Source organism: Cumulibacter manganitolerans, assembly GCF_009602465.1.
In the GTDB taxonomy this organism is placed as follows: domain Bacteria; phylum Actinomycetota; class Actinomycetes; order Mycobacteriales; family Antricoccaceae; genus Cumulibacter; species Cumulibacter manganitolerans.
Genome location: NZ_WBKP01000008.1, coordinates 1 through 56071, shown reverse-complemented (window position 1 = coordinate 56071; position 56071 = coordinate 1). Strand labels below are relative to the sequence as shown.

55 protein-coding genes (1 of these 55 cut by a window edge) are annotated in these 56071 nt (G+C 71.6%); 26 read left to right on the top strand and 29 right to left on the bottom strand.

The window, feature by feature from the left end:
• From F8A92_RS04850 to F8A92_RS04820, 7 genes are all read left to right on the top strand, one after another.
• Positions 1–714 carry the final stretch of a GuaB1 family IMP dehydrogenase-related protein gene (locus tag F8A92_RS04850; protein ID WP_153503877.1) on the top strand. Its footprint begins 744 nt before the window's first position, so the window shows 714 of its 1458 coding nt (coding positions 745–1458); its start codon lies beyond the left edge, outside the window; the stop codon is at positions 712–714.
• A gap of 14 nt (positions 715–728) precedes the next feature.
• Positions 729–1067 carry a metallopeptidase family protein gene (locus F8A92_RS04845; RefSeq protein WP_194291366.1) on the top strand — a complete coding sequence of 113 codons (339 nt, stop codon included), beginning with the start codon at positions 729–731 and terminating at the stop codon, positions 1065–1067.
• Between the two features lie 325 nt (positions 1068–1392).
• Complete coding sequence (locus tag F8A92_RS04840) at positions 1393–2712, top strand: quaternary amine ABC transporter ATP-binding protein (RefSeq protein WP_153503875.1); 1320 nt, start codon at positions 1393–1395, stop codon at positions 2710–2712.
• On the top strand, positions 2712–3578 hold the full coding sequence (locus tag F8A92_RS04835; protein ID WP_153503873.1) for an ABC transporter permease: 867 nt from the start codon (positions 2712–2714) through the stop codon (positions 3576–3578). Before F8A92_RS04840 ends, F8A92_RS04835 begins: the two co-directional genes overlap by 1 nt.
• Before the next feature lie 76 nt (positions 3579–3654).
• Entirely contained in the window at positions 3655–4653 is a 999-nt protein-coding gene (locus F8A92_RS04830; protein ID WP_228389214.1) for a glycine betaine ABC transporter substrate-binding protein, read from the top strand.
• 94 nt (positions 4654–4747) lie between these two features.
• Positions 4748–5980: an alpha-hydroxy acid oxidase gene (locus tag F8A92_RS04825; RefSeq protein ID WP_228389213.1), complete on the top strand. Its 1233-nt coding sequence runs from the start codon at positions 4748–4750 to the stop codon at positions 5978–5980.
• 23 nt (positions 5981–6003) lie between these two features.
• A complete protein-coding gene (locus F8A92_RS04820) occupies positions 6004–6327 on the top strand; it encodes a GroES family chaperonin (protein ID WP_228389212.1) in 324 nt (107 codons plus the stop codon).
• A 7-nt stretch (positions 6328–6334) separates the two neighbouring features.
• Here the strand turns inward: F8A92_RS04820 and F8A92_RS04815 are convergent, their stop codons facing one another.
• A complete protein-coding gene (locus F8A92_RS04815; RefSeq protein ID WP_194291365.1) occupies positions 6335–6988 on the bottom strand; it encodes a histidine phosphatase family protein in 654 nt (217 codons plus the stop codon).
• Positions 6985–7911: a prephenate dehydratase gene (gene pheA, locus F8A92_RS04810; protein ID WP_153503869.1), complete on the bottom strand. Its 927-nt coding sequence runs from the start codon at positions 7909–7911 to the stop codon at positions 6985–6987. Before pheA ends, F8A92_RS04815 begins: the two co-directional genes overlap by 4 nt.
• Positions 7912–8066: 155 nt before the next feature.
• Between pheA and F8A92_RS04805 the strand changes: the two genes are divergently transcribed.
• Complete coding sequence (locus tag F8A92_RS04805; RefSeq protein WP_153503867.1) at positions 8067–9632, top strand: DUF4389 domain-containing protein; 1566 nt, start codon at positions 8067–8069, stop codon at positions 9630–9632.
• Here F8A92_RS04805 and F8A92_RS04800 read toward each other — a convergent pair.
• From F8A92_RS04800 to F8A92_RS04780, 5 genes are all read right to left on the bottom strand, one after another.
• Positions 9626–10675 carry a D-2-hydroxyacid dehydrogenase gene (locus F8A92_RS04800; protein ID WP_153503865.1) on the bottom strand — a complete coding sequence of 350 codons (1050 nt, stop codon included), beginning with the start codon at positions 10673–10675 and terminating at the stop codon, positions 9626–9628. The genes F8A92_RS04805 and F8A92_RS04800 overlap by 7 nt on opposite strands.
• 38 nt (positions 10676–10713) lie before the next feature.
• On the bottom strand, positions 10714–11211 hold the full coding sequence (locus F8A92_RS04795; protein WP_153503863.1) for a hypothetical protein: 498 nt from the start codon (positions 11209–11211) through the stop codon (positions 10714–10716).
• Positions 11208–11690 carry a hypothetical protein gene (locus F8A92_RS04790; RefSeq protein ID WP_153503861.1) on the bottom strand — a complete coding sequence of 161 codons (483 nt, stop codon included), beginning with the start codon at positions 11688–11690 and terminating at the stop codon, positions 11208–11210. The genes F8A92_RS04795 and F8A92_RS04790 overlap by 4 nt, the downstream gene beginning before the upstream one ends.
• The gene (locus tag F8A92_RS04785) at positions 11687–13111 is read right to left on the bottom strand and encodes an NAD-dependent malic enzyme (RefSeq protein ID WP_153503860.1); all 1425 of its coding nucleotides are present in this window, start codon (positions 13109–13111) and stop codon (positions 11687–11689) included. Before F8A92_RS04785 ends, F8A92_RS04790 begins: the two co-directional genes overlap by 4 nt.
• A 167-nt stretch (positions 13112–13278) precedes the next feature.
• A complete protein-coding gene (locus F8A92_RS04780) occupies positions 13279–15048 on the bottom strand; it encodes an AMP-dependent synthetase/ligase (protein WP_153503858.1) in 1770 nt (589 codons plus the stop codon).
• A 132-nt stretch (positions 15049–15180) separates the two neighbouring features.
• On the opposite strand from F8A92_RS04780, the gene F8A92_RS04775 reads away from it, so the two are divergent.
• Together F8A92_RS04775 and F8A92_RS04770 are read left to right on the top strand one after the other, a co-directional pair.
• Positions 15181–15810 carry a flavodoxin family protein gene (locus F8A92_RS04775; RefSeq protein WP_153503857.1) on the top strand — a complete coding sequence of 210 codons (630 nt, stop codon included), beginning with the start codon at positions 15181–15183 and terminating at the stop codon, positions 15808–15810.
• A 58-nt stretch (positions 15811–15868) separates the two neighbouring features.
• A complete protein-coding gene (locus F8A92_RS04770; RefSeq protein ID WP_153503855.1) occupies positions 15869–17104 on the top strand; it encodes an MFS transporter in 1236 nt (411 codons plus the stop codon).
• Positions 17105–17128: 24 nt separating this feature from the next.
• Here the strand turns inward: F8A92_RS04770 and F8A92_RS04765 are convergent, their stop codons facing one another.
• From F8A92_RS04765 to F8A92_RS04755, 3 genes are all read right to left on the bottom strand, one after another.
• On the bottom strand, positions 17129–17293 hold the full coding sequence (locus F8A92_RS04765) for a hypothetical protein (RefSeq protein ID WP_153503853.1): 165 nt from the start codon (positions 17291–17293) through the stop codon (positions 17129–17131).
• A gap of 39 nt (positions 17294–17332) precedes the next feature.
• Positions 17333–18862, bottom strand: a complete 1530-nt coding sequence (locus F8A92_RS04760; RefSeq protein ID WP_228389211.1) for a glycerol-3-phosphate dehydrogenase/oxidase — start codon at positions 18860–18862, stop codon at positions 17333–17335.
• Between the two features lie 202 nt (positions 18863–19064).
• The gene (locus tag F8A92_RS04755) at positions 19065–19535 is read right to left on the bottom strand and encodes a hypothetical protein (protein ID WP_153503852.1); all 471 of its coding nucleotides are present in this window, start codon (positions 19533–19535) and stop codon (positions 19065–19067) included.
• 229 nt (positions 19536–19764) lie between these two features.
• Here F8A92_RS04755 and F8A92_RS04750 point away from each other — a divergent pair, with 229 nt between their 5' ends.
• Positions 19765–20976: an arginine deiminase gene (locus tag F8A92_RS04750; protein ID WP_228389210.1), complete on the top strand. Its 1212-nt coding sequence runs from the start codon at positions 19765–19767 to the stop codon at positions 20974–20976.
• A 49-nt stretch (positions 20977–21025) separates the two neighbouring features.
• The gene (locus tag F8A92_RS04745; protein ID WP_153503850.1) at positions 21026–22702 is read left to right on the top strand and encodes a DUF885 domain-containing protein; all 1677 of its coding nucleotides are present in this window, start codon (positions 21026–21028) and stop codon (positions 22700–22702) included.
• A gap of 315 nt (positions 22703–23017) precedes the next feature.
• Here F8A92_RS04745 and F8A92_RS04740 read toward each other — a convergent pair whose 3' ends face one another.
• Positions 23018–23914 carry a DUF5926 family protein gene (locus F8A92_RS04740; protein ID WP_228389209.1) on the bottom strand — a complete coding sequence of 299 codons (897 nt, stop codon included), beginning with the start codon at positions 23912–23914 and terminating at the stop codon, positions 23018–23020.
• A gap of 147 nt (positions 23915–24061) precedes the next feature.
• Here F8A92_RS04740 and F8A92_RS04735 point away from each other — a divergent pair, with 147 nt between their 5' ends.
• From F8A92_RS04735 to F8A92_RS04725, 3 genes are all read left to right on the top strand, one after another.
• Positions 24062–24493 carry a DUF3054 domain-containing protein gene (locus tag F8A92_RS04735; RefSeq protein ID WP_153503848.1) on the top strand — a complete coding sequence of 144 codons (432 nt, stop codon included), beginning with the start codon at positions 24062–24064 and terminating at the stop codon, positions 24491–24493.
• A 147-nt stretch (positions 24494–24640) separates the two neighbouring features.
• Complete coding sequence (locus F8A92_RS04730; protein ID WP_153503846.1) at positions 24641–26275, top strand: long-chain fatty acid--CoA ligase; 1635 nt, start codon at positions 24641–24643, stop codon at positions 26273–26275.
• Positions 26276–26306: 31 nt separating this feature from the next.
• On the top strand, positions 26307–27188 hold the full coding sequence (locus F8A92_RS04725; RefSeq protein ID WP_228389208.1) for an alpha/beta fold hydrolase: 882 nt from the start codon (positions 26307–26309) through the stop codon (positions 27186–27188).
• Between the two features lie 67 nt (positions 27189–27255).
• On the opposite strand, the gene F8A92_RS04720 is transcribed toward F8A92_RS04725, so the two are convergent.
• Positions 27256–27906, bottom strand: coding sequence for a winged helix-turn-helix transcriptional regulator (locus F8A92_RS04720; protein ID WP_153503844.1), 651 nt, complete (start codon positions 27904–27906; stop codon positions 27256–27258).
• Between the two features lie 101 nt (positions 27907–28007).
• Between F8A92_RS04720 and F8A92_RS04715 the strand changes: the two genes are divergently transcribed.
• Together F8A92_RS04715 and F8A92_RS04710 are read left to right on the top strand one after the other, a co-directional pair.
• Positions 28008–28334 carry a rhodanese-like domain-containing protein gene (locus tag F8A92_RS04715; protein WP_153503842.1) on the top strand — a complete coding sequence of 109 codons (327 nt, stop codon included), beginning with the start codon at positions 28008–28010 and terminating at the stop codon, positions 28332–28334.
• Positions 28335–28475: 141 nt separating this feature from the next.
• Positions 28476–29912: a DHA2 family efflux MFS transporter permease subunit gene (locus F8A92_RS04710; RefSeq protein ID WP_153503840.1), complete on the top strand. Its 1437-nt coding sequence runs from the start codon at positions 28476–28478 to the stop codon at positions 29910–29912.
• Here F8A92_RS04710 and F8A92_RS04705 read toward each other — a convergent pair.
• Both F8A92_RS04705 and F8A92_RS18915 read right to left on the bottom strand, forming a co-directional pair.
• On the bottom strand, positions 29878–30732 hold the full coding sequence (locus F8A92_RS04705) for an Fpg/Nei family DNA glycosylase (RefSeq protein ID WP_153503838.1): 855 nt from the start codon (positions 30730–30732) through the stop codon (positions 29878–29880). The genes F8A92_RS04710 and F8A92_RS04705 overlap by 35 nt on opposite strands.
• Before the next feature lie 121 nt (positions 30733–30853).
• Entirely contained in the window at positions 30854–31633 is a 780-nt protein-coding gene (locus F8A92_RS18915; protein ID WP_228389207.1) for a transglycosylase family protein, read from the bottom strand.
• A 186-nt stretch (positions 31634–31819) separates the two neighbouring features.
• Here F8A92_RS18915 and F8A92_RS04695 point away from each other — a divergent pair, with 186 nt between their 5' ends.
• Positions 31820–32482, top strand: coding sequence for a winged helix family transcriptional regulator (locus F8A92_RS04695; protein ID WP_194291363.1), 663 nt, complete (start codon positions 31820–31822; stop codon positions 32480–32482).
• Between the two features lie 154 nt (positions 32483–32636).
• On the opposite strand, the gene F8A92_RS04690 is transcribed toward F8A92_RS04695, so the two are convergent.
• The gene (locus F8A92_RS04690; RefSeq protein WP_194291362.1) at positions 32637–33389 is read right to left on the bottom strand and encodes an alpha/beta fold hydrolase; all 753 of its coding nucleotides are present in this window, start codon (positions 33387–33389) and stop codon (positions 32637–32639) included.
• Positions 33390–33423: 34 nt separating this feature from the next.
• Between F8A92_RS04690 and F8A92_RS04685 the strand changes: the two genes are divergently transcribed.
• Positions 33424–35073: an FAD-binding dehydrogenase gene (locus tag F8A92_RS04685; RefSeq protein ID WP_153503833.1), complete on the top strand. Its 1650-nt coding sequence runs from the start codon at positions 33424–33426 to the stop codon at positions 35071–35073.
• Positions 35074–35201: 128 nt separating this feature from the next.
• Here the strand turns inward: F8A92_RS04685 and F8A92_RS04680 are convergent, their stop codons facing one another.
• The 4 genes from F8A92_RS04680 to F8A92_RS04665 all read right to left on the bottom strand — a co-directional run bounded on the left by F8A92_RS04680 (position 35202) and on the right by F8A92_RS04665 (position 38914).
• Positions 35202–35762 carry an HhH-GPD-type base excision DNA repair protein gene (locus tag F8A92_RS04680; RefSeq protein WP_153503831.1) on the bottom strand — a complete coding sequence of 187 codons (561 nt, stop codon included), beginning with the start codon at positions 35760–35762 and terminating at the stop codon, positions 35202–35204.
• Between the two features lie 38 nt (positions 35763–35800).
• Positions 35801–36265 carry a tRNA (cytidine(34)-2'-O)-methyltransferase gene (locus F8A92_RS04675; protein ID WP_153503829.1) on the bottom strand — a complete coding sequence of 155 codons (465 nt, stop codon included), beginning with the start codon at positions 36263–36265 and terminating at the stop codon, positions 35801–35803.
• 19 nt (positions 36266–36284) lie between these two features.
• A complete protein-coding gene (locus tag F8A92_RS04670) occupies positions 36285–36650 on the bottom strand; it encodes a VOC family protein (RefSeq protein ID WP_153503827.1) in 366 nt (121 codons plus the stop codon).
• 95 nt (positions 36651–36745) lie between these two features.
• A complete protein-coding gene (locus tag F8A92_RS04665; RefSeq protein WP_153503825.1) occupies positions 36746–38914 on the bottom strand; it encodes a HelD family protein in 2169 nt (722 codons plus the stop codon).
• A gap of 162 nt (positions 38915–39076) precedes the next feature.
• Between F8A92_RS04665 and moaA the strand changes: the two genes are divergently transcribed.
• Both moaA and F8A92_RS04655 read left to right on the top strand, forming a co-directional pair.
• On the top strand, positions 39077–40126 hold the full coding sequence (gene moaA, locus F8A92_RS04660; RefSeq protein ID WP_153503823.1) for a GTP 3',8-cyclase MoaA: 1050 nt from the start codon (positions 39077–39079) through the stop codon (positions 40124–40126).
• Positions 40127–40369, top strand: a complete 243-nt coding sequence (locus F8A92_RS04655; RefSeq protein WP_153503821.1) for a MoaD/ThiS family protein — start codon at positions 40127–40129, stop codon at positions 40367–40369.
• Between the two features lie 71 nt (positions 40370–40440).
• Here the strand turns inward: F8A92_RS04655 and F8A92_RS18910 are convergent, their stop codons facing one another.
• The 6 genes from F8A92_RS18910 to F8A92_RS04625 form a co-directional block, all read right to left on the bottom strand.
• Positions 40441–41478, bottom strand: coding sequence for a molybdenum cofactor biosynthesis protein MoaE (locus tag F8A92_RS18910; protein ID WP_228389206.1), 1038 nt, complete (start codon positions 41476–41478; stop codon positions 40441–40443).
• Positions 41479–41489: 11 nt separating this feature from the next.
• Positions 41490–42539 carry an ABC transporter ATP-binding protein gene (locus F8A92_RS04645; protein ID WP_153503819.1) on the bottom strand — a complete coding sequence of 350 codons (1050 nt, stop codon included), beginning with the start codon at positions 42537–42539 and terminating at the stop codon, positions 41490–41492.
• Positions 42536–43342 carry an ABC transporter permease gene (locus tag F8A92_RS04640; RefSeq protein WP_153503817.1) on the bottom strand — a complete coding sequence of 269 codons (807 nt, stop codon included), beginning with the start codon at positions 43340–43342 and terminating at the stop codon, positions 42536–42538. Before F8A92_RS04640 ends, F8A92_RS04645 begins: the two co-directional genes overlap by 4 nt.
• A gap of 5 nt (positions 43343–43347) precedes the next feature.
• Positions 43348–44139, bottom strand: a complete 792-nt coding sequence (gene modA, locus F8A92_RS04635) for a molybdate ABC transporter substrate-binding protein (RefSeq protein WP_153503815.1) — start codon at positions 44137–44139, stop codon at positions 43348–43350.
• A gap of 2 nt (positions 44140–44141) precedes the next feature.
• Entirely contained in the window at positions 44142–44537 is a 396-nt protein-coding gene (locus tag F8A92_RS04630) for a TOBE domain-containing protein (protein WP_153503813.1), read from the bottom strand.
• A gap of 87 nt (positions 44538–44624) precedes the next feature.
• Positions 44625–45866, bottom strand: a complete 1242-nt coding sequence (locus F8A92_RS04625) for a glycosyltransferase family 39 protein (protein ID WP_194291360.1) — start codon at positions 45864–45866, stop codon at positions 44625–44627.
• A 200-nt stretch (positions 45867–46066) separates the two neighbouring features.
• On the opposite strand from F8A92_RS04625, the gene F8A92_RS04620 reads away from it, so the two are divergent.
• From F8A92_RS04620 to F8A92_RS04605, 4 genes are all read left to right on the top strand, one after another.
• Positions 46067–47275 carry an acyl-CoA dehydrogenase family protein gene (locus F8A92_RS04620; RefSeq protein WP_153503809.1) on the top strand — a complete coding sequence of 403 codons (1209 nt, stop codon included), beginning with the start codon at positions 46067–46069 and terminating at the stop codon, positions 47273–47275.
• A gap of 105 nt (positions 47276–47380) precedes the next feature.
• On the top strand, positions 47381–48310 hold the full coding sequence (locus tag F8A92_RS04615) for a proline dehydrogenase family protein (RefSeq protein WP_153503807.1): 930 nt from the start codon (positions 47381–47383) through the stop codon (positions 48308–48310).
• Positions 48311–48371: 61 nt separating this feature from the next.
• Positions 48372–49997, top strand: a complete 1626-nt coding sequence (gene pruA / locus F8A92_RS04610; RefSeq protein WP_153503805.1) for an L-glutamate gamma-semialdehyde dehydrogenase — start codon at positions 48372–48374, stop codon at positions 49995–49997.
• Positions 49998–50054: 57 nt separating this feature from the next.
• Positions 50055–51800, top strand: coding sequence for an alpha/beta-hydrolase family protein (locus F8A92_RS04605; protein WP_153503803.1), 1746 nt, complete (start codon positions 50055–50057; stop codon positions 51798–51800).
• Between the two features lie 10 nt (positions 51801–51810).
• On the opposite strand, the gene F8A92_RS04600 is transcribed toward F8A92_RS04605, so the two are convergent.
• Entirely contained in the window at positions 51811–52599 is a 789-nt protein-coding gene (locus tag F8A92_RS04600) for a CPBP family intramembrane glutamic endopeptidase (protein WP_228389205.1), read from the bottom strand.
• Positions 52600–52771: 172 nt separating this feature from the next.
• Here F8A92_RS04600 and F8A92_RS04595 point away from each other — a divergent pair, with 172 nt between their 5' ends.
• Entirely contained in the window at positions 52772–53791 is a 1020-nt protein-coding gene (locus F8A92_RS04595; RefSeq protein WP_153503801.1) for an FkbM family methyltransferase, read from the top strand.
• On the opposite strand, the gene purU is transcribed toward F8A92_RS04595, so the two are convergent.
• Genes purU through F8A92_RS04580 form a run of 3 tightly spaced genes read right to left on the bottom strand, consistent with a single transcriptional unit; the run spans position 53754 to position 55906 of the window.
• Positions 53754–54623: a formyltetrahydrofolate deformylase gene (gene purU, locus F8A92_RS04590; protein WP_153503799.1), complete on the bottom strand. Its 870-nt coding sequence runs from the start codon at positions 54621–54623 to the stop codon at positions 53754–53756. The genes F8A92_RS04595 and purU overlap by 38 nt on opposite strands.
• Positions 54620–55243: a class I SAM-dependent methyltransferase gene (locus F8A92_RS04585; RefSeq protein WP_153503797.1), complete on the bottom strand. Its 624-nt coding sequence runs from the start codon at positions 55241–55243 to the stop codon at positions 54620–54622. Before F8A92_RS04585 ends, purU begins: the two co-directional genes overlap by 4 nt.
• 45 nt (positions 55244–55288) lie before the next feature.
• The gene (locus tag F8A92_RS04580; protein ID WP_228389204.1) at positions 55289–55906 is read right to left on the bottom strand and encodes a TetR/AcrR family transcriptional regulator; all 618 of its coding nucleotides are present in this window, start codon (positions 55904–55906) and stop codon (positions 55289–55291) included.
• Positions 55907–56071 lie beyond the last annotated feature (165 nt).

The window sequence follows — 56071 nt, the reverse complement described above, 5'->3', positions numbered from 1 at the left end:
CACCAGGACAAGATGCTCGAGGCGCTCCCGCTGGTGGTCGACGCCCGCGACGACCTGGAGAACCGGACCGGGCGGCACATCCAGATCGTGGCCGGGAACGTGGTCTCCCCGGAGGGGGTCGGCGACCTCGTCGACGCGGGCGCGGACATCCTCAAGGTCGGCGTCGGTCCCGGCGCCATGTGCACCACCCGCATGATGACCGGCGTCGGTCGCCCACAGTTCTCCGCCGTCCTCGAGTGTGCCGAGGCGGCGCGCGATCTCGGCGCGCACGTCTGGGCGGACGGCGGCGTGAAGTACCCGCGCGACGTCGCTCTCGGGCTGGCGGCCGGCGCGGCGAGCGTCATGGTCGGTTCGTGGTTCGCCGGCACCTACGAGTCGGCGGGCGATCTCGTGATCGACCCCGACGGCCGTCCGTACAAGGAGAGCTTCGGGATGGCCTCGGCCCGCGCGGTGCGTCACCGGACGAAGGACCAGTCGGCCTTCGACCGGGCCCGGTCGGCGCTGTTCGAGGAAGGCATCAGCCACTCGCGGATGTACCTCGACCCGCTGCGCCCCGGCGTGGAGGATCTGCTCGACTCGATCATCGCCGGCGTCCGGTCGTCGTTCACCTACGCCGGCGCGCGATCGATCGCGGAGTTCCAGGAGCGCGCGGTCGTGGGCCTGCAGAGCAGCGCGGGGTACGACGAGGGACGGCCGCGCGACACGTCCTGGTAGCCGCGATGATGGCGATGGGCCGCCGACGCTTCGATCGGCTGGTCAGCGAGGCGCTCGACGAGATTCCGCCGGATCTGACGGCACGCATGGACAACGTCGTCATCCAGGTCGCCGACCGCAACCCCGACGAGGCGACGCTCCTCGGTCTCTACGAAGGGATCGCCCTCACCGAACGCCTCGACGACTACACCGGCGTCCTGCCGGACACGATCTGGATCTACCGCGACGCCATCTTGGAGATCTGCGACACGCCCGATGACGTGCGGGAGGAGGTGCGGATCACCGTTGTGCACGAGATCGCGCACCACTTCGGCATCGATGACGATCGGCTGCACGAGCTAGGATGGGGATGAGGGCGCGGCGCAGATCACTGGCCGCGTCTCTCCTTCGTAACGATTGACCAACCGTACGGCTACGAAATCCGGGCGATCCGGCACTTGCGGCCATCGGTGGTTACATCGACAGGTCGCCTGCCCGGGACCGGGCGGCGACATGCAGTACGCCGCAGCACCTGTTCGACGGCGTCCTCGCGTCACACCCGCGACCGAGGACCGGTTCCGTCGGAGTGCCGGCGCCGCTGCCTGACGACTCGAGCCCAGTGGTCGTGGTCTGCCGCGAGGCGGACTCACCTCGGCCGGGTTACGAGCGTCGGACGTGCCCATGAGCGAGAGGTGAGAAGTGGCGAAACTGAGCGCCAAGAACGTTTACAAGATATTCGGGCGACGAGAGACCGAGACCGTTCGGCGGCTGCAGGACGGCGCGAGCCCGAGCGAGGTCAAGAGCCTCGGCACGCCGGCCGTCATCGACGCCAGCTTCGATGTCGACGAGGGCGAGATCTTCGTCGTCATGGGCCTGTCGGGCTCCGGCAAGTCGACGCTGATCCGCACCCTGAACGGGCTGTGGAAGCCGTCCGCCGGCAAGGTGGAGATCGACGGCGTCGATCTGGCCAGGGCGAGCGACTCCGAGCTGCGCAGGATCCGGCAGGACAAGGTGTCGATGGTCTTCCAGCACTTCGCGCTGATGCCGCATCGCACCGTCCTCGAGAATGCGGCGTACGCGCTCGAGGTGAAGGGCGTGCCGGCGGCCGAGCGCAGGGCGACCGCGGAGCACTGGCTGTCGGTCGTGGGGCTCGACGGCTGGGGCGAGAAGCTGCCCAGCCAGCTCTCCGGAGGCATGCAGCAGCGCGTCGGGCTGGCCCGCGCCCTCGCGGCCGAGACCGACGTACTGCTGATGGACGAGGCGTTCTCCGCCCTCGACCCGCTGATCCGCCGCGAGATGCAGGACCAGCTGATCGAGCTGCAGAGCACCCTGGGCAAGACCATCGTGTTCATCACCCACGACCTCAACGAGGCGATGTACGTCGGCGACCGCATCGCGGTCATGCGCGACGGACGCATCGTGCAGATCGGCACTGCAGAAGAGATCCTGACCGATCCCGCCAACGACTACGTCGCGCAGTTCGTGCAGGACGTCGATCGCACTCGCGTGCTTACCGCGCGCTCCGTGATGGAGAAGCCGGTGAGCGTCGTGCCCTCCACGTTCGGGCCCCGCGGTGCGCTGGAGCAGATGCGCAAGACGCAGTCTGCCGGCGCTCTGGTGGTGTCTCGCGACCGCACCCTGCTCGGCTACGTGAGCGACGACGACGCGATCACCGCTGTCAAAGCGAAGGCGGATCGGCTCGATGACTACCTGCGCACCGAGCAGCTGCGCACGGTGCTGCCGGACACGCCGCTGTCGGAGCTGTTCGCGCCGGCGTCCTCGTCGCCCATTCCGCTGGCCGTCGTCGACGAGCGGCGTCGGCTGCTGGGTGTGATCCCCCGCATCGCGATCCTGGCATCGCTCGGCCAGATGTCCGACAACGCCGACATGCACGCCGTCGACGACCTCGGCAGGCCGTTCGAGAGCGCGCCCGGCGCGTTGACCACAGGGGCAATCCCCGTCCAGCGTGAGACGAGCGCCGCCGGCCTGGCCGCCGCGGCACCCAAGGAGGGCTCCTGATGGATTTCCTGAACCCCCGAATCCCCGTCGGCACGTGGGCCGAAGACGTCCTCGACTGGATGACCGAGCACCTCGGCTGGCTGTTCGACTTCGTGAAGCTGGTGCTGACCGGCTTCTACGACGCGCTGTACTTCGTGCTCGGCAAGCCGGTCTACCTGGTCGTCATCGCGGCGTTCGCCGCCTTGGCCTGGTGGGTCAGCGGCTGGAAGCTCGCGCTGTTCACCGTGGTCGGTCTGTACCTGATCCGCGCCTTCGACCAGTGGGACAACGCGATGAGCACCATCGCGCTGGTGCTGGTCGCGGTCGTCATCGCCTTGGCTCTGGCGATCCCGATCGGCATCTGGGCGGCCCGCTCGACGAGCGTCTCGCGCGTCGTCAAGCCGGTGCTGGATCTCATGCAGACGCTACCGGCGCTGGTCTACCTCGTCCCGGCGATCACGATCTTCTCGGTCGGTGTGGCGCCGGGCGCCATCGCGACGCTCATCTTCGCCATGCCACCCGGCGTGCGGCTCACCGAGCTCGCCATCCGCGGCGTCGACAAGGAGGTCGTCGAGGCCGGCAACGCGTTCGGCGCGACGCACGGACGCATCCTCCGGCAGATCCAGCTGCCGCTGGCGTTGCCGACCATCATGGCCGGCGTCAACCAGGTGATCATGCTGGCGCTGTCGATGGTCGTGCTGGCCGGCATGGCCGGCGCCGGTGGCCTCGGCGGCGACGTGACCGCGTCCCTGGCGTCCCTCGACGTCCCGCTCGGCATCGAGGCCGGACTCGCGGTGGTCATCATCGCGATCTTCCTCGACCGGCTCAGCAACTCGCTGGGCACCCGGTCGTCGTACCTCAACAAGCTGGAGAAGGCCAACGCCTGATCCGACCACGCGACTCATACGCACGTAGTTCTAGATGGCAACGCTCAGGGCGTTGTCGAACGAGAGGAGACAGAAGTTGTTCAACCGAACGAAGGTACTGGCGAGCCTCGCCACCGCGGCCACGCTGGCACTGACCGGGTGCGGCGCCAGCAACTCTGGCGGCGGGTCCGACTCGTCCGAGGGATCGGGCAAGGACGCCGCGGCCAGCAAGTGGGCCGACTGCGACATGCACGACGGCGTCGCCGACGTCTCGTCGGTCTCCGGTCAGGACGAGGACAAGAACGTCACCATCGGCGCGTTCAACGGCTGGGACGAGTCGTTCGCCACCGCCCACCTGCTCAAGGCGGTGCTCGAGCAGGACGGCTACACCGTCGACATCAAGGCGTTCGACGCCGCGCCCGGGTTCACCGCGGTAGCGCAGGGGGACGTCGACTTCCTGACCGACGGCTGGCTGCCGGTCACGCACGCCGACTACCTCGACAAGTACGGCGACCAGCTCGACAGCCTCGGCTGCTGGTACGACAACGCCAAGCTCACCATCGCCGTCAACGAGGACTCGCCGGCGAAGTCCATCGCGGATCTGGCCGAGATGGGCGACGAGTACAACAACTCCATCGTCGGCATCGAGCCCGGAGCGGGGCTGACCAAGCAGACGAAGGAGAAGGCGATCCCCGAGTACGGGCTCGACAAGCTCAGCTTCACCACGTCGTCCACGCCGGCGATGCTCGCGGCCGTGAAGAAGTCTCAGGCGGACGGCAGCAACATCGCCGTCACGCTGTGGCGTCCGCACTGGGCGTACGACGCCTACCCGATGCGCGACCTGGAGGACCCGAAGGGCGCTATGGGCGGCAAGGAGATCATCTACTCGTTCGCCACGAAGGGCTACGAGAAGAAGAACCCGAAGGCCGCGCAGCTGGTGAAGAACCTCGTGCTGGACGACGAGAAGCTGTCGTCGCTGGAGAACATGATGTTCGGTGAGGACAACTTCGCCGGCAAGGACAACGACGCCGCCGTCCAGAAGTGGCTGTCGGAGAACCCGGACTTCGCCGGCCAGCTGAAGGCCGGCAAGCTCTAGTCTCTTCCGGGCGTCGCATTCTGCGGGGCAGCGGGGCACGCTATCGGCTCGATAGCGTCTCTCGCTGCCCCGCAGATTGTCATATGGTCGGTCAATGCGTACCGATCCGATGCCGAAGATCCCGCGGCAGCTGCCCAAGTGGAGCGACCTGCAGCCGCTGCTCGGCTTCCGCTCCCCCGATCTGCACCCGAACCGCCGCCGGCTCGCGCGGGCGGCCACCATCGGCGACCTGCGCACGCTGGCCAAACGGCGTACGCCGCGGTCGGTGTTCGACTACACCGACGGCTCGGCCGAGGACGAGTCGTCGCTGCGGCGCTCCCGCGAGCTGTGGGAGTCGGTCGAGCTGAACGCGAACGTGCTGCGCGACATCTCCCGGGTCGATCTGAGCACGACGATTCTCGGCGAGCAGTCCGCGATGCCGCTCGCGCTCGCCCCGACCGGTTTCACCCGGATGATGCACTACCAGGGTGAGACCGCCGTCGGGCACGAGGCCAACAACGCCGGGATCCCCTACGCGCTGTCCACGATGGGCACCACCTCCATCGAGGAGGTCGCCCGGCTGACCCCCGACATACCGCGCTACTTCCAGCTGTACGTGTGGAACGACCGGGCTGCGAGCACCGAGCTGATCAACCGGGCGAGCGCCGCCGGCTACTCGTCGCTGCTGCTGACGGTGGACACGGCCGTCGCCGGCGCGCGGCTGCGCGACGTCCGCAACGGGCTGACCATCCCGCCGCAGCTGACGCCGAAGACGTTCGCCGACATGGCGCTGCACCCCGCGTGGTGGGGTAACCTGCTGACCACCGCGCCCCTCGAGTTCGCGTCGCTGAAGAACTGGGAGGGCACCGTCGCGGACATGATCAACCACATGTTCGACCCGACGGTCTCCTTCAAGGACGTCGAGTGGCTGCGGTCGGTGTGGCCCGGCAAGCTCGTCATCAAGGGCATCCAGAGCGTCGAGGACGCCAAGCGGTCCTTCGACGTCGGTGCGGACGGGATCATCCTGTCCAACCACGGCGGCCGGCAGCTCGGCCGCGCCCGGCCCCCGCTGCGGCTGCTGCCGGAGGCCCGCGCGTCGCTGGGCGACGACAAGGAGATCTTCATCGACGGCGGCATCATGAGCGGCAGCGACGTGGTGGCCGGTGTCGCCGCGGGCGCGGACGCGGTGTTCATCGGGCGCGCCTACCTCTACGGCCTGATGGCCGGCGGGAATCTCGGCGTCCGCCGCGCGCTGCAGATCCTGCGCACCGAGATCGTGCGCACGATGCAGCTCCTCGGCGTCTCGAAGGTGTCCGACCTGGGGCCGCAGCACGTCCGTATCCCGTAGCCGGACGGCGGTACCCTCGTCGGGTGACCGAGAACGCCAAGCTGCCGATCATGATGCTGCACGACCGACTCCTGGTGAAGGAGGCCGGCGACGAGGGCGACCGGCGATCCTCGGGCGGCATCCTGATCCCCGCGACGGCGCAGGTCGCCAAGCGGCTGCGCTGGGGGAAGGTGCTCGGGGCCGGGCCGTCGGTACGCAACGTGAAGGTCGACGACCGCGTGCTGTACGCCGAGGACGACCAGCACGAGGTCGAGATCAACGCGGAGACCTACGTGATCCTGCGTGAGCGCGACGTGCACGCGGTCGCCGCCGAGCGCGTCGACGTCTCGACCGGCCTGTACCTGTAGGCCGCCGCTAGAGGATGCCGCCCTCGTCGGGCGGGGCGCTGGCCGGGTCCAGACCGGCCCACGAGACGATCCGCGGACGCTCGCTCCGGTCGCGCGGTACGTCGATCTCGATCAGCGAGGTGTTGGGCAGCAGGTTCCGGAACGCGAACTCGAGGCTGACTCCGTCCGCCCATCGCTGGACGGCCGTGCGCAGGCAGAGCCCGTGCGCGACCGCCAGCACCGCGTCGTCGGAGTCGCCGTGCCGCTCCCGCAGCCGGTCGAGGTCGGCGGTCATCCGGCGCACGACCTCGGTGCCGGACTCGCCGCCGGGACGCGCGAAGTTCAGCCGCTCGCGCATGTTCCACTCGGTCGCCAGCTCGTCCATGAGGTCGTACGCCTCGACGTCGCTGCGCTCGGCCAGGTCGCCCAGGTGCACCTCGTGCAGGCCCGGCAGCTCGGTCATCTGCAGGCCGAGCAGGGCGCCCAGCGGGGCGGCGGTCTGCCTGGTGCGCACCATGCGGGAGTGATAGATCGCACGGACCCCGTGCCCGTCGAGCCGCTCGGCCAGCGCGACCGCCTGCTCGCGTCCGAGCTCGCTGAGATCCGGGCCCGGGATGGCGCAGGCGATGACGTGCTCGCGGTTCGCCTCGCTCTGGGCGTGGCGGGCCAAGTACAGCTTCACCGGCGGGCCCCGTGCTCGCGGGTGCTCGCCAGCCAGCGGGCGGCGTCGGCGAACGCGGCGTCGCGGGCCTGCTCCGGCAACGCGCCGTTGGCGCGGTCCGCCCGCGGGTAGGAGCCGATGAAGCGCACCTCCGCGCAGATGCGAAAGAGGGCGGCGAGCGCGTCGCCGACGCGCGGGTCGGCGATGTGCCCTTCGCACTCGAGGATGAAGTGGTACTCACCGATGCGCTCGCGCCACGGACGCGACTCGATGCGGGTGAGGTTGATCGAGCGGGCGGCCAGCTCGACGAGCACGCCACTGAGCGCGCCGGGCTGCTCCTGACGGATGTGCACGACGAAGGTCGTGCGGTCGTTGCCGGTCATCGCCGGGGGCGGCCCGGGGAGGGCAGCCACCACGAACCGGGTGACGGCGCCGGTCGTGTCCTCGACGCCGTCGGCCAGCACCGTCAGACCGTTGTTGGCGGCGGCGATCGACGCACACACCGCGGCGTCGTACTTTCCCTGTGCGACGAGGGATGCGGCCTCCGCGGTCGAGGCGGCGGTCACCACGTCGACGTCCGGCAGATGTGACCGGACCCAGCCGCGCACCTGGGCGTGTGCGTGCGGATGGCTGACCAGCGTGCGCAGCTCGTCGAGCTGCGCGCCGCGCGAGGCGACCACGAACGAGACGGGCAGGAAGACCTCGCGGACGATCTGCAGCGGCTCGCCCAGCACCAGCTCGTCGGTGGTGGTCGGCACCGGGCCCTCGACGGAGTTCTCCAGCGGCATCAGCCCGAAGGTCGCCGATCCGTCGCGGACGGCAGCCGCGACCGCCGGTACCCCGGAGCACGGCATCATCGGCGCTCCCTCGACCTCCGGGATGGTCAGCAGGGCCTGCTGCGCGAACGTTCCGGCGGGACCGAGATAGGCGTATGAGTCGGGCACTCCCCGAGGGTATCGGTAGCGCCGCGGCACGGGACGAACGTTCCTGCCCGACGCCCCCAAAGCCCCTGGCAGCCGCCACCCAGCGGCGCCACCGTGAAAGGAGGGTCGGGCCGCAGAGCCGGCCTGGCCTCCGCGACGGGAAGGACGTGCCGAAGATGCTCGAGGAGCGAACGTACCCGGTGCGCGTCGATGCCGCCGTCCGGCCCGCGGCCTCGCGCGGGCTGTGGCTGGTCAAGTGGCTGCTGCTGCTCCCGCACTACGTGATCCTGGCGTGCCTGTGGGTGGCGTTCGTGCTGACCAGCGTGATCGTGTTCTTCTCGGTGCTGTTCACCGCGCGCTACCCGCGCGCCCTGTTCGACTTCAACGTCGGGGTGCTGCGGTGGAGCTGGCGCGTCAACTACTACGGCTACGGCGCGCTGGGCACGGACCGCTATCCGCCGTTCACCCTCGCCGACGTGCCGGACTACCCGGCGCACCTCGACGTCGTCTACCCCGAGCGCCTGTCGCGGGGGCTGGTGCTGGTCAAGTGGTGGCTGCTGGCCATCCCGCACTACATCATCGTCTCGCTGTTCGTCGGCGGCGGCATCTGGCTGGGCACCCGCGGCAGCCACGCGGACGGCATCTGGGACACCGGCTGGGGCGCGGGCGGGCTGGTCGCCCTGCTGGTGCTGGTCGCCGGCATCGCGCTGCTGTTCTCCGGGCGGTACCCGCAGTCGCTGTACGACTTCGTGCTCGGCATGGACCGGTGGGCGCTGCGCGTCGCCGGCTACGCGGCCCTGATGACCGACGAGTACCCGCCGTTCCGGATGGACATGGGCGGTCGCGACCCCGCTTCGCTACCCGTCGGGCCGACCTCGCCTCCCGCATTCGGAAGCCCCTCCGGTTCCCCGGCCGAGACCGGCTACCCGAGCGCGCCCGGCTACCCGGCCGCGACCGGCGGTTCGGCAGCCCTGGCACGGGCGACGCCCGCCACGGCGTGGACCGCCGGCCGCGTCGCGGCACTGGTCGTGGGCGCGCTGCTGCTGTTCGGCGCGGCCGGCGCGTTCGTCGGCGGCGGCACGCTCGCATGGGCCGATCAGCACTATCGGGAAGGCAGCTACCTGATGACGCCGCGATCGGAGATGGCAACCGACCGCTACGCGATCGCGAGCGATTCGTTCCGCCTGGAGGGCAGCGGTCTGGACTGGTCGATGGAGGAGGTGGTCGGCTCGATCCGGCTCGAGGTCACCGCGACCGACCCGGGCGTCCCGCTGTTCATCGGCGTGGCGCGGGCGGAGGACGCCCGCCGCTACCTGCGCGACGTGGGCTACTCGGAGCTGGACCGGCTGGGACCGCGGTTCGGTGACGGGCGCTCGGACCGCTTGCGGACCACCGATCATTCGGGCGGAGCACCCGGCTCGCCGCCGGCGGAGGCCGGCATCTGGGTCGAGTCGTCCAGCGGCACGGGCACCCAGGCGCTCACGTGGCGGGCGTCGGAAGGCGATTGGATGGTCGTCGTCATGCGCGCCGACGGCACCGCCGGCATCAACGCGCAGGCGCGGGCCGGCGCCACCGTGCCGGGCCTGCCGTGGGTGATCGCCGGCATCTTCGTCGCCGGGGCGGTGCTGCTCGCGGTCGGGGCGCTGCTCGTGGGCGTTGCCGTCCACCGAGCCCAGGGCGGCGCGGACCGCGGTCCGGCGGCGACCAGCCGCGCCGGACCGGACCGGACCGAGGCTCAGTAGCCCTGCTGGACGTCGACGACGTTGCGCAGCGGCGTCCCGTCGAGGTAGCGGCGCAGGTTGTCGCAGAACAGGTCCGCGACCCGCTGCTCCTCCCCGACGTCGAGGGCGGCGGTGTGCGGGCTGACGATGACGTTGGGCAGATCCCACAGCGGGCTCGCCGGTTCCAGCGGCTCGCGCTCGAAGACGTCGAGCGCCGCCGACGCGACGTGGCCGCTGCGCAGTGCCGCGACGAGGGCCGCCTCGTCGATCACCGAGCCGCGCCCGACGTTCACCACCACGACGCCGGGCTTGCAGGCCGCGATCACCCGCGCATCGACCAGGTGCTCGGTGTGCGCGGTGCCCGGCAGCGTGACCACGACGTAGTCGGCGTCCCGCACCGCGTCGGTCAGCGCCTCGACGCCGAGGATGTCATCGAAGCCGGCGACCGGCTCGATCCGCCGCTTGATGCCGACGGTCCGCATGCCGAAGGCCTTCGCGCGGGACGCGATCGCGGCGCCGATCTCCCCGGCGCCGAGGACCAGGCAGGTGGCGCCGCGCAGCTGGGCTGTCGCGTGCCGGTCCGCCCACTCGTGAGCGGCCTGCTGCCGGCGCAGCCGGGCGAGGTCCTGGGAGCCGGCGAGCATGCCGAGCATCGCGAACTCGGCGAGGGGTTCGGCGTGCACCCCGGCGGACGTCGTCACCAGGACCCGCGCGAGCTGCTCGGCGTCGAGGTGCGCCTCGGTGACGAACGCTCCGGCGCCGGCCTGCGCGGCGTGCACCCAGCGCAGCCGGGGGTCCTGCTCGACGATGCGGCGCAGCCCGCTCGCCTGCAGCTCCGGGATCCCGTAGACGATCTCGCCGTGCGAGAGGTACTCGAAGAACCGGTCCCGCTCGGCGTCCGAGCGCGGCTGCGCCGGCGCGCCGTGGTGGTCGCCGAGGCGCCGCGGTCCGGGGAAGTGCGCCGGGTCGTAGTGGACCTCGACGCGCGGGTCGACCGCCTCGATCTGGCTGACCAGCGCTTCCGACATCGGTACCGCGACGGTGATCCGGACCTTCGAGCTCATCCTGCTACTCCCTCGTGGTGGTGGGCGTCCCGGCGACCTCAGGCGGCCGGACGATGCCGCGGGACGACGGCGACGTACACCTCGTCGCCGTCGACGAGCCGGGTGAACAGCATCCCGGAGCCGTCCAGGTCGCCGGCGTACTCGAGCTCGCCGGTGCGCTCGATCTTGTTCGTGACCTCGGGGCTCAGGCCCGTGACCGCGATGGTGACGTCGGTGTCGCGCAGCGCGATGATGGTGCGGCCGTTGCGTCCGGAGCGGGGGCGTGCGGTGACCGTCACCGCGGTGGTGACCCATTCGTGGGTGCCCAGGACGCGACGCGCCTTGCGCCGGTACAGCAGCCCGATGACGGACGCCGCGCCGAAGGACCCGCCGAGCAGGAACAGGAATCCTCCGAGGAACGCCCACGCGCCGCGCTGCGCGATCAGCAGGAGCCCGGCCACGATCAGCGCCAGCCCGATCACGATCGTCGTGACGAAGGCGCGGTCCTTGCCGCGCTCGTGCCGGCGGGTGCGTTCGTCGTCGGCGGCCGGGCTCATGCGCCCCTGGCCTCGGTGATGCTCGCGATCGCCCGGCAGCGGGCGAAGTACTCCAGCTCTCCCGGCGTGGGCCGCACCAGCAGCGAGGCGTCGTCGGCGAGGGTGCCGACGTACTCCAGGCGCTTCTGGTCGGCGATGACGTCCCGCAGCTCGAGCGGGTAGCGGGCCAGCGCGATGCGCCACTTGCCGTCCACCGTGTCGATGAGCGTCTTGGCCTGCTCGCTGTAGGCGTCGTCGTGCACGACGGTGGCGGCGACGGTCGTCCACTTCCCGCGCCGCAGCACGTTCCACTTCGACAGCTCCCGGAACATCAGGATCGACAGCACGAGCAGTCCGATCCCCACGACCACGAAGATCCAGCCCAGGATGTCGGCGAAGCTGCTGCGCAGCCCGGCGATGAGCAGCACGCCGATGAGCACCAGCGGCGCGCCGGCGATGAACGGCCCGACGGCGAATCGCGAGTTGACGGGTCCGTTCATTCGGCGTCCTCACCGGCGATCGCCCGCGCGACCGCTGTCGTGATCCCGGGGTCGAACACGCTCGGGATGATGTAGTTGGGGTTGAGCTGGTCGTCGGTGACGACACCGGCGATGGCGTACGCCGCGCGCAGCAGCATCTCGGTGGTCACAGCCGACGCCTTGGCGTCGAGCAGCCCGCGGAAGACGCCCGGGAACGCGAGCACGTTGTTGATCTGGTTGGGATAGTCGCTGCGGCCGGAGGCGACCACGGTCGCCCGCTTCGCGGCCTCGGCGATGTCGACCTCGGGATCGGGATTGGCCAGCGCGAACACGATGCGCTCGTCGGCCATCTCGTCGATCCACTCCGGCGCCAGCACGCCACCGGCGCTGACGCCGATGAACACGTCGGCGCCCTGCAGGCCGTCGCGCAGCTCGCCGCGGATCAGGTGCGGGTTGGTCTGCTGCGCGAGGGCCAGCTTGGCGGGCGCCAGCTCGAGGTCGTCGCGGCTCAGCAGGCCCTCCTTGTCCCACACCACCACGTCGTGGGCGTCGGCGGCCAGCAGCAGGGTCACGATCGCGGTGCCCGCGGCACCGGCTCCGGCGACGACGATGCGGGCGGTGTCGATGTTCTGCTTGACGAACCGCAGCGCGTTGGTGAGCGCCGCGAGGACGACGATCGCCGTCCCGTGCTGGTCGTCGTGGAAGACCGGGATATCCAGCCGCTCGCGCAGCCGCCCCTCGACCTCGAAGCAGCGCGGGGCCGCGATGTCCTCCAGGTTGATCCCGCCGAACCCGGGAGCGATCAGCTCGACGGTGCGCACGATCTCGTCGACGTCCTGGGTGTCCAGGCAGATCGGCCAGGCGTTGATCCCGGCGAACCGCTTGAACAACGCCGCCTTGCCTTCCATCACCGGCAGCGCCGCACCGGGTCCGAGGTTGCCGAGGCCGAGGACGGCGCTGCCGTCGGTCACTACCGCGACGGAGTTGCCCTTGATCGTCAGGCGACGGACGTCCTCCGGGTGCTCGGCCAGCGCCAGGCTGACCCGGCCCACGCCCGGCGTGTAGGCCATCGAGAGGTCGTCGCGGGTCTTCAGCGGGACCGTGGGCTCGACGCCGATCTTGCCGCCGATGTGCAGCAGGAACGTCCGGTCGGACACCTTGTGCACCTTGACGCCGGGAACCCCGCTGATCGCGGCGACCAGCTCCTCGGCGTGCGTGCCGTCGGCGGCCGAGCAGGTGAGGTCGACGACCAGGCGATCATGCCGCGACTCGACGATGTCCAGCGCGGTCGTGATGCCGCCGACCTGCGACACGGCGGTCGCCAGCTCACCGACGACGGCCGGGTCGGTGCCGGTGTGCAGCCGCACCGTGATCGAGTACGAGCCGGTGGTCGCCTTCGCGCGCTGCACCGGCAACGAGGTGTTGGCGTTCGCTTTGGACATGCCCACCAGTCTGTCACGCAGCCGCGCGCGGCCACCGACGCCCGTCGGGTGGTGCCGACGTCCCCGCGGCCGTCACGATGCGGTGGGTTCTGCCCCGCTCCGCCGTGCTGCGGTGGGTTCTGCCCCGCTGATCGGCCGATAGCGGGGTGCAACCCACCGCATGAGGACTACGGGGCGTACATGGCGTCGATCTGGGTGCGGTACTTCGCCTCGATCGGACGGCGGCGCAGCTTCATGGTCGGCGTCAGCTCGTCGCTCGCCGGCAGCCACTCCTCGGCGAGCACCGTGTACTTCTTGATCTGCTCGACGCGCGAGAGCCGGGCGTTGGCCGCCTGGACGGCCGCGTCGATCTCGGCGAGCAGCTGCTCGTCGCCGGCGAGCTCCGCGGGGGTCGCGCCATCGATGCCGTGCGCGCGGGCCCAGACCGGCAGCGCGTCGGGGTCGAGCACGATCAGCGCCGTGTTGTACGGGCGGCCGTCGCCGATCGCGACGGCCTGCCCGATCAGCGGCGACGCGGTCGTGAGCCGAGACTCGATCAGCGCCGGCGACATGTTCTTGCCGCCGGAGCTGATGATCAGCTCCTTCTTGCGGTCGATGATCCGCACGTAGCCGTCGTCGTCGATCGTCGCGATGTCACCGGTGTGCAGCCAGCCGTCGACGATCGTCTCGCGGTTCTTCTCCGGCAGGTTGCGGTAGCCGGGGGTGACGACGTCGCTCTTGACCAGCAGCTCGCCGTCCTCGCCGAGCTTCAGCCGGACGTTGTCCGGCGCCCGGCCGACGGTGCCGATGCGGATGTCCTCGATCGGGTTGGATGCGCCGAGGCCCGCGGTCTCGCTCATCCCCCAGATCTCCGAGACCGGCACTCCGATCGCGTGGAAGAACTCGAGCACCTCCGGCGGGGTGGGCGAGGCGCCGACGTTGGCGACGTCGATGCGGTCCAGCCCGAGCTGCCGGCGGATTCCGGCGAAGATCGCGGCGTCGGCCTGCTCGACGGCGGCGGCGAGCTCGGTGGGGACGGGCTGGCGAGACTGCTCGAGCTTGACCTTCTGGACGGCGGCGGCGAGCGCCGCCCGGATCTGCTCGCCCTGCTCCCCTGGGATGGACGCCAGCTTGGCCTCGACCGCCGACTTCAGCTTCTCCCACACCCGCGGGACGGCGAAGAACCAGGTCGGGCGGACCTGAGGCAGGTACTCGGCGATCCGCCGCGGGTCGGGACAGCAGGTCACCTCGATCCCGTGCCGCAGCGGCAAGTAGTGGTGCGCCATCCGTTCGGCGATGTGCGCCGCCGGAAGCCAGCTGATCACGCGGGCGTCGTCCGGCATCGTCACGCGGCCGTCCGCACCTTCGTACGCCGCGAGGATGTTGCGGTGGGTGAGCTGCACGCCCTTGGGGTCGCCGGTGGTGCCGGAGGTGTAGATGAGCGTGACGACGGTGTCGGCGCCGATGGCTGCCGACGCCTCCTCGAGGTCGTACGTCGAGGCACGACCGCGGTCCATGACCTCGTCGAGGGACAGCTCGCCGGGGCCCGGCTCGCCGTCCACCACGACCACCTCGACGGGTCGCGCGAGCTGCTCGCGGACCTGGCGGATCACCGGCAGGAACGCCTGCTCGGCGATGATCACCGAGGCGCCGGCGTCGTCGAGCAGGTACACGAGCTGCTCGGGTGCGAGCGTGTTGTACACGGACAGGGTGGCGGCCCCGAGCAGGATCCCGGCCAGGTCGCACACGTGGAACTCCGGCCGGTTGGTGAGCATCAGGGCGATCTGGTCGCCGCCGGAGACGCCAAGCTCGTGCAGGCCCTTCGCGATCGCCTCGGCGCGCTCGCCGACCTCGCGCCAGGTCCATGCGACGGCGTCCTCGTCGAGCGTCCGGAACGCGATCTTGTCAGGGGTCGCGGCCACCGTGCCGCGGAACGCATCGATGACCGTCTCGGGCATGGCGGCACTCCTTCAGTGTCGTCGTGGGTGGCCACAAGTTACGTGAGTCACACCCGTCGCGCCAGGGTCGTCGGGCCTCCTCGGTCCGGACGTCGAATGGTCAACCCGACCGAGGAGGAGTAGGCAGGGAGCATGACGACTTCCACCCCTGCCCAGCCCCCGCTGACCGCCGTCGCCCTCACCTGCAGCCTCAAGCCGTCGCCCGCCGAGTCCAGCACCGATCTGCTCGCGCAGCAGTTGCTCGACGAGCTCGGCAGCCACGGGGTGTCCGGCAGCCTCGTCCGCGTGGTGGATCACGACGTGGCTCCGGGCGTCGAGAAGGACATGGGCGACGGCGACGCGTGGCCGGCACTGCGCCGGAAGGTCCTCGATGCCGACATCCTCGTCCTCGCGACACCCACCTGGATGGGCCAGCACTCGAGCGTGTGCCAGCGGGTCCTGGAACGGCTGGACGCCGAGCTGTCCGAGACCGATGACGAGGGACGGCTGCTCACCTACGGCAAGGTCGCGATCGCGGCCGTCGTCGGCAACGAGGACGGCGCGCACCACATCGCCGCGATCCTCTACCAGGCGCTGAACGACGTCGGTTTCACCATCGCCGCGCAGGGCGGCACCTACTGGAACGGCGAGGCGATGCACACCACGGACTACAAGGATCTCGCCGACACCCCGGAGGTCACGGCGTCCGCCACCGCCGGGGCGGCACGCAACGCCGCGCACCTGGCCCGGCTGCTCGCGCGGTCGGCCTACCCGGCCGGCTGAGCGGTCGCGGCGCCAAGGGGGACGTCGGGGCGCGGGCCGCGGCTGGGAGGATGCCTAGGTGACTGAAGGATCCTCCGCGTCTCGCGTCCACCCCGTGTGGCTGGCCGTCTCCGCCGTGCTGCTGCTCGCCGTCAACCTGCGGATGGCGGTCAGCTCGGTCGGCGCCGTGCTGCCGGACGTCCGGGACGGCAGCGGGCTCGGCGGCTTCGCGACCGGTCTGCTGACGGCGCTGCCGCCGTTCTGCTTCGGCATCGCCGGCCTCACCGGCCCGGCGATCGCCCGCCGCATCGGCCTGCACCGCACCGCGCTGCTGACCCTGGTGCTGATCGCCGTCGGCCAGGTCGTGCGCGCCGCCGTGCCGGGCGCGCTCTGGCTGTTCGTCGGGTCGGTGGTCGCGCTCGCCGCGATCGCGTTGGCGAACGTGATCCTGCCGAGCATCGTGCGGGAGATGTTCCCGGGCCGGATCGCGGGGATGACGGCGGCGTACACCGTGGTCATGAGCCTGGCGCAGGCCATGGTGGCCTTCTCCACCATTCCGCTCATGCACGCCTTCGGCGGCGACTGGCGGCTCGGCATCGGCATGTGGGCCGCGGTCGCCGTGCTGGCGGTGCTGCCGTGGCTGCCGCTCGCGCGGCACGAGGCGCCGCCGGTGCGCACCAGCGCGCATCGGCTCCCGCTGCGCACGATCGCCCGGGTGCCCAAGGCGTGGATCCTGGCGCTGTTCTTCGGCAGCCAGTCGATGCAGGCGTACATCGCCTTCGGCTGGTACCCGACGCTGCTGCGCGACGAGGGCCTGGCACGCCAGTCCGCGGCAGCGCAGGTGGGGATCGTGTCGGTCGCGGCCACCATCGCGACGATCTTCGCACCCACGCTGCTCGGTCGGCTGCGGCGTCCGGCGATCGTCACCTGGGTGCTGTTCGCCGGCTACGTGCTGGGGTACCTCGGCCTGCTCGCGTGGCCGCTGCAGCTGACCACGCTGTGGTCGATCCTGATCGGCATCGGCCAGACGTACTTCCCGATCGCGCTGTACGTCGTGAACCTGCGGGCGAAGACACCGACCGGGGTGCTCTCGCTGTCGGGGTTCATGCAGTCCGTCGGCTACATCTGGGCCGGCACGGGCCTGCTGCTGCTCGGCACCATCCACGGCCGCAGCACGGACTGGAACGGGGTGCTGGTGGTGATGATCGGCCTGGTGTGCCTGCTGCAGATCCTCGCGGTGGTCAGCGTCAGCCGCTGGAGCATCGAGGAGGAGCTGCGCGAGCGCAGGCTGCTGCCGGCCGGCGCCGCACGCTGAGTGCCGGCACGATCGCAGCCGCGCTTAGCGCAGCGACCGAGGGGTCTCCGGGCCCTTGAGGGCGCCCGCGACGGCCACGCCGACGAACACCAGGGCCGCGATGACGCCCAGCCAGAACAGCGTCTTGATGACGAACCCGACGACCGAGATCGCCAGCAGGATGCCGAGGATGACCAGCAGTATCTTCATGCCCAGGAAACGTCGCGGCGCACCCGGATGTTCCGGCCGCTACCGGGCCGGCAGGGCCATGTCGAGCAGCCGGCGGGCCACCTTCAGAGCCTCGTCGCGATAACGCGTCTGGCCGATCCGGGTACGCCGGTCGATGAGGTCCTCGGCCGTCATCGCGAGCTCGCGCTCGATCGCCCAGACGAGCTCGACCCGCAGCACCGGCAGCTGCGGCACCACCCGCTCCAGCAGCTCGGCGCGTCCGTCGGCGAGCGCCAGGACCTGGGGCGCCTCGATGCCGTACCGGTGCACGAGCCGCTCGTCGGCGTCCACCTCGGCGAGCCGCCGCGGGGACGCCGCACCGACCAGCGGGATGTCGGCGGTCAGGCACTCGCCGGCCCACATCATGTTGGCCGACACCATCCGGTCGACCGCTTCGGCGGCCATCCGCCGGTACGTCGTGAGCTTGCCGCCGACCACGCTGACCGTGCCGTCGTCGGTGACGACGATGGCGTGCTTCCGCTCCAGATCGCCGTCCTTCTCGTCCTCGAGAACGGGGCGCAGGCCGGCGTAGCTGCCGACGACGTCCTCGGTGCGCAGCTGCACGGCGAGCGCGCGGTTGATCGTGCCGAGCAGCGACGCGACGTCCTCCGCCTCGACCGAGACGTCGTCGCTCGAGGCGGCCGGCCGGTCGGTGACGCCGATCAGCATGAGGCCGTCGGACTGTGGGATCGCGAACGCGACGTGCTCGGGCCGCCCGGCCACGGGGACGGCGAGCGCGGTGCGCGGGCTGCCCAGCAGCTCGGCGGGAACGAGCAGGTGGACGCCCTTGCGCGCCGTCAGGTGCAGCGCGGGCTCGAGGTCGGCGGCCCAGACGCCGGTGGCGTTGATGACCGCGCGCGCGTCCAGGCGCAGCGGCGTCCCGGTGAGGGTGTCGACGCACGCCACGCGGCCGCCGTCGATCGTGCGCGCCTCGACGCGGGTCAGGATGCTCGCTCCGTATTCGGCGGCGGTGCGAGCGACCGCGACGACCAGGCGCGCGTCGTCCTCGAGCTGGGCGTCGAAGGACAGCATCGCGCCGGACAGGTCGTCGCGACGCAGGCTCGGGAACAGGCCCTCGGCCTCGGCCGTCGACACCCGGCGCGGCTTGGGGATGATTCGCGAGCTGACGCCGCTGGTGCGGCGCACGACGTCGCCCACGTGCAGGCCGAGGCGGGTCAGCCGTCGGGTCCGGGCGGGGGTGTCGCCCAGCTCGGGGATCAGCATCGGCATCGGCCGCACCAGGTGCGGGGCGATCCGCTGCAGCAGCAGGCGGCGCTCGGCGGCCGACTCCCAGGCGAGGCCGACGCCGCCGGCGGCGAGGTACCGCGTGCCGCCGTGGATGACCCGGCTCGACGCCCCGCTGGTGCCGCTGGCGAGGTCGGCACGCTCGACGAGGACGACGCTCAGGCCACGGCTGGCCGCGTCGAGGGCGGCGCCGACACCGGTGATCCCGCCGCCGACGACGACGACGTCGACGGCCGGCCGCTCGGCCAGCTCGGAGAGGGTGGCCGTCCGGCGGGACGCGGTCAGGAAGGTGGAGTGCTCGTACACGGAGGCCTCATCTGGTGCTGCGTGGGGAAGTACTTCCGAGGCTAGGCCGCCCGGGCGCCCGAGTGCGGGAGGCGAGCGCGGACTGCCGTGGTTGCGGGCGCGGCCACTATGCTCGGCGCCGCGAGCCAGACCCTGAGGCCGTACGTCGAAAGCGAGGTCGGGACGCTGCGCACGGTGCTGAGGCACCGGGGGCGGTTCGTCGCTACGAGATCGTCACGCTCGTGTGGGCGGAGGGCGAGATCGCCAGAGTGAAGGCAAGTGTGTATTCCGACGCGGCAGGGCGGGGCACGCCTCTGAACGTCGTGGCCATCAGCCGGGCACTAGCGTCGCAGGGATCATTGATCGTTCGCGGCGGCTCGAAGTCGAACTTGAGGTAGTAGGCGCCGGCGCCGTCGTGCGAGAACGCGATTGGGTGCTCCGGACAGCCAGGAGAATCCTGCCAGACAAGTCGGAGAGTCGAGTCGTCGATCCACATCGCGAGGGGCTTCGCAGGATGGCCTGCCTGCTCCACGAGCCCCGAATCGGCTGGCTGCTGAATGTAGTCCAGCTTGATGTCGCCGGCACCTGACGAATTGTTCCCGCTCGGGGTCGAACAACCCGTCATCAGTAGCGTGAGGGCTACTGAGGTGATCGCGAATAGGGGCTTGTCTGTTCTGCTCTGCGCCGCACCCAATGGTCACACCCCCATACAAATATGGGATAGCCATCCAATTGGGAAATAGCAACCGTCGGCTGTCGCATTCGCGCTGAGACGAGACCGCGCAATTTGTCCGTCCTTGCTTGGTCCTAGCCAGCGACAGGTCGATCGCTGTCGCCACCGATGCAGGCCGCCGCCTATACCTCGGCAATCCGTTATCTGGAACGTTATATTCGCACGCGCCGCGACCACTATGCTCGGCGCCGTGAGCCAGACCCTGAGGCCGTACGTCGACAGCGAGGTCGGGACGTTGCGCACGGTGCTGTTGCACCGGCCCGGCGCGGAGCTCGCCCGGCTGACGCCGCGCAACAACGACGAGCTGCTGTTCGACGGCGTGCCGTGGGTCAGCCGCGCTCAGGAGGAGCACGACGCGTTCGCCGAGGCACTGCGCTCCCGCGGCGTCGAGGTGCTGCTGCTGAGCGACCTGCTCACCGAGGCGCTCGACATCCCGGTCGCCCGCGCGGAGGCGATCGCCGGCGTCCTGGCCGACCCGCGGCTGGGCGCCGACCTGGGCGACGCGGTCGCGCGGCACCTGGAGTCGCTGTCCACCGACGAGCTGTGCGCCGTGCTCATCGGCGGCATCTCCAAGCGCGAGCTGCCCTCCGGGCACGGCGTCGCGTGGTCGCTGATGGGCGACCACGACTTCGTCGTCCCGCCGCTGCCGAACTGCCTGTTCACCCGCGATTCGTCGGTGTGGCTGCGCGACCAGGTCGCCGTCACGTCGCTGGCGATGCCGGCGCGCGAACGAGAGTCGACGCTGACCGGAACGATCTACGCCCACCACCCGCGGTTCGCGATGTCGAGCAAGCTCTTCACGCCCGACTTCGAGCCGCTGGAAGGCGGCGACGTGCTGCTGCTCGCGCCGGGCACCATCGCCGTCGGCGTCGGCGAACGCACCACCCCGGCCGGCGCCGAGCGGCTCGCGCGAGCCGCGTTCGCGCGGGGCCTGGCCGAGACGGTGCTGGTCGTCCCGATCGCGCAGGACCGGGCGACGATGCACCTGGACACGGTCTGCACGATGGTCGACCACGACGCGATGATCATCTACCCGAACGTCGCCGACTCGATGGTCGCCTACGCGCTCACCGCGCCCGACGGGCCGCAGGCGCGGCTGCACGTCGGCGGCCCCACGCCGTTCCTGCAGGCCGCCGCCGCCGCGATGCGGGTCGAGCGGATCCGGATGATCGAGACCGACCTGGACCCAATCGCCGCCGAGCGCGAGCAGTGGGACGACGGCAACAACACGCTGTGCCTGGCACCGCGGCTGGCGGTCGCGTACGAGCGCAACCACGCCACCAACGCCGCGCTCGAGGCCGCCGGGATCGAGGTCGTCGAGATCGCCGGCTCGGAGCTCGGCTCGGGCCGCGGCGGACCCCGCTGCATGTCCTGCCCGATCACCCGCGACCCGCTGGACTAGGGCCGCGGGTCGCGTGACCGCCCGTGCGAGCGACGCTAGGTTGGAGCGCGTGACCGAGAAGCCCGCACCCCGCACGCCCACCACCGTCGACCGCATTGCCGACGAGTACTTCGACGCCTACCTCGCGCTGAGCCCGCTCGAGGCCACCGCCCTCGGCGTCGACCTGCGGCAGGACGAGTACGACGACCACTCCCCCGCCGGCATCGAGGCCAAGACCACGCTGGCGCGCGAGACGCTCAGCCGGCTCGGCGAGGCCGCACCCGTCGACGACGTCGACAAGGTCACCGTCGACGCGATGCGCGAGCGGCTCGGTCTGCAGATCGAGCGCGACGACGCTGCGCTGACCGCCGGCGCGATGAACAACATCCACTCCCCGGTGCAGTGGCTGCGCGACACGATCGACTCGATGCCGACCGCCACCGACGACGACTGGGCGACGATCGGGCGGCGCCTGCAGAAGACCCCGCAGGCGTTGGACGAGTACTTCGAGTCCCTGCGGTACGCCGCGAGCCGCGGCGTCCGGGCCGCCCGCCGCCAGGTGCAGGCCTGCATCGACCAGGCGACCGCGTTCACCGCGCCCGACGGCTACTTCGCGACCTTCCTCGCCGGCTCGTCGGCGACGGGCGCGGCGCGGGAGGAGCTCGCCAAGGGCGTGGAGACGGCGTCCTCGGCGTACCGCGAGACCGCGCGCCGGCTCGCCGACGACTGGCTGGCGTCCGCACCGGAGCAGGACGGCGTCGGCCGGGAGCGCTACCAGCTCGAGTCGCGGGTGTTCCTCGGCTCGACCATCGACCTCGAGGAGACCTACGCCTGGGGCCAGGACGAGCTGGCCCGGATCACCGACCTCATGAACCGGACGGCGCAGCAGATCAAGCCCGGCGCGACCGTCCGCGAGGCCATCGCCACGCTCGACGCCGACCCGGCGTACCAGCTGCACGGCACGGACGAGCTCAAGCGCTGGATGCAGGGCAAGGCCGACGAGGCGATCGCGATGCTCGGCGCGACGCACTTCGACATCCCCGAGCCGGTCGCGCGCATCGAGTGCATGATCGCGCCGACGCAGAGCGGCGGGATCTACTACACCGCACCGTCCGAGGACTTCACCCGCCCGGGACGCATGTGGTGGTCGGTGCCCAAGGGCGTCACCGACTTCGGCACCTGGCGGGAGCTGACCACCGTCTACCACGAGGGGGTGCCGGGGCATCACCTGCAGATCGGGCAGACGGCGTACCGCTCGGAGCTGCTGAACCGGTGGCGGCGGATGGGCTGCTGGGTGTCCGGGCACGGCGAGGGCTGGGCGCTGTACAGCGAGTGGCTGATGGCCGACCTGGGCTACATGGACGATCCGGGCAACCGGATGGGGCTGCTCGACGCCCAGTCGATGCGGGCCGCCCGCGTGGTGCTGGACGTCGGCTTTCACTGCGGCTTCGCGGCCCCTGCCGAGGTCGGCGGCGGCGAGTGGACCTACGACAAGGCGTGGGCGTTCCTGAAGAACCACGTCAACATGGACGACGGGTTCCTGCGCTTCGAGCTGGACCGTTACCTCGGCTGGCCCGGGCAGGCACCGTCGTACAAGCTCGGCGAGAAGCTGTGGCTCGAGCTGCGTGAGGAGAGCAAGCGGCGCGCGGGCGCGCAGTTCGACCTGAAGGCCTTCCACCGGCGCGCGCTGGACGTCGGCTCGGTCGGCCTGGACACCCTGCGCAGCGCCGTCCTCGGCGAGCTGTAGCGGCTCGGTCACGGGCTATGCATTCGACCCCGCCGCGTCTCGACGTCGCCTCCGCCTAGCGGCTCCGGCTCGCTCGACGACCGTGGAATCCTCCGCCGACCGCGGGGTGCGCCGCAGACCCGTAGCGTCCGCCGGCTGTTCAACGGTCGTCGAGCGAGCGAGGAACGAGCGACGTCGAGACGCCGCACGCCGACCGTTCACCGCGCCGCGTCTCGACGTCGCCTCCGCCTAGCGGCTCCGGCTCGCTCGACGACCGTGAATGGCAGCGTCGACGACCGGGAAGGGCAGCGTCGACGACGCAGGCCGAGGACGCTGCTAGCGGAGGGCGACCTGGCGGCCGATGATGCCGGCCCGCGCGCGGCGCTCCGCCTCGGTCAGCGGCGCGTCGTTCGACACGGCCTCCTCGAGGCGGGCGAGCAGCTCAGCGGCCGGCTTCTCGAACTCGCTCGGGTGCGCGTCGATCGGCACGTCCCACACCGGCACCAGCACACCGTGGCCGCGGAACTGGCCCGCGAACTTGGTGTCCTCACCCAGGGTGAGCTGCCCGGCCGCCGACAGCCTGGCCATCGCGTCGAGCAGCGCGTCCTCGGCGTACGGCATGGGCCAGCGGACGTGCGCCTTCGGGCCGGGCGCGCACCAGTACGCCGCCTCGACGCCCTGCAGCCGCACGGTCGGGAACGCCGTCGCGTTGGCGCGCTCGAGGGAGGCCTTCACCTCGGCCGACTGGTTGTCGGCGTCCACCAGCCAGAACGAGAAGTCGTCGTGCACGGTCACCTCGAGCGGCGCGTCGGTGAGCAGGTCGGCCAGGGTCGGCCCGTCCAGCGGCGCGCTCTCGATCGGCAGCAGGTCGCCGGGCTTGGCCTCGAGGGCACGCACGATCGCGTGCGCGATGTCCCGCGACGGGTCGGACGACGGGATCGTGGTCTGCGCCGCGACCAGGATCGAGCCGTCCTCGCGGACCATCGCCGGCACGGCCATGGGCAGCACGGTGCCGAGGATGACCGGGCGGCCAGGGTCCGTCTTCAGCGACAGCGGCGCGGTCGCCGCCGGCACCAGCTCGCGCAGCGCGATCCAGTCGCACTCGCTGGGGGTGCCCTCGAACGAGCGCGCCACGATGGGCCGGTCGACGCGCTTGACGCGCTCGCGCTTCGGCCTGCCGGACGAGGCGTGGCGCTCGGCGTTCTTCTTCATCCGCTCGGACTTCTTGCTCATGGGGAGCGAGTCTAGGGGCGCACCACCCGACGCCCGCGCCCAGCGCCGGCCGCCGCAGGCCGGTCACCTCACGCGCTGCCGGCTCGTCGCGCCCGGAGCCGCGCCGCCGCGGGTCGGCGCACAGCGCGGCGACGTAACCTCGAGCGCATGCCGATAGCCGCTGCCCTCGCCCTGGACGTCGTGCTCACCGTCGTGTTCGCCACGATCGGCCGAGCGAGCCACGCCGAGGGCATCACCGCGTCCGGGGTGGTGCACACCGCCTGGCCGTTCCTCGTAGGGCTGCTCGTCGGGTGGGCGCTCGCCGCGGCGCTCACCGCGCGGCGGCGGACCGGCGCGAGCGGCGGCTGGGCGCGGTCGATGACCGCCGGTGTCCCGATCTGGCTGTGCACGGTGGCCGTCGGCATGGTCCTCCGGCGGTTGGCCGGTGAGGGGACGGCGCTCGCGTTCGTGATCGTCGCGACGATCACCCTCGGCGTCCTGCTGCTCGGCTGGCGCGCGGTGGTTCTACTGACCGCACGACGCCGCGCCGCCCGAGCAGACAGCCCCGAGCCGGCAGCGGGTCGCGCCCCGGCTGCCTGAGCCCTTCCGAGCGGGCAGCGGGTGGCACCCGACCCGTGTGAGCCAACTATCATGCTGAGAACATCCGCGGTCGCGACCTGCCGGTACGCCGCCGCGGAGCACGGGGTCGCTCGTCCCCACGAGCGCAGCAACGAAAGGTGCACCGCCATGCAGGGGCTCATGCAGGACTACCAGCTGACGCTCGTCAACATCTTCAACCGGATGGAACAGCTCTATCCGGACCACACGGTGGTCACCGGCGGACCCAGGCCGAGCCGTTACACCTACGCCGAGGTGTGCCAGCGGATCCGCCGCCTCGCCACCGTCCTCGACGACCTCGGGCTGGAGAAGGACGCCGTCATCGGCACCTTCTGCTGGAACCACGTGCAGCATCTGGAGCTGTACTACGCGGCGCCGTGCACCGGCCGCGTGCTGCACACCCTGAACATCCGGCTGTTCCCGCAGCAGATCGAGTACATCGCCAACCACGCCGGTGACCAGGCGATCTTCGTCGACCGGTCGCTGCTGCCGCTGCTGCTGCCGCTGCGCGAGAAGCTGCCCGTCGTCACCAAGTACATCGTCATCGACGACATCCCCGAAGGCCAGGACGGCCCGGAGGTCCCGGACGACGACGAGTTCTACGACTACGAGACGCTGCTGGCCGCCGCCGCGCCGCGCGAGGGCGAATTCGAGGCGCCCGACGAGAACAGCGCGGTCGCGTTCTGCTACACCTCCGGCACGACCGGCAACCCCAAGGGCGTGCTGTACTCGCACCGCTCGATGTGGCTGCACGCGATGGCGGGCACCTCGACCGCCGGCATCGGCGTCAAGCCGTCGGACACCGTCATGCCCGTGGTCCCGATGTTCCACGCCAACGCCTGGGGCTTCATCCACTCCGGGCCGATGGTCGGCGCCAACCTGGTGCTGCCGGCGTCCGACATGACCCCGCACGGGCTTTCCAAGCTCATCGTCGACGAGGGCGTCACCCTCGCGGCCGGCGTGCCGACGATCTGGCAGGGCATCGTCCCGCTGTTCGATCAGTACGACTTCAGCAAGCTCGACCGCATCCTGTGCGGCGGGTCGGCGGTGCCGGCCGGTCTGATCACCGAGTGGCGCCGCGTCGACGTCCTCGTGTGGCAGGCGTGGGGCATGACCGAGACCAACCCGGTCGCCACCGGGGCCGTCATCGACCCGCGGCTCGACGGCAAGACCGAGGACGAGCTGCTGCCGCACCGCGCCCGCGCCGGCACCCCGTTCCCCGGCGTCGAGTTCCGCATCGTCGAGCCCGACACCACGACCCCGTTGCCGTGGGACGACGCCACGACCGGCGACCTGCAGGTGCGTGGGCCCTGGATCGCCCGCGACTACTACAAGCCGGACGCCGGTGTCACCCTGTGCACCGAGGACGGCTGGATGTCGACCGGCGACGTCGCCGCCATCGACCCGTACGGCTCGATCCGGATCGCCGACCGCACGAAGGACCTCGTCAAGTCCGGTGGCGAGTGGATCTCCTCGGTGGACATCGAGAACATCCTGATGGGCCACCCGAAGATCCGCGAGGCCGCGGTCATCGGCATCCCGCACCCGAAGTGGGACGAGCGCCCGTTGGCGTGCGTCGTGCTCGAGCCGGGCGAGCAGATGAGCGCCGACGACGTGAAGGAGTTCCTCGCGCCGCAGATCGCCAAGTGGTGGATGCCCGACGCCATCGAGTTCATCGACGAGGTGCCCAAGACGAGCGTGGGCAAGATGAGCAAGAAGGACCTGCGCAGCCAGTTCAGCGACTACAAGCTGCCGACCGCATAGCCCCGACGCAGAGCAGGAGCTGATCACGCACATGGTGCAGACGATTGAGGCGAACGGGCTCGAGCTGGCCTTCGACGAGCGCGGGGATGCCGGTGCGCCCCCGCTGCTGCTCGTCGCGGGCCTGGGCATGCAGCTGACCGGGTGGCGTGACGGCTTCTGCGACGCGCTCGCGTCCCGTGGCCTGCGGGTCATCCGCTACGACAACCGCGACAGCGGGCTGTCGACGCACTTGGACGACGCCCCGGCGCCCGACCTGTCCGCGGTGCGCGGCGGTGATCTCTCGAGCGTGACGTACACGCTGCGCGACCTCGCCGCCGACGCCGCCGGGCTGCTGGACGCGCTGGGCATCGACCAGGCGCACGTGGTCGGGATGTCGATGGGCGGCATGATCGTCCAGCAGCTGGCGCTGGACTTCCCGCAGCGCGTGGCGTCGCTGACCTCCATCATGTCGACCACCGGCGACCGGGCGGTCGGCGCGGCGACCGCCGAGGCGACCGCGGCGCTGATGACGCCCGTACCGCTCGACCGCGCCCAGGCGATCGACAAGCTCACGGCCGACAGCCGGGTGATCGGCTCCCCCGGCTTCGCCTTCGACGAGGAGGCGGTGCGCGCCCGGCACGCCGCGGCGTTCGACCGCGCCGTCTACCCGGTCGGCACGGCCCGCCAGTTCGCCGCGATCGCGGTCAGCCCCGACCGCACACCGGCGCTGCGCGGGCTGTCGGTGCCGGCCCTGGTCATCCACGGCGCGGACGATCCGTTGATCGCCGTCTCCGGCGGCGAGGCCACGGCGGCCGCGATCCCCGGGTCGCGGTTCGTGGCGTACGACGGGATGGGGCACGACCTGCCCGAGGAGCTGTGGGAGCAGATCGCCGACGAGATCGCGCAGCTCGCGCTCGGCGCCGTACCCCGCTGACGCGCCCGACTCGCGGCGTACTGCGGTACCGGAATCGTGGTGATTCGGTACCGAAGTACGCCGCACGTCAGTTCTCGGAGACGAGGCCCTGCAGGCCGAAGGCCTCGAGGAAGGCCTCGACGAGCTCCGGGTCGCCCTGCGGCGCGCAGTGCAGCGGGGTGCCGTCGCGGCGGGCCAGCCACAATGCCTCGGCGTCGAGGGCGACGGTCACGTCAGGAGTGCCGGCCGACGGCTCGAGGTCGGCCCGCTCATCGGCCGGCCCCTTGACCAGGTCCACGGTCGACGCGTCGGGGGCGACCACGCGCACCCGCATCGGCGGCAGGGTCGCATGCTGGTAGGGCTGCAGGAAGCCGCGCGCCATCCGGAACGCGCCGGTCTCGCGCGGATCTCCGGTGACGAGGTGCCCGGTATCGATGTGGTCGACGCCGAACCGGGCCAGGGCGCGCAGCACCGGTCCGGCGCCGCGGCCGGCCTCGGTCAGCTCGTAGCCGGACGGCGTCGCCGCGACCAGCCCCCGCGCGGCGAGGGTGCGCAGCCGTTCGGTCAGCAGGTTCGGCGCGATCCCGGGGCAGGCCTGCTTGATCTCGGAGAACCGGCGCGGGCCGTACAGCATCTCGCGCAGGATCAGCAGGACCCAGCGGTCACCGAGGACGTCGAGGGCCGCGGCCACGGGGCAGAACTGCCCGTAGGTGCGCGCCGCGCGGGCCGTCTCCACCATGCGCCTCTCCCTCCGCAGTCGGTTGATGAATTATATCGCCGCAGCGGGGTTGCCGGCCTGCTCGCGCGCGGTCGGCCTCTGCCGCGTGGCAGGATCGGGGCATGACGAGCATTCCGCAGGCCTCCGTTGACCAGCTGCCCGCCGACGCCGCCATCCTCGACGTACGCGAGGACGACGAGTGGCAGGCCGGACACATCGACGGCGCCGTACACATCCCCCTGACCGACGTCCCGCAGCGGCTCTCGGAGCTGCCGGAGGGTGATCCCATCTACGTGGTCTGCCGCTCCGGGGGCCGCAGCGCCCGCGCGACGGAGTTCCTCAACAGCAGCGGTATCGAGGCCGTCAACGTGGACGGCGGCATGCGCGCCTGGGAGGCCTCCGGCAAGCCGATGACCAGCGGCTCCGGCGCCAAGCCCACCGTCATCTAGCCACTTCTCGAACCGGCCGGCGGCCCGGCACCGGAGGCACCGGTGCCGGGTCGCCGGTTTTTTGTCCACCGAGGGCTGGCGCCCTCGCAGGATCGTCGCGTACGTTGTCGGTAGTTTATATTTTATACCGATGGAGTGGCCATGGAATCTCGACGTCCGGCACTGGTCCTGCTCGCCACCGGAATGGCGATGTTCGCGGTCTTCCTGGACACCACGATCCTGTACGTGGCGTTCCCGTCGATCGGCGCGACGTTCCGCGACGTCGGCCCCGGCGGCCTCTCCTGGGTGCTCAACGCCTACACGATCACCTTCGCCGCGCTGCTGATCCCGGCCGGGCGGCTGGCCGACCGGATCGGGCGACGCCGGCTGTTTCTCGGGGCGGTGGTCCTGTTCACCGCGGCGTCGATGCTCTGCGGGCTGGCGGTCAGCGTGCCGATGCTGGTCGCCAGCCGGGTGCTGCAGGCGGTCGGCGCCGCTGCGATGGTGCCGTCCTCGCTGGCGGTCGTCCTGCAGTCGTTCCCCAAGGAGCAGGTGCCGCGCGCCGTGGCCGTCTGGGGCGCGGTGGGCGCCGTTGCCGGCGCGGCCGGTCCGTCGCTCGGCTCACTGGTGGTCGAGCGGCTCGACTGGCGGTGGGCGTTCTTCATCAACCTGCCGGTCGGCGTCTTCAGCTGGCTGCTCAGCCGGCGGGTGCTGCCCGAGGGGCGCGAGCGCAACTCGGGACCGATCCCGGACCCGTTCGGCGCCGCTCTGTTGATCGTCGCGCTGTCGTGCATCAGCTACGGCATCGTGCACAGCGAGGGCGACGGCTGGGCGTCTCCCGTGGTCCTCGGCACCATCACCGCAGGGATCCTCGTGGTCGGCGTCTTCGTCTGGCGGTGCGCCCGGGTGAGCGCGCCGGTGCTCGACCTCCGGCTGTTCCGCTCGGCCAACTTCTCGGTCGCCAACACCGCGATGCTGATCTACTCCGTCGGGTTCAGCACGCTGTTCCTCGGCAACATCCTGTTCCTGACCGGCGTGTGGCACTACTCGATCCTGCAGGCGGGCCTCGCCGTGTCCATCGGTCCGACGATCGTCGCGATACTGGCGCCGCGCATGGGTCGGCTGGCCGGCCGGGTCGGGCAGCGCGCGATCCTGCTCCCCGGTGGTCTGGTGTGGGCGAGCGCATCCGTGTGGCTGATGCTGCGCGCCGACGCCGAGCCGGCGTGGGCGGCGACCTTCCTGCCGGCGACCGTGATCGGTGCGGTCGGCGTGTCGATGTGCATGCCGCAGCTCGGCTCGGCCGCCGTGAAGGACCTGCCCCCGAACCGACTGGGACAAGGCTCGGCGGTGAGCCAGGCGACGCGCAACCTCGGCACGACGTTCGGCGTCAGCCTCACCATCGCCCTCCTCGCCCAGCACGGGGGCCTGCAGGGCTTCCACCACACCTGGCTCGTCGTCCTGATCAGCGGCAGCTGCGTGTCGCTGCTGGCGATCCTGCTGCCGCGTCACCGCAGCCTGCCGCTCTCGGCCGAGGAGGTCGCCGGCGACACGGCACCGGCGGTGGCTACTTCAGCAGCCGGTCCATCCGCCGGTCGTTGAGCTTGCGGCCGCCGGTCTGGCAGGTCGGGCAGTACTGGTAGCTCTTGTCGGCCAGCGAGATCTCGGCGATCAGGTCGCCGCAGTCGGGGCACGGCAGGCCGGTGCGCGCGTGCACCTTCAGTCCGGTGCGCTTCTCGGCCTTCAACGAGGCCGCCTTCTGTCCGACCGATCGTGCGACGGCGTCCGACTCGACCTGCACGATCGCGCTCGCCAGGACGTCGAGCTCCTCGTCGGTGAGCTTGTTGGCGATCTTGAACGGCGAGAGGCGTGCGGCGTGCAGGATCTCGTCGCTGTAGGCGTTGCCGATTCCCGCGATCACTCTCTGGTCCACGAGCGTGTTCTTGATCCGGCCGCTCTGCGTGGCCAGCAGCACCTTCAGCGAGGCCGCGTCGATGCCCAGCGCGTCCGGGCCGAGCCGGGCGATGCCGGGCACCTCGTGCGGGTCGCGGACGACGTACACCGCCAGGCCCTTCTTCGTGCCGGCCTCGGTGAGGTCGAAGCCGCTGCCGTCGTCCAGATGCAGGCGCAGCGCGAGCGGCCCGCGGCCCGGCCGCGGCGGGGCCTTCGGCAGCTCGTCGCTCCAGCGCAGCCACCCGGCGCGCGCCAGATGGATGACCAGGTGGATGCCGTCGACATCGATGTCGAGGAACTTCCCGTGCCGTCCCACTCCCGAGACGCTCAGGCCCTGCAGCGCGGTGAACGGCGGGTCGAAGGTCTTGATCGCGGAGATCGCGGCGAGGTCGATCCGCTCGACGAACTTTCCGGTCATGTGCTCGCGCAGGTGATGGGCGAGCGCCTCGACCTCGGGTAGCTCTGGCATGGCCTCATCGTGCCACGACGCCGGCGCGGGCCCCACCCGTCGCGAGACGCCGGGCACCCGCGAGGGGCGCCCGGCGTCCGGGTGCTGCGTGCTGGGCCGCTCGAGCGGCCTGGGGACCGCCTTACGGCGTGGCGACCGGCGTACCGCCGACCGCGGCGCTGCCGGCGTCCCTCTGCGGGACGTCCTGGACCGGAGCGCTCGGGACCTCGACACCGGTCGTGTCGGCCGGCGTCTCGGTGTCGGCCGGCTCGGTCGGCTCGGCCGTGCTGCCGGTCGGCTCGGTCGGCTCGGCCGTGCTGCCGGTCGGCTCGGTCGGCTCGGCCGTGGTGCCGGTCGGCTCCGCAGTGGTGCCGGTCGGCTCGGCCTGCTGGACGGGAGCCTGCGCGCTGTCGTCCGCGTCCTGGTCGGTGCTCGAGCCGCCGGTCGACGAGGCACCCGACCAGCCACTGCCCGAGGTGCGGTGCTTCGTGCCCCAGTGAGCGGAATGCGAGTCGGCGGTCGCCGCGTGCGCGGACGCGCCGCGATCGACGCCCTGGCTCGCCGGACCGGCCGCGCCGGCCGCCTGCCAGCACGAGGCCGACGGCGCCCACGGCGCGGTGCCCTCCGCGTTGTAGAGCTCGATGGCCGCCGCGTCCTGAACCGCCTCGGGCGCGTCCGCGGCGTGCGTGTAGCCCTGCGAGGCCTTCAGCGACTGGAAGGTCGAGTCGATGAACTGGTAGGCGCCCGAAGCCGTGCTGGTCGGGTTCTCGGCCTGGTAGTCGCCGCCGCTCTCACACTGCTTGATCTTCTCCAGCACCGGAATCCCGGTGTCGGCCGCAGAGGCCGGCGAGGTGAATCCGAGCGCGAGGGCGCCGCCCATCGTCGCGAGCGCGATGCCACCTCGAACCAGTCGTGCAGTCATTCATGAACTCCTTCGTGTCGGTTTCGGTCCCCGGCGGCGAAGGGCAGGTGCTGCCCTCCGTCGTTACCGCTTCGTGACCGAGCGACTAGGCTGCTGAACGATGATGTACCGAACATGTACGCCGTTGCGGCCTACACATCCGGCACTCAGGCCGGGGCCGGGGCACGGGTCGAGGCTGGACGGCGAGTGAGAATCCTTACCATCGACCTCGGCGAGAAGACGCCCGAGATCGTGCACGCCGTGCTTCAGGAACTCGCCACGGCGTACGACGTCGAGCGGGAGCCGGGCCTCGCCCTGGAGCGGTGCGTGGCCGGCGCGTGCACCGTCGCGGTGCTGTGCGTCGATGCATCCGGTCCCGCCGAGGCGGCGTTCGCCGCGCAGCTGCGCGACGCCGGCGGTGCCACGCCGCTGCTGGTCGTCGCCGGCCGCGCGAACGCGCAGGACATGGTGAGCGCCCTCGACGGCGGCGCCGACGACTACCTTCCCGGCGAGCGTCCGCCTGCCGAGCTGGCGGCGCGGGTCCGCGCCCTGGCGCGCCGTGAGCCGCAAGCAGCAACCACGCTGCTGGAGTACGGCGATCTCCGCCTCGACCCGGCCGCGCATCGCGCCTGGCGCGGCGGCCGCGAGCTCGCGCTGACCGCGTTGCAGTTCACCTTGCTGGAGACGTTCCTGCGGCACTCCGGGCGCGCGCTGTCGCGCGGCCAGCTGCTCGATCTGGTCTGGGACCCGGCGTCCGACACCTCGTCGAACGTGGTCGACCAGGCGATCGCCGCGCTGCGGCGCGCGATCGGCAAGGACCGCGTGATCACCGTGCGCGGCGTCGGCTACCGGCTCGGTGACGGCGCGTAGCGGACTCGGGCGCGCCCCGGACGGTTGTCCGGACCGCCGGACGGTCGTCCTGGACCACCTCGGGGCGTCGACGCCCCAAGACCGTCGCCGGTCAGCCGTCCGCGGGTGCACGTCATCCGTCCGCGGCGGCCGGTCGTCCGTCCGCGGCGGCGGGCTATCCGGCCGACGGGAGCCCGGCTATCCAGCGCTTGAGGATCCGCACCAGCTCGTCCGGGACGGTCATCGGGCCCATGTGCCCGGACTCCGTCTCGGCGTGCTGCACGTGCGGCGCGTCCAGCGGGATCGGCGGCATCGCGCCGTCGTCCGTGCCACTGACGAACAGCACCGGGATCTCGGGGTGATCGAGGACGGTCTGCGAGTGGTCGGCGCGGTCCCGGATCGTCGTCAGGGCGAACCGCGCGCCCGGCACCGAGGCCTGCTCGGTGATCGCGATCAGCTCCTCGAAGATCTCCGGCGGGTCGTAGTCGGCGACGTACACCGGGAACAGGTCGCGCACGACGTCGTCCCACGGCTCGCTCTCGAACCGGGCGATCGCCTCGGTGCGAGCCCGCTGCTTCTCGGGCGGGTCGGCGTACGGCTGCGAGTAGATGATGGCGGCCGCGGCGGGGACGTCGGGGAAGCTGCCGAGGATCTCCGCGAGCACGTAACCGCCCCAGGAGTGACCGACGATGACCGGATGCTGGACGCCGGCCGCTGCGAGGGTGTCGACGACCTCGCGGGCGGCGTCCCGCATCGTCTCGACGCCGTCGGCCAGCGGGCTGCCGCCGTGGCCCGGCAGATCGAGGGTGATCACCTCATACTCGTCGGCGAGCAGCGGCACCACCCGCGAGAAGATGTCGTGCGATCCGAGCAGGCCGTGGATGAGCACGACCGGACGACCGGATCCCGTGCGCTGATACTGAAGCATGACCGACCCTAACCCGTCGTGCCACGATGGGCCCATGGATGCCGACGTCGTAGTGGTGGGAGCGGGGCTCGCGGGACTGGTCGCGGCCGCCGAGCTGGTGGACGCCGGACGCCGCGTCGTGCTCCTCGAGCAGGAGAACGAGCGCAACCTCGGCGGCCAGGCGCACTGGTCGCTCGGCGGGCTGTTCCTCGTCGACTCCCCCGAGCAACGCCGGATGGGCGTCAAGGACTCGCCCGAGCTGGCCCTGCAGGACTGGCTCGGCACTGCCGGCTTCGATCGCGCCGAGGACTACTGGCCGCGCCGGTGGGCCGAGGCGTACGTCGACTTCGCCGCCGGCGAGAAGCGCGCCTGGCTGCACGCGCAGGGCATGCGGTGGTTCCCGCTGGTCGGCTGGGCCGAGCGGGGTGGGTACGGCGCGATCGGGCACGGCAACTCCGTGCCCCGCTTCCACGTCACCTGGGGCACCGGCCCCGGTGTCGTGGCGCCGTTCGAGCGGCGGGTCCGCAACGCGGTCGATCGGGGGCTCGCCGAGCTGCGGTTCCGGCACCAGGTCGACGACCTGCTGGTCGAGGACGGCGCCGCGGTCGGCGTCCGAGGCACCGTGCTGCAGCCCGACCCGGCGGCGCGGGGAGCGGCGTCCAACCGGCAGCCGGCCGGCGACTTCGAGGTCCGCGCCGAGGCGGTGATCGTGACCTCGGGCGGCATCGGAGGCAACCACGACCTGGTCCGCTCGTACTGGCCGGAGCGCCTCGGCACCCCGCCGCGGTCGATGGTGGCCGGCGTACCGGCGCACGTCGACGGTCGGATGCGCGAGCGCACGGCCGAGCGCGGCGCCCACCTCATCAACGCCGACCGCATGTGGCACTACGTCGAGGGCATCCGCGACTGGGAGCCGAAGTGGGACAACCACGGCATCCGGATCCTGCCGGGTCCGTCGTCGCTATGGTTCGACGCGTACGGCAACCGGCTGCCGGTGCCGCTGTTCCCCGGCTTCGACACGCTGGGCACACTGGCGCATCTTCGGCACACCGGCGCCGACCACTCGTGGTTCGTGCTCACCCAGAAGATCATCGAGAAGGAGTTCGCGCTCTCCGGCTCGGAGAAGAACCCGGACCTGACCGGCAAGGACCTGCGGCTGACGCTGCGGCGCATCGGCGCGGGCGCCCCCGGGCCCGTCGAGGACTTCAAGGCGCACGGCGAGGACTTCGTCGTCGCGGGCTCCCTCGACGAGCTGCTGCGCGGCATGCAGCGTCTGGACGGCGGCGAGCTGCTGGACGTGGAGCGGGTCCGGGCCGAGGTGCTCGCGCGCGACCGCGAGATGGACAACGCGTTCACCAAGGACCTGCAGATCGCCGCGCTGCGCTCGGCCCGCGCCTATCGCGGCGACCGGCTCGGCCGCGTCGCGACGCCGCACAAGCTCACCGACCCCAAGTCCGGCCGGCTGATCGCCGTCCGCCTGCACGTGCTGACCCGCAAGACCCTCGGAGGGCTGGAGACCGATCTCGACGGTGCCGTGCTGCGCCCGGATGGGTCGGTCTTCGACGGGCTGTACGCCGCGGGGGAGGTCTCGGGGTTCGGCGGCGGCGGCATGCACGGCAACCGCGCCCTCGAGGGCACCTTCCTCGGCGGCTGCCTGTTCAGCGGTCGCGCGGCCGGCCGCGCCGCGGCGTTGGCCGTCGGCTAGCCGCAACCCCGTCGGCCAGGGGCGCGGCCCACGTCGGAGTACCCGGAAAACCACACCCGAGAGCGGCCCCGTCCACTCCGGGTGGATAGCGCACCTCTCGCTCGTCGTTTTCCGAGCGGCCCGGGTCGTCAGGGCTTCGCCGCGGCCTTCTGGGCCTTCTTGAAGTCCCGGACCTTCTGCAGACTCTCGGGACCGGTCACGTCGGCGACCGAGCGGGTCGAGCCGGCGTCCGCGTACGGCCCGATCGCCTTGCGCCAGCCGTACGGCCGATGGCCGAGCTGCTTGCCCAGCAGGGCGGCGAAGATCCGCGCCTTCTGCTCACCGAAACCGGGCAGGGCGTGCAGCCGGGCCAGCAGGTCGGCCGCCGACGACGCCTCGGTCCAGATGTTCTCGGCGTGGCCGTCGTACTGCTCGACGACCACCCGCGCGAGCTCCTGGACGCGGCGGGCCATCGACCGCCCGTAGCGGTGGATCGCCGGCGGCGTCGCGCAGATCTCCTCGAACTCGGCGGCGTCGTACTCAGCGATCGTCTGCGGCTCGAAGGAGCCGATGCGCGAGGCGATCTTCCACGGCCCGCGGAAGGCGTGCTCCATGGGGTACTGCTGATCGAGCAGCATGCCGACGAGCAGCGCGAACGGGTTGTCCGTCAGCAGCCGGTCGGCGTCCGGGTCCTGGGCGATCTGCAGCATGCCCCGACTTTACTTCCCGCAACCGGCACCGGGCCGCCTCAGAGCGGCACGAACCCGAGCTGGCGCCAGGCCTCGTACACCGCGATCGCGGCGCAGTTGCTTAGGTTGAGCGACCGCCGCCCGGGCAGCATCGGGAAGGTGACCTGCTCGGTCACCCGCGGATCGGCGAGCACGCTCTCGGGCAGCCCGTCGGCCTCACGCCCGAACAGCAGGACGTCGCCGTCCCGGTAGTCGATCGCGGTGTACGGCGTGTTGGCGTGCCTGGTGAACGCGAACACGCGGGTGCCGGCGCCGAACCCGCCGAGGCACCGGTCGAGGTCCGGGTGCACGTGCACGTCCGCGAGGTCGTGGTAGTCGAGGCCCGCCCGCCGCAGCTGCTTGTCCTCGAGCGAGAAGCCGAGCGGCTCGATCAGGTGCAGCTCGGCAGGCGTGCAGGCCACCAGCCGGATCGCGTTGCCGGTGTTGGGCGGGATCTCGGGCTGGTGGAAGACGACGCGAAGCACCCGCCCATCACACCACGCGCTACTGCGTCTCGGTGACGCCCTCGTACAGCCCCACATGGTTGCCGTCGGGGTCGGTGAAGGCGGCCCACCAGCTGGTCTCGCTGATCGGCGCCTTCTCCATCAGCACCGAGCCGCCGCGGGCCTTGACCTTCGCCAGCGTGTCGTCGATGGAGTCCACCTCGACGTACGACCGCGGCTGGGTGAAGCCGTCTCCCCGGGGAGCCAGGCCCCCGCCGCTGATCTTGTTGGGCGCCTGCCACATGGGGTAGCCCTCGAAGCCGGGAACCTCGGCGATCTGCCACCCGAAGAGCTCGGAGTAGAACTCCGCCGCCTTGCCGAGATCGCCGACGGGAATGTCGATGTGCGTGATGTCGCCGTGCGCCATGATTGCCCCCTGCCTGGAACGTGCCGTGCTCTTCACGCTAGCCACGGCGCGGACAGTGCGAAACCCGCCGAACGTCCCGAGCCGGCCGCCGAACGCTAGGAGGCGGCCGACACGACCGTCGAGGGCAGCCACCGCTGGGTCGTGCCGACGGTCACCAGCCGCTGCGTGGCCCGGGTGAGGACCACGTAGAGGATGCGCGCGCCGCGGGCGTCGCTGCCGGCGATCTCGTCCGGCTCGACCACCACGACGCCGTCGTACTCCAGGCCCTTGACGGAGAGCTCGTCGATCACCGTGACCCGCTCGTCGATGCCGCCGACCCACGTCTCGACCTCGGCGACGCGGTCCTGCGCGCAGACGACCGCCACGGTCCCCTCCACCTCCTCGAGCACCTGCCGGACGGCGTCCACCGTCGGCAGCCGCAGCTCGCGGGCCACGACATGCTCGGGCTCGTGCCCGGTCGCGCGGACCGCGGTGGGGATGTCGGCGTCCGGCATGACGGCCCGGATGACGTCGGCGGCTAGCTCGAACACCTCGGCCGGCGACCGGTAGTTCGTGTCGAGCCGGAACTCCCGGCGCGGGGTGCGCACCAGCGCCTGGTCCATCGCGGCGCGGGCCTCGACCGGGTCGTGCCACGACGTCTGGGCCGGATCGCCGACCACCGTCCACGACGCGATCCGTCCGCGCCGGCCGACCATGCGCCACTGCATCGGCGAGAGGTCCTGGGCCTCGTCGACGATGACGTGGCCGTAGCCGGAGTAGTTCTCCGGCCGGACACGGGGACCGGCGGTCGCGTACTCGCGGTCGGCCGCGGTGGTCAGCTCGTGCATCTCGGCGAGGTCGAACTCGTCGCGCTGCCGTGGCGGCGGCGGGATCTCACCGAGGACGTCGCGGATCTCGTCGAGCAGCGCGATGTCCTGCACCGACAGCGCCAGCGATCCGTCGTCGCGGGTGTGCGTCCGCCAGTCGTGCGCGAGCTGCTCGATCTCGTCGCGGGACAGGACGCCCGACGAGCAGGTCTGCAGGTACTTCGGGTCGCCGAGCGCGCGCAGCACGTCGTGCGGGCGGCGCATCGGCCACCAGCCGGCGAGGAACGCCTCGTACTCGTCGCGCTGGGCGAGGTCCTCTCGGAACTCGCTGATCGTGCGATCGGCCTGTCCGCCGGGCGAGAGCTTCTTGTACAGCAGCTCGGAGAGGGAGTCCTTGGCGGCGCGGAAGGAGCGGTTGTACTTGCGGTTGCCGCGCAGCACCGACCGCCGGATCGCCCGCAGCTCGGACTGCGTCACCTGCAGGACGTCGCCGCGGAAGAAGATCCGAAGGGACTGCGCGGTGGAGGGGTCGGCGAACCGGGCGGCACGGGCGACCACCGCGGCGATGCGCGCGGATCCCTTGACGCGGTTGAGCTCAGGAGCATCGACACGCATCGATGAATAGCCGTCGACCATCTCACCGACCGACCGCAGCGACGCGCTGTCCTCGCCGAGGGAGGGCAGCACGCGCTCGATGTAGCGCATGAAGGTGCGCGACGGGCCGACGACCAGCACGCCGCTGTTCTCGAACTTGCGGCGATCTCGATACAGCAGGTACGCGGCGCGGTGCAGCGCGACGACGGTCTTGCCGGTGCCCGGGCCGCCGCCGATGAGCGTCACGCCGTCACCGGGGGCGCGGATGGCCTCGTCCTGATGGGCCTGGATGGTCGCCACGATGTCGCGCATCTGCCCGGTGCGCGCCCGCGAGAGGGAGGCGATCAGGGCGCCGTCGCCGATGACGTTCATGCCGTCCAGGGGCGCGTCGGCGTCGAGCAGGTCGTCCTCGACCGAGACGACCTTCTCGCGCACGCACCGGATGACGCGGCGGCGTACGACGTCCAGCCGCTCGGCCGCGGTCGCGCGGTAGAACGGCGCGGCCGCAGGCGCGCGCCAGTCGAGCACGAGCGGCTCGAATCGCTCGTCGAGGACGCCGATGCGGCCGATGTGGTGCACCGTGCGGTCGTCGAAGTCGAGCCGGCCGAACACCAGCCCCTCGTGCTCGCGGTTGAGCAGGTGCTTGCGGCGGGCGGCGACGTGCACGAACGCGTCGCGCTCGACCAGGCCGCCGAACGACCCGGAGCGGCCGCGGGCCAGCCCCTCCTGCGTGATGGCGTCGGCATTGCGCAGGAGCACCTCGACCCGTGCGTTGACCCGATCGACGTGCTCCTGCTCGCGGGCGATCTCGACTGCTTCGGGATCCGTCGGCCGGCCGTCCGGCGAGGGGGTGGGCTCTGGCACGCGTGCTGCTCCTGAGGTCGTGCGATACGGCTGTGCTCCGCGCCCGAGTCCTGACCGCGGAAGTATCGATCTTACGCCCGTCGCCCGCGCGATTCATCGCGCGGATCGGGCGTGCAACCAACTATTCATCCAGGCGGCGGCGCCCGACGTACACTCGGACAGATGACCAGTACGCAGACCACCGAGACCCGCGAGCAGCGCGTCGAGCGGTTGCGCGCGCAGGGCCTCCTCGTCGACCGGTTCGGGCGGGTCGCCACCGACCTGCGCATCTCGCTGATCGACAAGTGCAACCTGCGGTGCACGTATTGCATGCCTGCCGAGGGTCTGCCGTGGCTGCCGAAGGACAAGCTGCTGACCGACGACGAGATCGTGCGGCTGGCGCGGATCGCGGTCGAGAAGCTGGGCGTCGACGAGCTGCGCTTCACCGGCGGCGAGCCGCTGCTGCGTCCGGGCCTCGTCTCGATCATCGACCAGGTCACCGATCTCCGGCCGCGGCCGAGCACCGCCCTGACCACCAACGGTCTCGGGCTGGGCAAGATCGCGGCCGCCCTCGCGGACGCCGGGCTGGACCGGGTCAACGTCTCGCTCGACACGCTGGACCGTGAGCGGTTCCAGGCGCTGACCCGGCGGGATCGCCTGCACGACGTCCTCGACGGCATCGAGGCGGCGGCGGCCGCCGGCCTGCAGCCGCTGAAGATCAACACGGTGCTCATGCGCGGCGTCAATGAGGACGAGGCGCCCGCCCTGCTGCGGTGGTGCCTGGATCGGGGCTACGAGCTGCGGTTCATCGAGCAGATGCCGATCGACGGTGGCCACGTCTGGGACCGCCACCAGATGATCACCGCGCAGGAGATCCTGCGCTCGCTGGAGAGCGCGTTCGACCTGTCGCCCGATCCGGCGCACCGCGGCGCCGCGCCGGCCGAGACCTGGCTGGTGAACGGCGGCCCCAGCAAGGTGGGCGTGATCGGGTCGGTGACCCGCCCGTTCTGCGGCGACTGCGACCGCACCCGGCTGACCGCCGACGGGCAGATCCGCAACTGCCTGTTCGCCACCGAGGAGTCCGACCTCCGGGCCGCGCTGCGCGGCGGCGCGTCCGACGACGAGCTCGCCGACCGGTGGCGCGCGGCGATGTTCGGCAAGCGTCCGGGGCACGGGATCGACGATCCGTCGTTCCTGCAGCCCGCCCGGCCCATGTCAGCGATTGGCGGCTAGATGACGGTTCAGGTGCGGTACTTCGCGGCGGCGGCCGCGGCGGCCGGTGTCGAGGAGGAGCACGTCGAGCCGGGCACGCTCGCCGAGATCGTCGAACGCATCGGTGACCACCACGGCTCGCTGATGATAAAGGTGCTGCCGGCGTGCAGCTTCCTGGTCGACGGCACCGCCACGACCGACCAACAAGTCGTCGTCTCCGCCGGCCAGAGCATCGACGTCCTCCCGCCGTTCGCCGGCGGCTGAGACGGGCCGCCCCGGTTGTGTTGTTGCCGCTTCGGGCGACGACGCCCGGAGTGGGCACAGCACAACGGGGGCTAGGGGGCGTTCACCCACTCGTCGGTGCCGTCCTCGAAGATCTGGTGCTTCCAGACGGGCAGCTCGGCCTTGACCCGCTCGACCAGCATCGAGCAGGTCTCGAAGGCCTCCTGGCGGTGGTCGGCCGCGACGGCGCAGCCGATCGCGATGTCGCCGATGGCGAGTTCTCCGACGCGGTGCTGCACCGCGATACCGCGGACGCCGGACATCGCCGCGACCTCGGCGGTAATCGTCCGGATCACCTCGTCGGCGCTCGGGTGCGCCATGTAGTTCAGTCGCTCGACCTGCCGGCCGTGGTCGTGGTCGCGCACCGTTCCGCTGAAGGTCACGACCGCGCCCGCTCGGCGGTCGCGCACCAGCAGCTCGAGGAACGACACGCTGATCTCGCTCTGCGTGACCTCGGCCTTGCGGATGTCGGTGCGCACCAGGTCACGGTGGGTGAAGGTGCGCAGCTGCTCGGGGGTATCGATGTCGGCCGGTGAGCCGAGTCCGTCGCACGCGATCTTCTGCAGGTCGTCGCGGCCGTTGAGATACTGGCGGGCCCCGACGTCCCCCGAGATCGAGGTGGCGATCGGCGCCCAGTGCTCGCGACCGATCAGCATCGGGTGGCCGATGATCCCGCCGTACGTCGCGACGGCGAGCGCGCTCGGGCCGCCGACCTTGCGCAGCCGGTCGATCGCGTCGGGGCTGATCTCCGGGGTGTCGACGAGCTGGATCACCACGGCGTCGGTCTGCGGCCCGAGCTCCTGAGCGGCGGCCAGCCCGGCCCGTACCGACGTCGACATGCCCTCGGCGTAGTCCGGGTTGCTGACTATGTGCAGCCGGCCGTCGCCCATGATCTTCTCGATCCTGTCCTGCCACACCTCGAGCGCCTTGCGCACGAACGGCTCGCCGGCGCCGAGGACGACGACGATGTCCTCGCAGCCGCCCTCGCGCAGCACCTGCAGCGAATGCGTGAGCAGCGACTTTCCGCCCGGGAGCCGGACGAGCGCCTTGGGCATGCCCATCCTGGTTCCGGCGCCTGCCGCCAGCACCATGCCCGCAATGCTCACTGCGAATACACCACCAAGCTGTCCGTATCGAGCGAAAGTGTCACCTTGTCGCCGACCGCGAGCGTCGAGTGCTGCAAGGCATCGGCTTCCGACACTAGGGCCGGGCCGCCGTCGGCCACAACCTCGACCCGAAGCACCAGGCCCCGTTGCTCGAGATCGCTGACTGTTCCGCTCCATACGTTACGTCGCTCGGCGGCCGCGGACGCATCCGGATGCACCCGGACGTCGTGCGGGTGCACGGCCACGAGCACCGGGCCGGTCGGTCCGGGCACCTGGATCGTGCCGCCGCCGTCCAGCGCGACCGAGCGGCCGTCGCTGGTGCCGCGCAGCAGCGTGAGCCCGGCGAGGTCCGCGACGTAGCGGGTGCGCGGTGCGGCGACCAGCTCGCTCGGCGTCGCCCGTTGCACCACTTTGCCGTCCTCGATCACGACGACCTGGTCGGCGAGCGCGGTGGCGTCCACGACGTCGTGCGTGACGACGATCGCCACGCCACCGAAGTCCCCGAGGTAGCGGCGCAGGTCCGCGCGGACGCCGATCCGTGAGCCGGCGTCCAGCGCCGACAGGGGCTCGTCGAGCAGCAGCAGGTCCGGATCGGTGGCCAGCGCCCGGGCCAGCGCGACCCGTTGCGCCTGGCCGCCGGAGAGCTCGCGGGGCCGGACGCCGGCGATGTGCTCCGCGCCGACCGCGGCGAGCACCTCGCGGGCCTTGGCGCGCGCGCCCCGCCGCGGCAGCCCGCGCGCCATCGGACCGTAGGCGACGTTGTCGAGGGCGCTGAGGTGACCGAACAGCCGGCCGTCCTGGAAGACGACGCCGACCCGCCGCTGCTCGGGCGGCAGCCACCGCTGCGAGTCGTGCAGCACTCGCCCGTCCACCCGCACGTGGCCGCCGGCGGGGCGCAGCAGTCCGGCGACGACCGCCAGCGCCGTCGACTTGCCGGAGCCGTTGGGGCCGAGCAGCGCGAGCACCGACCCGGCCGACGCCTGCAGGGGCAGGTCGACCTCGACCCGCTCGCGGGTCGCGCGGACGTGCGCGTCGAGGAAGCTCACGACAGTCCCTGCACCCAGCGCCCGCGCAGCGCGATCAGCACGATCACCGCGACCGCCAGCAGCAGCAGCGACAGCACGATCGTCCCGTCGTAGTCGTCGATCAGCTCGGTGTAGACGCGGACCGGCATGGTCTCGGTGCGGCCGGGCAGGCTGCCGGCGAACGTGATGGTCGCGCCGAACTCGCCGAGCGCCCGCGCCCACGCCAGGACGGCGCCCGCCCCCACGGCAGGTCCGATCTGCGGCAGGGTGACGCGGCGGAACGTCGTCCACCGGTCGGCGCCGAGGGTCGCGGAGGCCTCCTCCAGCTCGCCTCGGGAGGACCGCAGCGCGCCGTCCACGCTGAGGATGAGGAACGGCAGCGCGACGAAGGTCTGGGCGAGGACGACGGCGAGGTGCGTGAACGGGATGCTCACGCCCCACCAGTCGTAGAGCCAGCGGCCCAGGACGCCCTGACGGCCGAGGGCGGAGTACAGCGCGACGCCGCCGACGACCGGCGGCAGGATCAGTGGGACGGTCACCAGGACGCGGAGCAACCGGCGTCCGGGGAGTCTCGTCCGGGCCAGCACCCAGGCCAGCGGGATGCCGATCAGGAGGCATACCAGCGTGGTCTCGGTGGCGGTCACCAGCGAGAGCCCGAGCGCCTGGCCGACGCCCGGTGAGGCGATCTTGTCGACGAACCGCGGCCACGGCGCCTTGATCAGCAGGCCGGCCAGTGGCACCAGCAGGAACAGCACGGCGGCCGCGGCCGGGACGACGAGCAGCAGCGGGACGCGTCGTCCGGTCGTTCCAGCGGCGTCTCGCACTCGCGCTACGGCTTCCCGAACCCGCGGGTCTGCAGCGCCTGCTGTCCCTCGCCGGTCACGTAGTCGACGAAGACCTTGGCCGCGGCGGGGTCGGGGGCCTGCTTCACGATCCCGATCGGGTACTGGTTGCCGAACTCGGCCGCCTCCGGGAAGTCGATGCCCTCGACCTTGTCCGGCTGCGACTTCACGTCGGTGACGTAGACGAGACCGGCGTCCGCCTCCCCCATCGCGACCTTCTGCAGCACCGACTTCACGTCGGGCTCCTGGGAGTCGGAGGAGATCGTGATGCCGGCCTTGGCCTCGATCTTCTTCTGCGTCTTGCCGCAGGCCGCCGCCTCGGCGCACGTCACGACCGTCAGCTTCGGGTCGGCGAGGTCGGCCAGCTTGGTGACCTTGCCCGGGTTGCCCTTCGGGACGACGATCTGCAGCCTGTTGGTCGCGAACACCGTACTGGCCCCGACGATCCCGGCGTCGGTGAGCGTCTTCATCGACGTCTCGTCGGCGGAGGCGAACACGTCGGCGGGCGCGCCCTGCTGGATCTGCGTGGCGAGCTGGCCACTCGCGCCGTACTGCAGGTTGATCGTCAGGCCGGGATCGCGCTTCTGGAGGTCGGTCTTGATCGTCTCGAAGGACTCCTTCAGGGATGCCGCGGCGAACACGTTGATCTCGCCGGAGGCGGACGACGAGCTCGCGCCGCCGCTCGACGTCGTGTCGTCGGCCGCGCTGCTGGCGCATCCGGTCAGCGCCAGCGCGAGGACGACCGGGACGAGTCGCGCGACGCCGCGTGGTCGGCTCATGGCTAGCCCCCCGCCTTCTCGATCGCGACGTTCGTCGCCTTGATCGACGCGACGGCGACGCTGCCCACCTGCAGGCCCATCTCGCGGACGGCCTCGGTGGACAGCAGGGAGACGACCCGGTAGGGGCCGGCCTGGATGTCGACCTGGGACATGACCCGGTCGGAGGTGATCCGGGTGACGATGCCCTTCAACCGGTTGCGGGTGGAGGCCTCGCCCCCGCGGCCGGGGTCGGGGGTGTGCGCCTGCTCGGCGGCGAAGCGCGCCAGATCCACGGCGTCCACCCCGTGCTTGCCGGCGGCATCCCCCGACTTGACCTTTCCTCCGTCGACCCACCGCCGGACGGTGTCGGTCGACACGCCGAGCAGCTCGGCGGCCTCCCCGATACGCAGTTGCGTCATGTCGACGACGATAGCACCGCATCCGCGAGCACGTACGCGCACAGATCCTCGCGTTTGCCCACTCGGCAGACAGCCGCGCTGACCGGCTCAGATGGCGTACGGCCACACGGTCAGCATGAAGGCGCCGAACCACGCGCCGCCCACCGCGAGCACGACGAGAGTCCCCGCCCGCGCCGCGAGACCGCCGGTCGCCAGCCGGCGGGCCGGGAGCAGCAGCAACGGGAACATCGGGACCAGGAACCGGATCTTCGACTGCGGGAACCCCGCCGAGCCGACCGCCAGGACGACGAGCACGGCGGCGTACGCAGCGACCGGCCACCACCGCGCGGCGTCCCACCGGCCCCCGAGCGCCTCACCGAGCAGCGCTAGGAGCAGCACGACGGCCACCAGCATCGCGAACGAGGCCGCGGCGTGCACGACGCGGCCCAGCGGGTCCAGGCTCGCGTCGAACGTCAGCGTCCGCCAGCCGTGCTTGGCGGTCGCGGCGCCGAAGTCGAAGCGCGAGCCCCAGAAGAACCGCTGCGCGGCGAACCAGCCGTCGACGCGGCCGCTGACGATCGCGACGTAGAGCCACCACAGCGGGACGCCGAGCACACCGAGCGCGGCGCCGACCACCGCGCGCGGCCCGGGCCGGCCGTCGCGGCGCGCGAGCAGCCAGGCGACCACCAGTGCCGCGCCGACCGCCAGGCCCGTCGACCGAGTGAGCCCGGCGAGCAGCCCCAGGACGCCGGCGGTCAGCCACCATCCGCGCCGCGCGAGCCAGATCGCCCAGGCGGCGAGCGCGACGAACAGCGCCTCGCTGTAGACCATCGCGAGCACGATCGTCATCGGGCCGGCGGCCCACAGCAGCGCGGCGAGCAGCGCGCCGCGCGGCTCGAGCAGCTCGCGCGCGACCGCGTAGACGCCCACCACCGCGGCCACCCCGGCCAGGGCGGTGACGAGCAGGCCGCCCCCGAGCGCGGGCATGCCGAGCAGGTACAGGACCCGGATCAGCATCGGGTAGAGCGGCGGGAACGCCAGCGACGCGGTGTCGTCGTGGTGCGGGTCGGTCATCTCGAGGTGATCGGGGTAGCCGTGCTCGGCGATGGCGACGTACCAGCCGCCGTCCCAGGCGCCGAGCTTGTCGTACGTCGACGGGACGACGACGGCGCCGGCCGGCGAGTCCGGCGTGATCGCCGGGCTGTCCCGGGGAAGGTGGACGGCGGCGTCCAGCAGCCCCAGTCCCAGCAGCCTGATGAGGACGTACGCCGCGACCAGCCAGCCGATCCGGACGAGGTCGCGACGGCACCACTGCACCGGTCGCACCCGGTCGTCGACGGCCTGATCCACTCGGTCATCGTAGAGAGCGCGGGACGCGGCACGACGGCCCGCGGGACGCGGCAGTGAGATACCTACCGAGCGCTTGTTCGGTAGGCACCCATCGTGTAGACAGAGGAAGAGATTCGCAAGCCTCGGCCCGCCGCACGCGGCCGCCGATCGCCCCGCATCGCAGGCACCGACTCCGCCGCGAGCGAACCCAGGAGGAACGCATGGATTTCGAGCACAGCGCCAAGGCCAAGGACTACCAGGCCCGGATGTGGGACTTCATGGAGTCGCACATCTTCCCGGCCGAGAAGACCTGGAACGAGTGGCGGGAGAAGGCCGGCCACGACAACCACGAGCTGCCGCCGGTGATGAACGAGCTGAAGGCGGAGGCCAAGAAGCGCGGCCTGTGGAACCTCTTCCTGAAGGACGTCTCCGGCCTGACGAACGTCGAGTACGCCTCCATCGCGGAGATCACCGGCTGGGTCCCCGAGGTCGCCCCCGAGTCGATCAACTGCGCCGCGCCGGACACCGGCAACATGGAGACGCTGCACCTGTTCGGCACCAAGGAGCAGCAGCAGGAGTGGCTCGAGCCGCTGCTGGCCGGTGAGATCCGCTCGGCGTTCGCGATGACCGAGCCGCGCGTCGCGTCGTCCGACGCGGCCAACATCGAGACCCGCATCGAGTCCGACGGCGACGACTACGTCATCAACGGGCGCAAGTGGTGGATCTCCGGCACCGCCGACGAGCGCTGCAAGATCTTCATCGTCATGGGCAAGACCGACCCGACGGCGCATCCGCACAAGCAGCAGTCGATGGTGCTCGTGCCGCGCGACACGCCGGGCGTCAACGTGATCCGGCACCTTCCGGTCTTCGGCTACCAGGACCAGCACGGCCACTCGGAGATCGAGTTCAAGGACGTGCGCGTCCCGAAGAAGAACCTCCTCATGGGCGAGGGCGACGGCTTCATGATCGCGCAGGGCCGCCTCGGCCCCGGCCGCATCCACCACTGCATGCGGCTGATCGGCATGGGCGAGCGCGCCATCAAGCTGATGGTCGAGCGCGCGGCGTCGCGTGAGGTCTTCGGCGGCCCGATGATCGACCAGGGCGTGGTCCGCGACCAGATCGCGCGCTCGCGCATCGAGCTCGAGCAGGCCCGCCTGCTGGTGCAGAAGGCCGCGTGGCTCATCGACTCGACCGGTTCGGCGAAGGGCGCGCAGATCGAGATCGCGGCCATCAAGGCGAACACCCCCGTGGTGGTCTGCGGCATCATCGACCGCGCGATCCAGATCCACGGCGGCGGCGGCGTGTCCGACGACTTCCCGCTGGCCAACATGTACGCGCAGGCCCGCACGCTGCGCCTGGCCGACGGCCCGGACGAGGTGCACATCCGCACGGTCGCCCGCAAGGAGATCGCCAAGCACACCCAGAAGTAGCCCACCCGGGCGCTTCTCGCGGTGGGTTGTACCCCGCTATCGGCGCGATAGCGGGGTACAAGCCACCGCCAGCGCAAGACTTGAGCGAGCGGCTAGTCTCACGTTATGGGATTCGCGCTGCGCCGGCCGATGCTGTGGGCCGCCCGCCGGCCGGCGATCAAGTCCGCCCTGACCTCCCTGCCCGCGACGCGGAGTGTCGTCGCGCGATTCGTCGCCGGGGAGACGGTCGCCGACGCCGTCCGGGCCGTCGCCGCGCTGCGCGCCCAGGGCATCCTCGCGACCGTCGACCATCTCGGCGAGGACGTCGTGGGCCGGCGCGAGGTCACCGCCAACGTGACGGTGGCGCTGCGTCTGGTCGACGCCCTCCGCGCCGCCGGGCTGGCGACCGGCACCGAGATCAGCCTCAAGCTGTCGGCCCTCGGCCAGACGGTCAGCGACGACCTCGCCCTCGCCGGCGCACGGACGATCACGCAGGCGGCGACCGCCGCCGGCATCCTGGTCACTCTCGACATGGAGGACCACACCACCACCGACCACACGCTGGCGGCGCTGTGCCGGCTGCGCGCCGACGTCCCCAGCGTGGGAGTCGCGATCCAGGCGATGCTGCGCCGTACGCCGGAGGACCTCGACAAGCTGTGCGGTCGCGGCTCCCGGGTGCGGCTGGTGAAGGGCGCGTACGACGAGCCCGCCTCGGTGGCCCTCGAGGATTCCGCCGTCGACGCGGCGTATGCCGCCGGCCTGGAGCGGCTGTTCGCCGGCGACGGGTATCCGATGGTGGGCAGCCACGACCCCGCGATGATCACGCACGCGCTCAGCCTCGCGATCCGGCACGGCAAGGGCCTCGGGGACTTCGAGCTGCAGATGCTGTACGGCATCCGCTCCGCGGAGCAGCGCCGGCTCGCCGACCTCGGGCATCGGGTCCGCGCCTACGTGCCGTTCGGCGACGACTGGTACGGCTACTTCACCCGCAGGCTGGCCGAGCGACCGGCCAATCTGACCTTCTTCCTACGGTCGTTCCGCCCCGGCGGCACCTGAGCCGCTGGGGCGGCACACCCGCGCCGCCGCGCCACGTCCGCCACCTCGAGGGGAGCCACTGATGAACGCCATCACCACACCGCCGCCGCCGGTGAACGAACCGGTCCGGACGTACGAGCCCGGCTCCGCCGACCGCAGCGACCTGCAGGCGGCGCTCGACGCGCACGACGACGGGGTCGAGCTGCCCGCGGTCATCGGCGGCAAGGAGGTCATGGGCCGCGGGCAGGGGTTCACGGTGGCCGCTCCGCACGACCACCGCCGCGTCCTCGCGGTCTCCGCGCAGGCCACGGCGCAGGACGGGCAGGACGCCGTCGACGCAGCGCTCGCGGCGGCGCCCGAGTGGGCGGCGATGTCCTTCGACGACCGCGCCGGCGTGTTCCTGCGTGCGGCCGACCTGCTGGCCGGGCCGTGGCGGATGCGGATGAACGCGGCCACGATGCTGGGCCAGGGCAAGAGCTGCTACCAGGCCGAGATCGACGCCGCCTGCGAGCTGATCGACTTCTGGCGGTTCAACGTCGCGTACGCGCGGCAGATCTACGCCGAGCAGCCGCCGGCGCACGCGCCCGGCGTGTGGAACAGCCTCGAGTACCGGCCGCTGGAGGGCTTCGTCTACGCGATCACGCCGTTCAACTTCACCTCGATCGGCGGGAATCTGCCGACCGCTCCCGCGCTGATGGGCAACGTGGTGCTGTGGAAGCCGTCGATGACCCAGCAGCTGGCCGCGTCGCTCACCATGCAGCTGCTGCAGGCGGCCGGCCTGCCGGACGGCGTGATCAACATGCTCCCGGGGCACGGCGCGGAGGTCTCGAAGGCGGCCCTCGCGAGCGAGCACCTCGCCGGCGTCCACTTCACCGGGTCGACGAGGACCTTCCAGGGGCTGTGGGGCGAGGTCGGGTCGCGGATCGGCGGGTACCGGGGCTATCCCCGCCTGGTCGGCGAGACCGGCGGCAAGGACTTCGTGGTCGCGCACGCGTCCGCCGACCCGGACGCCGTGCTGACGGCCCTGGTGCGCGGCGCGTTCGAGTACTCGGGGCAGAAGTGCTCGGCGGCCTCCCGCGCCTACCTGCCGCGATCGCTGTGGCGACGGCTCGAGAAGCGGCTCGCGGCGGAGACCGATGCGCTGCCGGTCGGCAGCCCGCTGGACTTCAGCAACTTCACCGGACCGGTCATCGACGCGGCGGCGTTCGCCAAGCATCGGGCCGCGATCGACCGCGCGCGGGCCACCCCGGGCGTCAGCGTGCTCGCCGGTGGCGACTATGACGACAGCGAAGGCTACTTCGTGCGCCCCACGGTGCTGGTCGGCGAGGACCCGGAGGACGAGATGTTCCGGACCGAGTACTTCGGCCCGATCCTCAGCGTGTACGTGTACGCCGACCGCGACTACGAGAAGACGCTGGGGCTGGTCGACCGGACGGCGGCGTACGCGCTGACCGGCGCGGTGCTGGCCCGGGACGCCCGGGCGATCGCGACCGCCCGGGCGGTGCTGCGCAACGCCGCCGGCAACTTCTACATCAACGACAAGCCGACCGGCGCGGTCGTCGGACAGCAGCCGTTCGGCGGGTCGCGTGCCTCGGGCACCAACGACAAGGCCGGCTCTCCGATCAACCTGCAGCGGTGGGTGTCGGCGCGGGCGATCAAGCAGACCTTCGTCCCGCCGACCGCGATCCGCTACCCGCACCAGGGCTGAGGGAGCCCCCTCGACGCCGATTGATCGTGGCCTCTGCCGAGGCGCAGACTGAGTCGGATGACTGTCGAGACCACTGAGCGACCCGGGCCCGTCGGGCCCCCGCGCAGCCGGGCCGCCCGGGCCGGCGACTACCTGGTCGCGCTGCGGGCGACCCGGCTGCGCGGGCTGTCCACGACCGGTACCGTCACCGCGCTCCTGGGCCTCCTGGCGTCGCTGTCCCCGTCGCTGCTGCCGCGGCCGTGGCCGATCCAGGGCGTCATCAGCGGCATCGTGCTCACCGCGTTCTATCCCGTCGGCGTCCTCATCGGCTGGCTCCTGCAGAAGCTCGCGCGGTGGGCCCGGTTCCGGTACTCCGTCCGCGCGCGGGTCCGCCACGCGATCACGATCGGCTGGATGGTCGGCGTGGTGGTGGTGTACATCAGCGCGCAGATCATCAGCCTGCGCTGGCAACGCGACAGCGCGCGGCTCGTCGGCGCGCCCGCGCCCGACCGCGGCTACGTCATCGGCAGCCTGCTCGTGACGACGCTGGTGTTCGGGAGCCTGCTGCTCACCTACCGCGGAATCCACTGGATGGTGGCGCGGGTCGACCAGATCGGCCGGCGGGTGCTGCCGGCGGCCCTGTCGCACATCGCGGCGACGCTCATCGTGGTCGTCCTCGTCGGCGTCCTCGTCGACCGGCTGCTGCTGGCCAACATCCTGCAGGTCGCCGAGCGCACCTCGCTGGCCAGCAACGCCCGGGCGCCCGACGGCGTGCGCCGCCCGACGTCGCCGTTGCGCAGCGGCGGACCGGGCTCGAGCGAGTCGTGGGAGTCGCTCGGGTCCGCGGGCGCCCAGTTCGTCGCGGACGGCCCGACCGCCGCGGAGATCTCCCGGGCGACCGGGGCGCCGGCCGTCGAGCCGATCCGGGTGTACGCCGGCATCCGCGACCGGTCGCTGCAGCAGGCCGTCACTGCGGTGGTCGGCGAGCTCGACCGCACCGGCGCCTTCTCCCGGCCGGCCATCCTGCTCTACACCACGACCGGCACCGGCTGGGTCAACGAATGGCACGCCTCGGCCTTCGAGTACCTCGGCGGCGGCGACACCGCGATCGCGGCGATGCAGTACTCGACGTTCCCGTCCGCGCTGGCGCTGCTGACCGACACCGAGACGCCGCGCACGGCCGGCCGGCTGCTGTACCAGGCGGTGCGCAACCGCATCGACGCGCTGCCGGAGCAGAACCGTCCGCGGCTGTACGTCGGTGGCGAGTCGCTGGGCGCCTACGGCGGCAACGCGGCCTTCGGGTCACCCACCGACCTGCTCGCCGGAGTGGACGGCGCAGTGTGGAGCGGCACGCCGGCGTTCACGCCGCTGCACAAGACGCTCACGGCCGACCGCACCCCGGGATCGACGGAGGTCAACCCGGTGGTGGACAACGGCCGGCACTTCCGGTTCGCCGCCGACCAGGCCGAGCTCAGCGCCGACCAGTACGGGCGCCCGCTAGGCGACTGGCAGGCGCCGAGGGTCGTGTACCTGCAGCACCCCTCCGACCCGGTCGTGTGGTGGAGCATGGACCTGATGTTCCGGACGCCGGACTGGGTGAACGAGCCCGGGGGGCGGGACGTCACCGGAAAGCTGGGGTGGATGCCGATCGCGACGCTGCTGCAGGTCAGCGCCGACATGACGGTGGCGACCGACGTCAGCGTCGGGCACGGGCACGTCTACCAGGACGAGCTGGTACCGGCGTGGGCGGGCGTCCTGGGCCGCGACCCGAAGACCGACTACTCCTCGATCGTCGCGGCGATCCGTGCCGGCACCCGCGGCTGAGCGGACCGGCTCAGAACGGCGGGTGGGTCGCGATGCGGGTGGCGATGGCGGCCAGCCCGTTGATCGCCCAGTGCAGCCCGATGGGTGCGAGCAAGGAGCCGGTATGGCGACGCAGCCAGATCAGCGCGACGCCCGCGGCCGAGGTCGCCGCGACGACCCCGCCGATGCTCAGCAGCTGACCGGTGAGTCCCGACCCCACGATGCCGCCGAGCCCGCTGTTGCCGCGGGTCAGGGCCCCGGTGGTCAGCACGTGCCAGGCGCCGAACGCGAGCGCTCCGACGGCGTACGACCCGGTCCGGCCCAGGTGCTGCTGCAGGGCTCCGTCGAGCACGCCGCGGAAGGCGAGCTCCTCCGGCAGCACGGTGGTCAGCGGGATCATGACGAGTACCGCCGTGGCCACCTCGGACAGGCTGGCGTAGCGCGTGTCGTGGAAGAACTGCGCCGTCTGCGGAATCAACAGCGCGACGGCGAGCACCGCGGCCACCGCGGCCGCGCTGAGCAGCCCCACCTTCAGGCCGTGCCGGAGGTGGTGGTGGTGCAGCCCGAGCGACCGGATGCGCAGGCCGCTCGCCCACGCCAGCACGGCGAGCACCGCCGCGCCGACCGGGATGACGACCGCGGCCGGCAGCCCGGTGGTGTGCGCGGCGAGGTTCAGCCCCAGCAGTGCGACCAGCACCGCGACGGTGCGCGGGACGGCGCCCGACCACGGGGGCCGGCTGCGCCAGGCGGCGAGGCGGGAGATGCGCGGCGCGACGACGCCGCGGCCGATCGCCGCGGTCGGCAGCGTCGAGTCAGTCACGAGATCCGGTTCCAGTCTGCGGGGGTTCAGCACTGATCGACCACGGTAGTCGCGGGCCCGTTAGCGTCCGGTTTCGAGGGGCGCCGGTGCGGCCGAGGTCGCAGTGTGCCCGACCACAGCCACGGCCGGTCGCTGCCCGGCTCGCCGCCGGCCGTTCCGTACAGTCGACGTCATGGAACCCGACGCGCGCCGGCCGACCGACCCCTGGATCGCGGCGCTCGCCCGCCTGTACGACCAGCAGCTTCGCGGTCAGGTGGCGAGCTACTCGAACATGTACGGGGGCCGGTCGCGCTCCGCCGCCCACCTCGACGAGTTCTTCTTCCGTCTCGTGGAGATCGCCGAGCCGGCCCGGTTCGTCGAGATCGGCGCGTACAAGGCCGAGGCGTCCCGGCGGGCGCGTCGCACGCTGCCGCGGGCGCGGGTGGTCGCGTTCGAGGCCAACCCGCACAACCATGCGCGCTACCGCGGCGAGATCGCGGACGACGTCCCGATCGAGTACCTGCACATGGCCGTGGCCGACGGCCCCACCGAGCTGACCTTCCACCTGCGCCGCGAGGTCGCCGGTGAGCAGCTGCGTGAGGTGACCGGGAACAGCTCGCTGCTGCTGCGCACCGCCGAGGACACCACGTACGAGAAGGTCGCCGTGCCGGCGACCTCGCTGGACGCGTTCTTCGCCGACGAGCTCACCGTCCCCACGTGCGCGTGGGTGGACGTCGAAGGCGCGTCCGGGGCCGTGCTCGGCGGCGGGGCCGGCTTCTTCCGGTCCTGCACGGTGGTGAAGATCGAGGTGGAGGAGAAGCCGATCTGGCGGGGCCAGTGGCTCTCGCTCGACGTCCTCGAGCACTTCCTCGCCGAGGGGTTCCAGCCGATCGCCCGCGACATCGAGTACGAGAACCAGTTCAACGTCGTCTTCGCGCGCAACGACTTCGCGCGCGACCCGCGGGTGCTCGCGGCCGCCGAGTACCAGGGCAACTACATGACCCACCACCTGCACGCCGACATCGACGACGTCGACGGCACCTGGTCCGACGGCGCGACCCAGCAGCCGTCGGCCGGCGCGGACCAGCCGTCGGCCGGCGCGAACCAGCCGTCGGTCGGCGCGGCCCGGCCACCCGCCGCCGGGGAGCAGCCGCCGGCATCGGGCCGCGGCCGGCTCAGCGGTCTGAGAAGACGACTGTCCGGTGGTCGTTGAGGAACACCCGGCGTTCGCTGTGCCACTTCACGGCGCGGGCCAGCACCTGCGTCTCGACGTCCCGCCCGACGCTGACCAGCCCCTCGGGAGTCATCGTGTGTGACGCCCGCGCGATGTCCTGCTCGATGATCGGACCCTCGTCGAGCACGTCGCTGACGTAGTGCGCGGTGGCTCCGATGATCTTCACGCCGCGGTCGTGCGCCTGATGGTAGGGCTTGGCGCCCTTGAAAGACGGCAGGAACGAGTGGTGGATGTTGATGGCCCGCCCGGCCAGCCGCGCGCACGCGTCCGCCGACAGGATCTGCATATAGCGGGCGAGGACGACCAGGTCGACCTCGTACTCGTCGATCAGCTCGAACATCCGCGCCTCGGCCCCGGCCTTGGTGTCCCTGATCACCGGGACGTGCTCGAAGCGGACGCCGTACGACTCGACCATCTCGCGCAGGTCCGGGTGGTTGGACACGACGACCGGTATGTCGATGCCTAGCGATCCGTGCTTGAACCGGAACAGCAGGTCGTTGAGGCAGTGCGCGATCTTGCTGACCAGCACCAGGGTCTTCATCGGCCGGGTGACGTCCACGATCTGCCACTGCATCGCGAACTCCCCGGCGACCCCGGCGAAGTCCCGGCGGATGGCGTCGAGGCCGGGTACGGGCCCGACGAACTCGGTGTGCACCCGCGCGAAGAACCGGCCGGTGATCCGGTCGGAGTGCTGCTGCAGGTCGAGAATGTTGGCGCCCTGCTGGAACAGGAAGTCGGTCAGCGCGCGGACGATGCCGGGCCGGTCGGGGCACTGGAGGGTGACGAGGTACTCGGGCTTCGCGTCGGTCATTCCGTTCCTTCGTAGGTCATCACGCTGACTATCCACGCCGCGTCCTCCCGCCAGCTGCCCAGCTGCCAGTCGCTGAAGCGGTGCAGCTCGCGCAGGCCCAGCTCCTTCTGGTGCCGGTGGAGGTCCGCGACGGTGTACTCCCGGTCGGTGCGGAAGCCCAGCACCAGCCGGCCCCCGACTGCCAGCAGCGACCGGAGGTTCTCCAGCACCTGCCGCTCGGTACCGCCGGCCAGACAGGGCATCACGTTGCCCGCGAGCACGATGACGTCGGCCCGCGGCGGGAGGCCGGCGTCCACCAGGTCGACGGACGACACCTCGAGCAGGTCGCGTACCGCGTACCGCGCGTGCGGGAAGTACTGCCGGGCGACCTCGACGAGCCGGGGGCTGCGGTCGACACCCAGCACCCGGTGGCCCGCCTGCGTGAGGGCCGCGCCCGTCCGGCCGGTGCCGCACCCGCCGTCCAGAATCGCACTCCCGCGGTCGGCGAGGGCGTCGATGAACCGGGCCTCTCCGGCGACGTCCGCTCCTGCCTCGTACTTCGCGGTGAACTTCGCGACGTACGCCTCCAGCCGCTCGCCCGCCGGGCGGGTGATGTCGAAGCGGCTCCGGGGCGCGGTCATGGCTCGATTCTCGCAGCCGGACGCGCGGGTGTTGCTGCCGGTTCGCTACTCGGCGGCCACGCGGCCGATCAGCGCGCAGAAATCGTCGACCAGCTCGGCGGCGTGCTCGTCACTCTCCGCCGCGGCAACCTCGCGGCCGGCCGAGCCCGTCACCGTCGTGAGCACCCGCACCAGCGCCTCGCCGTTGCGGCGCTCGTCGGCGCGGATCAGCCGGCCGTTCTGGCGCACCCACTCCGCGGCCGCCCGCCGGCGGAGCGCGTTGAATCCGGGCGGACCGTCGCCGCCCAGGAACAGTGCCGTGAGATCGGCGTCCGCCCGGGTCTGCTCCAGGTAGCCGCGGGCGCCGCGGACGAAGAGGGAGACCGGGTCCGACTCGCCGGCCTCCCGGGCGGTCGCCACGGCGAGCGCCGCGGCGTGCGAGCAGCGCGCCTCGTACTCCTGGTAGAGCGCGATGAAGACGTCGGGCTTGCCGCCGAAGTGGTGGTAGAGGCTGCCCACCGACGCGCTGGCCCGCTCGACGATCGACGTCACCGAGGCGTCGATGTAGCCGACCCCCACGAACACCTCGCGGGCGGCGTCGAGCAGCGATGCGCGCATCGCGGCGGCTCGGGCGCCGCCGCCGCGGGTCTGGTCGGACGTCGCGCCGACTGCGGGGATAGCCACCCGGCGAGCATACCGGGCGCACCGAACCCGATTCGGTTTCGGCTCCCCGACGCGTGCCACCCGTTGTGTTGTTGCGACTTCGGGCGACGTCCCTATGCGCCAGCCTCTGGTGAGACATGTTGTCGATCTGGAGGGGCTGGCGTATGGGCCAGAAGCATTATCGGG

What these genes read in the sequence shown, in the direction of transcription:
- F8A92_RS04690 (WP_194291362.1), bottom strand. Translation starts at nt 33,389, where the DNA reads ATGCTTCAGTATCAGCGCACGGGATCCGGTCGTCCGGTCGTGCTCATC.
- F8A92_RS04710 (WP_153503840.1), top strand. Translation starts at nt 28,476, where the DNA reads ATGGAATCTCGACGTCCGGCACTGGTCCTGCTCGCCACCGGAATGGCG.
- F8A92_RS04615 (WP_153503807.1), top strand. Translation starts at nt 47,381, where the DNA reads ATGGGATTCGCGCTGCGCCGGCCGATGCTGTGGGCCGCCCGCCGGCCG.
- F8A92_RS04795 (WP_153503863.1), bottom strand. Translation starts at nt 11,211, where the DNA reads ATGAGCCCGGCCGCCGACGACGAACGCACCCGCCGGCACGAGCGCGGC.
- F8A92_RS04595 (WP_153503801.1), top strand. Translation starts at nt 52,772, where the DNA reads ATGGAACCCGACGCGCGCCGGCCGACCGACCCCTGGATCGCGGCGCTC.
- purU (WP_153503799.1), bottom strand. Translation starts at nt 54,623, where the DNA reads ATGACCGACGCGAAGCCCGAGTACCTCGTCACCCTCCAGTGCCCCGAC.
- F8A92_RS04785 (WP_153503860.1), bottom strand. Translation starts at nt 13,111, where the DNA reads ATGTCCAAAGCGAACGCCAACACCTCGTTGCCGGTGCAGCGCGCGAAG.
- F8A92_RS04740 (WP_228389209.1), bottom strand. Translation starts at nt 23,914, where the DNA reads ATGAGCAAGAAGTCCGAGCGGATGAAGAAGAACGCCGAGCGCCACGCC.
- F8A92_RS04735 (WP_153503848.1), top strand. Translation starts at nt 24,062, where the DNA reads ATGCCGATAGCCGCTGCCCTCGCCCTGGACGTCGTGCTCACCGTCGTG.
- modA (WP_153503815.1), bottom strand. Translation starts at nt 44,139, where the DNA reads ATGAGCCGACCACGCGGCGTCGCGCGACTCGTCCCGGTCGTCCTCGCG.
- F8A92_RS04780 (WP_153503858.1), bottom strand. Translation starts at nt 15,048, where the DNA reads ATGCCCGAGACGGTCATCGATGCGTTCCGCGGCACGGTGGCCGCGACC.
- F8A92_RS04730 (WP_153503846.1), top strand. Translation starts at nt 24,641, where the DNA reads ATGCAGGGGCTCATGCAGGACTACCAGCTGACGCTCGTCAACATCTTC.
- F8A92_RS18915 (WP_228389207.1), bottom strand. Translation starts at nt 31,633, where the DNA reads ATGACTGCACGACTGGTTCGAGGTGGCATCGCGCTCGCGACGATGGGC.
- F8A92_RS04800 (WP_153503865.1), bottom strand. Translation starts at nt 10,675, where the DNA reads ATGAGCTCGAAGGTCCGGATCACCGTCGCGGTACCGATGTCGGAAGCG.
- F8A92_RS04775 (WP_153503857.1), top strand. Translation starts at nt 15,181, where the DNA reads ATGACGACTTCCACCCCTGCCCAGCCCCCGCTGACCGCCGTCGCCCTC.
- F8A92_RS04720 (WP_153503844.1), bottom strand. Translation starts at nt 27,906, where the DNA reads ATGGTGGAGACGGCCCGCGCGGCGCGCACCTACGGGCAGTTCTGCCCC.
- F8A92_RS04835 (WP_153503873.1), top strand. Translation starts at nt 2,712, where the DNA reads ATGGATTTCCTGAACCCCCGAATCCCCGTCGGCACGTGGGCCGAAGAC.
- F8A92_RS04705 (WP_153503838.1), bottom strand. Translation starts at nt 30,732, where the DNA reads ATGCCAGAGCTACCCGAGGTCGAGGCGCTCGCCCATCACCTGCGCGAG.
- F8A92_RS04680 (WP_153503831.1), bottom strand. Translation starts at nt 35,762, where the DNA reads ATGCTGCAGATCGCCCAGGACCCGGACGCCGACCGGCTGCTGACGGAC.
- F8A92_RS04685 (WP_153503833.1), top strand. Translation starts at nt 33,424, where the DNA reads ATGGATGCCGACGTCGTAGTGGTGGGAGCGGGGCTCGCGGGACTGGTC.
- F8A92_RS04725 (WP_228389208.1), top strand. Translation starts at nt 26,307, where the DNA reads ATGGTGCAGACGATTGAGGCGAACGGGCTCGAGCTGGCCTTCGACGAG.
- F8A92_RS04845 (WP_194291366.1), top strand. Translation starts at nt 729, where the DNA reads ATGGGCCGCCGACGCTTCGATCGGCTGGTCAGCGAGGCGCTCGACGAG.
- F8A92_RS18910 (WP_228389206.1), bottom strand. Translation starts at nt 41,478, where the DNA reads ATGGTGCTGGCGGCAGGCGCCGGAACCAGGATGGGCATGCCCAAGGCG.
- F8A92_RS04655 (WP_153503821.1), top strand. Translation starts at nt 40,127, where the DNA reads ATGACGGTTCAGGTGCGGTACTTCGCGGCGGCGGCCGCGGCGGCCGGT.
- F8A92_RS04585 (WP_153503797.1), bottom strand. Translation starts at nt 55,243, where the DNA reads ATGACCGCGCCCCGGAGCCGCTTCGACATCACCCGCCCGGCGGGCGAG.
- F8A92_RS04620 (WP_153503809.1), top strand. Translation starts at nt 46,067, where the DNA reads ATGGATTTCGAGCACAGCGCCAAGGCCAAGGACTACCAGGCCCGGATG.
- F8A92_RS04805 (WP_153503867.1), top strand. Translation starts at nt 8,067, where the DNA reads ATGCTCGAGGAGCGAACGTACCCGGTGCGCGTCGATGCCGCCGTCCGG.
- F8A92_RS04825 (WP_228389213.1), top strand. Translation starts at nt 4,748, where the DNA reads ATGCGTACCGATCCGATGCCGAAGATCCCGCGGCAGCTGCCCAAGTGG.
- F8A92_RS04670 (WP_153503827.1), bottom strand. Translation starts at nt 36,650, where the DNA reads ATGGCGCACGGCGACATCACGCACATCGACATTCCCGTCGGCGATCTC.
- F8A92_RS04715 (WP_153503842.1), top strand. Translation starts at nt 28,008, where the DNA reads ATGACGAGCATTCCGCAGGCCTCCGTTGACCAGCTGCCCGCCGACGCC.
- F8A92_RS04765 (WP_153503853.1), bottom strand. Translation starts at nt 17,293, where the DNA reads ATGAAGATACTGCTGGTCATCCTCGGCATCCTGCTGGCGATCTCGGTC.
- F8A92_RS04790 (WP_153503861.1), bottom strand. Translation starts at nt 11,690, where the DNA reads ATGAACGGACCCGTCAACTCGCGATTCGCCGTCGGGCCGTTCATCGCC.
- moaA (WP_153503823.1), top strand. Translation starts at nt 39,077, where the DNA reads ATGACCAGTACGCAGACCACCGAGACCCGCGAGCAGCGCGTCGAGCGG.
- F8A92_RS04630 (WP_153503813.1), bottom strand. Translation starts at nt 44,537, where the DNA reads ATGACGCAACTGCGTATCGGGGAGGCCGCCGAGCTGCTCGGCGTGTCG.
- F8A92_RS04605 (WP_153503803.1), top strand. Translation starts at nt 50,055, where the DNA reads ATGACTGTCGAGACCACTGAGCGACCCGGGCCCGTCGGGCCCCCGCGC.
- pruA (WP_153503805.1), top strand. Translation starts at nt 48,372, where the DNA reads ATGAACGCCATCACCACACCGCCGCCGCCGGTGAACGAACCGGTCCGG.